This window comes from Mesorhizobium sp. LEGMi-168a, assembly GCF_058312955.1.
Genome location: NZ_JBZEGV010000001.1, coordinates 332,463 through 386,055, shown reverse-complemented (window position 1 = coordinate 386,055; position 53,593 = coordinate 332,463). Strand labels below are relative to the sequence as shown.

Sequence of the window (53,593 nt, the reverse complement as noted above, 5' to 3'; positions counted from 1 at the left end):
GCCGTTTTTGTTTCTCACCCGCGCGGTACCGAAGTCAGACCTTGGCGACGATCCGCATGAAGGCGGGCACGTCGTCGCCGAAGCCGACGGTCGCGTCGTCTTCCTCCTGCCGATGGCGGGCAGGGCGGTTGTGATCGCGCTGGGAACGGCCATCGCCGCGTTGTTCGTTGCGGTTGGCGGAACCCTTGCGGTCGTTCTCGGAACGGATCGCGTCCTTGCGGGCGCGGCGCTCCGCAATGTCGGCGACCTCGGCGACCGGCTGCTCTTCGCGCGCCGTCTCCGGCGTCTCGTCCTCGCCATGCCTGGCGTGACGCTCCTTCTTGCGCTCGCCCCGGCCCTTGCGGTCCTCATCCTTACGGCCGGCGCGGCGCGGGGCGCCACGGCCACGGCGGGGCGCATCCTCGCCTTCGCTCTCGGTGACCGTCGACAGGTCGCCGTCATGCCACTCGATCTTGGTGCCGATCAGCCTTTCGATCGCGTCGACATATTTGGTGTCGGAGCGCGTCGCGATGGTGAAAGACTTGCCGGAACGGCCGGCGCGGCCGGTGCGGCCAATGCGGTGGACATAGTCCTCGGCATGGATCGGCACGTCGTAGTTGAAGACGTGGCTGACGTCCGGAATGTCGAGGCCGCGCGCGGCGACATCCGAGGCGACGAGGTAGCGCAGCTTGCCGTCGCGGAAATTGGCGAGCATCTGCATGCGCGCCCGCTGGTCCATGTCGCCATGAAGCGCGCCGGCATCGAAATCATATTTCAGCAGCGAGCGGAAAAGCTCCGACACCTCGACCTTGCGGTTGCAGAAGATGATGGCGTTCTTCAGGTCGCCATCTTCGGCCTTGATCAGGTTGCGCAATGTTTCGCGCTTTTCCCACGGCTTGGCGCCGGACTTCACCAGCCGCTGCGTGATGTTGGTTGCGGTGGAAGCCGCCTTCGAGACCTCGACGCGCACCGGCGCGTGCAGGAATTTTTCGGTGAGCTTGGTGATTTCCGGCGGCATGGTCGCCGAGAAGAACAGCGTCTGGCGGGTGAACGGGATCATCTCGCAGATACGCTCGATGTCGGGGATGAAACCCATGTCGAGCATGCGGTCGGCTTCGTCGATGACGAGGATCTCGACGCCGTTGAGCAAGAGCTTGCCGCGCTCACGATGGTCGAGCAGACGGCCGGGTGTGGCGATCAGCACATCGGCGCCACGCTCCAGCTTCTTGTCCTGTTCGTCGAAGGAGACGCCGCCGATCAGGAGCGCGATGTTGAGCTTGTGGTTCTTGCCGTATTTGATGAAGTTTTCCTCGACCTGCGCCGCCAGTTCACGCGTCGGCTCGAGGATCAGCGTGCGCGGCATGCGGGCGCGCGCCCGGCCCTTTTCCAGTCGCGTCAGCATCGGCAGCACGAAGGAAGCGGTCTTGCCCGTGCCGGTCTGGGCAATGCCCAGCACATCCTTGCCGAGCAGCGCATGCGGGATGGCGCCGGCCTGGATCGGAGTCGGCTTGGCATAGCCGGCGTCGGTGACTGCGGAGAGGACCTTCGGCGACAGGCCGAGGTCTGTGAACGTCAACGCTTCTTGAGCGGTCTGGGTGTCTGCGGACAAGTGATGGCTGTCTTCGGCTGGTTCGGGAAAATCGCAACACGCGTTGCGGCAGGCGCCGCGCGCCTGCAAGATCGCGGTTGCAGTTAGGCGCAAGTCCGCGATTTGTCAACAGAAACGGCCCGGAAATCCAGCGATTGTGAAGACGTAACCTTAATCGCGGTGCTTAATCGGGGTCTTGTCCTTGCGCCGGCTCAATAGCGGAATTGCTCTGCAAGAATACGTTCGTTCCAAGAATGGTTGGGATCGAACAGCAACGTCGCCGTCGCGGTCGGCGATTCCCGGACGGTGACCGAGGCAATCGCCTTGACCTCGGTATGGTCGGCGGCGGCGTTCACCGGGCGCTTTTCCCACTCCAATAGGACGAAGCGCACCGTTGCCTTGAGCGACAGCAGCGCGCCGCGCCAGCGCCGCGGCCGGAAGGGGCTCACCGGCGTCAGCGCCAGAAGCGGCGCGTCGAGCGGCAGGATCGGCCCGTGCGCCGACAGATTATAGGCGGTGGAGCCGGCGGGCGTGGCAATCATCACGCCGTCGCAGTTCAGTTCCTCCAGCCGCACCTGCTCGTCGACGGTAATGCGGATTTTCGCCGTCTGATAGGACTGACGCCAAAGCGCCACTTCGTTGATCGCCAGAGCCGAAACGGATTCTCCGTCATGCGTGACCGCGACCATTTCCAGCGGGCGGATCGTTTCGGACACCGCCCTCGCGATGCGCTCCTCGAGACCGCCGGCGCGATATTCGTTCATCAGGAAGCCGATGGTGCCACGGTTCATGCCGTAGACTTTCTTGCCGGTGCTCATCGTGTCGCGCAGCGTCTGCAGCAGGAAGCCGTCGCCGCCGAGCGCAATGATGATCTCGGCGTCCGCGACGGGCATCTGCCCATAGCGCGCCGACAAGGTGTCCAGCGCCGCGCGGGCGTCGTCGGTGTCGGAAGAGACGAAGGCGAAGCGGCTGGTTTCTTTGCTCATGGCTCCCGGGGGGCGACCGCTTGCATGGCCGCGCCGGCGACGGCGTAGCATGCGGCGCAGGCCTCTGCAAAGGGCGGTTGCCGTGGCTCGAAGGGAAGGCGCAATCGCGCTTCGTGACAGACGTGCAACGAATGTGATGCCCGGAATGGTTAAGACGAAGCTTAAACACTCGTAAAGCCGGATCGATCATGTTAGCCGGCAGTGGATGGGTTGGCGGGGGCTGGCCAGTCGAGAGACCTGTCTATTGCCGGTGACGCGTCTGATCATAGTCTTCCTGATGATGGGAAGTTTCGCCCTCATGTTCGCCGAACTGGTGCGGCATTCGGAAGAGATGAGTTTGCGGCCGCAGCAGCCCACGGTTTCCCGCTGCGGCGACGCCGCCGGAACGCCCTGTCCGCAAAGGGCGCTTTAAGTCAGCATCGCAAATAGCGTCGGATCGTTCAGGTGCCCTGCTGCAGGTGGCAGCCGGCCTTGCGCTTGTGCGCGAGATATTCGTCGATGAGCTGGCGGTAGCGCACCTTGCCGAAGCTCGGGAAATGGCCGCCATGCACGACCGATACGTCGATGTCGCGCATAGCAAGCAGCGTCTCCACATAGTCATCGATGTCCGAGTGGTAGACGTCGTCGATCAGCGGCCCGTCATAGACGATGTCACCGGAAAGCAGGATGCCCGTCTTTTTCTCAAAGAGCGCGATGCCGCCCGGCGAGTGGCCGGGCGTGTGGATGACCTCGAAGGCGCGGTCGCCGAGATCGACCACGTCTCCATGCTCGAGCAGCTGGCCGGCAGGAGCGGGCAGGATGCGGTAGCTGGCTGTGTCCCAGCCCTCCGGCAAGCGATCGAACATGTCGTCGGTGGCGTAGCGGTCGGCGACCGTCCATTCGTTGCGCGGGTCGGCAAGGATGTCTGCCTCAGCCGAATGCACGCAGCGGTCCGGGAACTCGTGATGGCAGCCGATATGGTCGAAATGTGTGTGGCTGGCGACGCAGACGAGCTTCCGCCCGGTGACCAGAGGCACATGGCGCTTGAGACTGAAGTGGCCGAGGCCGGTGTCGAACAGAAGGTCGCGGTCGCGGCCGCGCACATGCCACATGTTGCAACGGAAGAACGGTTTTATCCACGGCTCGTGGATGAGCGTGACGTCGTCGCTCATGCGGATGGTTTCGTACCAGTCCGGAGCCTCGATCACCGGAAGCATGCTCATTTGCTCAGTCCGCCAGCAGGATGATGTCTTGAGCGTTGCATGAAACCGCCGTTGTGTCGCCTGCCTGAACGGCGGCAGATGCAGGCGCCTTGGCGATGAACTGCAAGGCAGGATACAGCGTCGAGGCTGCCAGCACGCGCTTGAAACTGCCCTGGAAGACGACGTCGCTGACCTTGGCCGTGCCCAGCGCGACATCGCCTTTGGCTTCGCCGAGGACGAGGTGCTCGGGCCGGATGGCAAGCGCAACGCCGGCGCCGGCGGGCGAAGTGCCGGGCAGCGAGATCGGGCCGAGCTCTGTCGTGACCGTGACGCGTCCATCCCGGGAATCGCCGGCCTTGCCGGCAAGGATCGTGCTCTCGCCCATGAAGGTGGCGGAGAAGCGCGTCTTCGGCCGCGCATAGACCCGCTCGGGCGAACCTTCATCCTCGATGCGTCCGTCATTCATCACCACGCAATGGTCGGCCAGCGCCATCGCCTCTTCCTGGTCATGGGTGACATGGACGAAGGCGGTGCCGACGCGCTTCTGGATCGCCTTCAGCTCGTCCTGCATCTGCCGACGCAGTTTGAGATCCAGCGCGCCGAGCGGCTCGTCGAGCAGCAGCACGGCCGGCTCGATGACCAGCGCGCGGGCCAGCGCCACGCGCTGCCGCTGGCCGCCGGACAGTTGGTGCGGCTTCTTGTCGAAGGCGGCGGCCAGTCCGACGAGAGCCAGCGCCTCGCGCGCTTTCGCCGCGCGCGTCGCGCCGTCGACGCCCTGCATTCGCAGCCCGAAGCCGACATTGCCGCCGACGCTCATATGCGGAAACAGCGCGTAGTCCTGAAAGACGGTGGTCGTCGGACGCTTGGCCGGCGGCACGGATGTGCAGTCCTCGCCGCGGATGAACACCTTACCTTCGCTGGGCGTGACGAAGCCGCCGAGGATGGACAGCAGCGTCGTCTTGCCGGAGCCCGACGGCCCAAGCAGGATCGTGTAGCTGCCGGGCTCGATGGCGAGCGAGACGTTCCTCAGCACCGGGAGCTGGCCGAAGCGGTGCGAGACGTTGCGGATGTCGACGAGGGGCGCGCTCATGCCGGCTTTCTCCGCAGCAGGGTCAGTTCGAAAAACACCACCAGGACGATGGAAACGGCAAAGACCAGCGAGCCGACGGCATTGGTCTTGGGATTGAGACCGGAGCGAAGCAGGTTCCAGATTTCCACGGGCAGCGTCGTCTCGAAACGGGTGAGCAGGAAGGAGATGACGAACTCGTCCCAGGAGAAGGTCATCGACAGGAAGAAACCGGCGAAAATGGCCGGCGCCATCACCGGCACGGTGATCATAAGAAGCACCTTCCATTCCGGTGCGCCGAGGTCGCGCGCGGCGCGCTCGATGTTGATCTGGTGGTCGCCCATCTGGCTGTAGATGATGGCAAAGCAGAGCGGCAGGTTGATCACCACATGGCCGATGCCGGCGGCAAGCAGCGACTTCGGCACGCCGGCCCAGTTGAACAGCACCAGCAACCCCATGCCGATGATGAGATAACTGACCGTGAGCGGCAGCGTGATCAGCCCACGCAGCAGCGCCGAGCCCGGCAGCACGAAGCGCGCAAAACCCCAAGCGGAGAGGAAGCCGAGCGTGACGGACGCCAGCGAGGAAAGAACCGCCACCAGCAGCGAATTGACCAGCGCCGAGGTCAGTCGCGTGTCGGACAGAACCGCCTGGTACCAGCGCAGCGACGGGCCGGTGAAGGGCGGGATCGGAAACGAGGTCGCCTGCAGAGAGAACAGCACCAGCACGACTACCGGCAGGAAGATGAAGCCGTAGACGGCGACGGCGTAGAGCCAGGCGGCGACGCGGACTGCGGCGCGCATCGTCAAGCCCGCTCGATCTTCAGCCAGCGGGCGCAGGCGAGATAGGCGATGGTGACGACAGCCATCAGGATGATGGACAGCGCGGAAGCCAACGGGAAATCGCCGCGGCGTCCAATCTGCATCATCACCAGCTGCGGCATGACCAGCTCATTGTTGCCGCCGAGGATCTGCGGCGTGATGTAGTCGCCGATGCAGAGCACGAAGGTCAGGAAGGCGCCGACCATGATGCCGGGCAAGGTCAGCGGCAGCACGACATGCAGGAAGGTGCGCACCGGTCCGGCGCCGAGATCGGCGGCGGCCTTGCGGTAGCTCGGGCTGAGCTGCTTGAGGTTGGCGAAGATGGTCAGCGTCAACAGCATGACGAAGAAGTGCACGAAGCCGGTGACGGTGGCGAAACGCGTGTTGGCAAGCTGCAGCGGCTCGGCAATCAGGCCGATGCCGGTCAGCGCCCGGTTGATGACGCCGTTCTGCGCCAGCACCAGCAGCCAGGAGTAGGAGCGCACGACATAGGATGTCCAGAACGGCAGCACGGCCAGCATCAGCGCCAGCCGCTGCCAGCGCTCCGGCACTTGCTCGGCGAGGATCCAGGCGAAGGGATAGGCAAGCAGGATCGAAATCATGGTGACGATCGCCGTCACCTCCAGCGAGTTCACCATCGCCCGCCAGTAGGACGGATCGGTGAAGAACTGGGTGTAGTTGGCTAAAGTGAGTGCGCCGCCCTCATGCGCCGTGAGGCTTGAAAGCCCCATGGCGACAAAGGGCAGCACGAAGAAGAACAACGTCCATGCCAGCGCCGGCGTGACCAGCGCCCAGGGCAGGGCACGCGAGTTTCCCGTAGCGCTCATCGGCCGATTTTACTGCGCCTGCAGCATTTCGGTCCACATATCCTGCATCTTCTTGTCGAGATCGGCGTTCGGTGCCGGATAGGCCTGGGCGCGAGCGAGGAAGCCGGGCTGCTCGTCGAAGCGCAGGATTTTCTTCTGCTCGTCGGTCAACGCCGCCTTGCTGTTCGCAGGCATGCCCCAGTAGCAGGAGGAGGTGGCAAGGCGGGCCTGGCCTTCCGGGCTCATGATGTACTGGATGAACTTCAGCGCCATATCCTTGTTCTTGGAATCCTTGAACATGGCGAGCGACTGCGACCAGAGCACTGCGCCTTCTTTCGGGATCGAGAAGTCGAGCGCCGGGTTTTCCTTGGCAAGGCCGGCCGTCACCCATTCGCCGCCGCCGACCAGTATATCGACCTCGCCGGTCGCCAAAGCGGTCTGGCTGGCGGTGACTTCGCCGACCAGCTTGGCGTTGGCCTTCATCTTGAGGAGTTCCGCCTTGAGCGCGGGCAGATCGGCCTCGGTGAGGTCGGCGGTCTTCTTGCCGATGGCCAAAGCCGCCATGCCGATGACCGGCAGATAGTAGTCGTAGATGGCGACCTTACCCTTGTATTTGTCGTTGGTGAGCGAGGCCAGCGACTGCATGTCGGCCGGATCGACCTTGGTCTTGTTGAAGCCGATGGTGTTGTAGCCGAACTTTTCGGTGATGCCGTAGCGCTTGCCGTCGACGACGGTGGACTTGTCCATCTTCACTTCCGGGAAGAGGTCGGCGAAGGGCAGCTTGTCCTCCGGCAGCGGCTCGAACAGGCCTTTCTCGACGCCGCGCGGCACGTCGATGGAATCGATCACCATCACGTCCCAGTCGCCGGGTTGCGATTGCTCGACGATTGCCAAGCCGGCGCCGGTGCCCTCGAATTCCTTGACGTTGACCTTGACGTTGTTGGCTTCCTCGAAGGGCTGCAGCAGCGCCGGATCGGCATGGTCGCACCAGATCAGCGCGTTGAGATCGGCAGCCTGAGCGCTGCCCGCTGCGAGGAGCAGTGCGGTCGCCGCACAGGCCGCGGCGAGACGGGACTTCAGGGTGGAAAGCGGATTCCGGGCGTTGATGGTCATCGAGTGTTCTCCCTGCCTTGCTGGCTTGTTGGAGAAAACTTGAACCAATTCTAAAATTGAGTCAATTATGATTTTCTGGCAAAGAGGCCGATATGAGCGGATTGCGCGAAAGACAGAAGGCGGACCGGCACCGCCGCATCATCGATGCGGCGACCTCGCTGTTCCGCGAGGCCGGCTACGAAGGCGCCAAGATCGAGGCGATCGCCGCGCAGGCGGAGGTCTCGATCGGCACCATCTACAATTACTACCAGAACAAGGGCGACATCCTCGGCGCCATCATCTCCCTGGAAGTCAACGAGGTGCTGAATGCCGGGCGAGGGGTGGTCGCCAGCCCGCCGGCCAATGTCGGCGATGCGCTGGACACGCTGATCGGCATCTATATCGAGCACTCGCTGAACTATCTGAGCAAGGAGATGTGGCGGCAGGCGATGGCGATCTCGACGCAGCTGCCCGACAGCCCCTTCGGCCAGGCCTACACCGCGCTCGATCGCGCGCTGACCGAGCAAATAAGCGCGCTGATCGCCCGGCTGCAGCAGATCGGCCTTGTGCGCGCCGACATCGACGGCCCGGCGGTGGGCGAGCTGATCTTCAACAACATGAACATGATGTTCATCGAGTTCGTGAAGCGCGACGAGGCGAAGATACCGGAATTGCGCGCGGCGATCAGGCGGCAGAACCGGATATTGGTGACGGCGATCGGGGCGTGAGAAGATCAACGGCGCGGTGAGCACGACTTTCAGCAAATCGCTGCAGCCTGAGCATCCCTTAACGGTTGATCAGCCATAGGATCGCCGAGAGCACGGCACTGATCAGTATTCCGGTGGTGATGGGAACGTAGAGCCTGAAATTCTCACGTTCGATCACGATATCACCAGGCAGTCTGCCGAGGCCGATGCGGCTCACCCAGGGCCACAGCAGGCCTGCGGCGACTATCATGAGACCAATGACGATCAGTGTTCGCGACATGGGAGCACCTGCCGGACAGCTTCTAGCCCGAAATATAGTGACGACGGGGTCTTGCCCCCAGGGCCAGGGTCGAAGCCTGCTTCCGGCTTTTCGGTTATCTGGGCCACTCTCGCCACCTTGGCCGCGAAGGCACTTTTCCCCAAAACACGGCTGCTCAGGCGGCCGAACCTTTGGCATTTGTCGGGAACAAGGGCTGGCGATGCTGGTTAACTGGATATGCCAACCAAGGTCAAAGAGATCCAACCGAAGCCTGGCCCGAAAAAGCCTCCTGTCCGTCGTCCCGACAAGGAAGCATCGCCAGAGCCTGGACACGTCGATCCGCCCCCACGAGACTGTCGAGAGGCACCGGCACCAAATCCCAACGGCGACAGGAAATCCTAAACGGCGATATGATGCCCAATGCCAGTTGTCGTTTTCTTTGCCATTGACTTACTTGGAAGAAGATGGATCGGCGCTGGCAGCCGCCGCCATATGCCCCGAGTAAGCTACGTATCCCAAGATTACGGCTCCTGCCATTTTGGTTGCCTCGAAAAAGCAATCCAAGATTTCAAAGTATGCTTCATCGGGACGATCTGGTTCCGTCGCGCTGATCGTCAGGTGCATGGTCGCCGTCGCGTCGTCGGCCTGCGTCATCGATGCGAACATGTGCCGCTCTGAAAGATGCACGAAGCCGGAAGTTTCCTTGTAAACGTTCGTGACCCACGGGAAGTCAGCCGACAATTCCTCAATTAGCCGACTGTCTCTCAAAAAGTGGCCTCCACGATCCTTTTGTTTGTCGAATCTACCGCCCGCCATAACGGATTGGCATAGCGCATCCATGCTTTCCACCAGCTTCAGCGCATTGACCCTAGCAGCCGAGTCGATTTGCATTCGCAACAGACAAGCGCAAGATGTGAAGTTTCGGTCAGCCATTAATGTCCTGAACCCAGACGCCAGTGCGAGCACTCGTTTCACAGCGCCAAGCACAAAGAGATCTGCCAAGAAAATGTGCCGACCCGGTTTAATCAGCCCGGATGCTTTCCGAAGTATTTCTTGTTCAAGTTTTTCAATCTTGTCGACACGATCTTGAAACGACATTTTGCGACGCCTAAGGCTACCTTTTTCGACCGCCGCAAGCCAGCTACGACGGCTTCGGGCCTTGAGCAGGCTACCATTTGGAGTCGCGTATGTCCGCAGACAGTGCGAGGAAGGCGCTAAAGGCCCTTCTCAAGCAACCACCAACTAACGACGAACTTAAAGTCCTGACCCGTGAATTGGAGCAGGATGGGCCAAGAGGCGCGGCTACCATAGGTGCTGCGGCGGTAGAAAACGTTCTGAAGGACGCCATTGTCTCGCGACTTAGAAAGGGCTTGGGTAAGAACGAAATTGAGGAATTGTTTGGCATTATGAAGCCGCTTGGCTCCTTTTCCGCAAGGATTCGGATCGGTTTCGCTATCGGCATCTATGGAGAAAAGACGCGGGACGATCTCGACCTCCTAAGGGAGATACGGAATGCTTTCGCTCACAGCAGGGTGCCAATCGACTTCAAGACGCCGGCTATCGTTGCCCTATGCGACAACTTCAACTGCGCTCCGGACCGGTATTTCGCATTGCCTAGTGCCCGCAAAAAATTCGAGTCCGCTGTCCAACATCTATTCATTCATCTCTGGCAAATCGCAGGGGGAACCGCGTCCGATCGAATCTCGCATGACCTCGATTGATCTCATAGCGATGGCGCGATCCACGAAGTGAAATTGACGAATAGCGATTCACTGGTGCCCCCGGCAGGGATCGAACCCGCGACCTTCGGTTTACAAAACCGCTGCTCTACCAGCTGAGCTACAAGGGCACGGCGCTCCGGTAGCACATTTCCTGCGCCAGTAAAGACAAAACTCCGTTTTGGGTTGCTAATGGACCGCGTGGCTTAGCCGGCATGCTGAAAAGCGGCGCAGAGCTTCCTACATCTTCGCCAGGTGCAATCGCATCGAACGGGGTGCCGCATGATCAGATTCGTCATCATCCTGCCGATCATCGTCGTGACCTGGCTTCTTCTGGTGAAAGCCGTCAGCGATTTGAAGAAAGCCAACATCGACTGGACCGGCGTCGCCACCATCGCCGGCTTCATCGCGCTTGCCTTCTGGCTGCGCCACATCACCGGCATGGGCTAAGCGGAGTTAGTACAGGGCGGTCTTGGTCGCCCTTTTGTTGTGCCTTGGCTGCCGCCCCGCGTTTCGATCGTAGTGCCGATAGAAGGGGCGGCCCTCGAAAAGGGCCGTTTCAGGCCTCTCGAAAAAATCTGAAAAAATCTTCGAACCTTTTCTCCGGTCGCCGCGACAGACGATCAAGAGGCGGATGGATCGCCTCGGTCAACGAACCAAGGAGATCATCATGTTCAAGCGCACACTCGTTTCCGGCCTTATCGCCACCACCGTCGCCGCCGGCGCGCTCGCCGGAACGGTCCAGCCGTCTGCAGCCTCTGACCACCATCATCGCCGCGAGCTTGGCATCGGCATCGCCGCCGGCGTCGGCGGCTTCGTCCTCGGCAGCCTTCTGTCCCAGCAGCAGCCGCAGCCGGTCTATGTCGACGAATACGGCGGCGGTTCCTGGCATGTCCGCCGCTGCCTCGCCCGCTACGCCAGCTATGATCCGGGCTCGGACACCTATATCGGCTACGACGGCTATCCGCACTACTGCCGCCTCTGAGAGGAGACCAACGACGGGAAGAGGGGCTGCAGGCAGCCCCTTTTTCGTGTTGAAACAGAGTGCTTAGAGCTAAGTCTTCGGGCCAGGGTCAAGGATCGGCAATCCGGCCGTGCGGCAGACTTCGCCGACAGACCTGCCATTCGGCGATCCATCGCCCATCGCGACGAGCTCGAAGCTGCTTCCGGCATCCGGGTAGATCTTGGCGACGAAAGGTTCCTCGCTGCCATAGGCGCCTGAAGCGTTCCTGGCGTTGACAGTACCGCAGACCACGATCTCCTGGCGGCCGTTCAGCGTCCGCTCGCCGGCCTGCATCTCCCCGAATTTCGCGGAGGCAGGGTCGTGCAAGCGCTGGCGGACGCCGGTGGTGATGATCTCTTCCAGGGCGAGCGAGATCGGCATGGGATCGACGCGCCGGCCGCCGGCATCGGGCTGAGGTGCCGCCGCCACGCATCCGCAAAGTGAAGCGGCAGATAAAAGCTGAACCGTTTTCCGCATCCATGCCCTTTGGCACGCATTCGAACGCCGCGGCAAGACGGTCAAGTTCAGGCGCTCGGCCTGGCTGTGATCAGCCCTTGGCAGAGCCGCCAGTGGTGTACAGCGATTTTGCGAGCGTCTAATCTGGCCTTGACGCCATCGAGGGGAGGGTGGCTTGGACGAGCGGGATCCGAAGGAGGACCTGATCGAGCCGGTTTTTCGCAACGGCACGGTCGCCACCGTTTGCATCCTGCTGGCCTTCTCGCTGGGCTTCATCACCCATTGGGCGGCGAACCCGATCCCCTGACAGACCTATCATCTGCTCGCCGTGGTGCCGATCCTTGTCGGCATCGCCCTGCAAATGCGGGCGCTGGCCATGCTGCTCGACACGAAGTCGCTACAGCGGCCGATCTATGCGCGCGCCAACCGGATATTCATCACCGGCCCGGTCTGCACCGCCTGCGGCGTCGGACTGGCGATCCTGCTCGATTTCTTCGACATAGCGGCAAAGAGCGCGCTGCCGGGCGCTTCGTAGTCAGTCGGCCTTCGCGCCGCCGATCATCTTTGTCACTTCCGCCGCGGCCTCGCGCACCAGCGGTCCGATCTCGGCCAGGCGCTCGGGCGTCACCCGGACGGTCGGGCCGGAAACGGAAACGCCGCCGATCGGCTCGCCGAACTCGTTGAAAATGGCAGCGGCCACGCAGCGCATGCCGGGATGGCGTTCCTCGTCGTCGACCGACCAGCCGCGATGCTTGATAACAGCGAGATCGTGGGCCAGCGCCGAGATGTCGGAGAGCGTCTTGTCGGTAAAACGCTGCAAGCCAGCCTTGCGCAGGATGGCCGCCACCCGCTCCGGCTCGAGATGCGCCAGCACCGCCTTGCCGATGCCCGAAGCATGAAAGGAGCTGCGCGTGCCCGGCCGGAAGAAGGCGCGGATCGCCTGGTGCGTCTCGACCTGGCTGACGAAGACGACGCAGTCGTCCTCGGCGACGCCGAGATTTGCGGTCTCGCCGGTCTTCTCCATCAATTCCTGCATGACGATGCGGGCGCGGTCGACCAGTTTTCTGCGGCGCAGGAAGGCCGCTCCCATGCGGTAGGTCTCGACGCCGATCGACCAAAGCTGGTCGGTCGTATCGAACTCGACCATGCCGTGGTTCTCAAGCGTCGTCAGCATGCGATAGGCGGTGGAAGCGGCAATCCCGCTGCGCGCCGCGATCTCGCTCAACGACAGGCCGCTGGCCTCGGCGACGATCGCCAGGATGCGCAGCGCCCGGTCGAGCGACTGCACCGAGGCTGCCTCCGACGGACCGTTGAAGGCGCGCGGCCGCCCGCGCTGGCGCTTTTCCGTGGTTTCCATGCGCGTATTCTGGCCGATTTGCCGCCAAGCGCAATGAAAAAGTTTTTCACTGGCTCTCCATGGCGATTTTCTGGAAAACGAAAAGTGAAGCGGAATCAGTGGATAAGAGTGGTTTTCTAGAAATGAAAAAATATTCTGAAAAAATTGAAAAATCGAAGGCGCGCTGGCATTCTCAAGCCAACCAACGAAGTGGAGACTGGACATGGCCAGGATGCGCGCTGTCGACGCTGCGGTTCTCGTTCTCGAGAAGGAAGGCATCACCAATGCCTTCGGCGTGCCGGGCGCGGCGATCAACCCGCTCTATTCGGCGCTGAAGGCGAGGGGCACCATTCGCCACGTCCTCGCCCGTCATGTCGAGGGCGCCTCGCACATGGCCGAGGGCTACACGCGGGCCAAGGCCGGCAATATCGGCCTCTGCATCGGCACCTCCGGTCCGGCCGGCACCGACATGATCACTGGGCTCTATTCGGCCTCGGCCGATTCCATCCCGATCCTCTGCATCACCGGGCAGGCCCCCCGCGCGCGCCTCAACAAGGAGGATTTCCAGGCCGTCGACATCGCCGCGATCGCAGCACCGGTCACCAAATGGGCGGTCACCGTCATGGAGCCATACCTGGTGCCGATGGCGCTGCAGAAGGCTTTCCACCTGATGCGCTCCTCGCGGCCGGGCCCGGTGCTGATCGACCTGCCGGTCGACGTGCAATTGGCCGAGATCGAGTTCGACATCGACGCCTATGAGCCGCTCGCCCCGTTCAAGCCGGCGATGACGCGCGCCCAGGCCGAGAAGGCGCTTTCGATGCTGAACGAAGCGGAAAAGCCGCTGATCGTCGCCGGCGGCGGCATCATCAACGCCGATGCTTCCGATCTGTTGATCGAGTTCGCCGAGGTCACCGGCGTGCCGGTCATCCCGACGCTGATGGGCTGGGGCACGATTCCCGACGACCATCGGCTGATGGCCGGCATGTGCGGCCTGCAGACTTCGCACCGCTACGGCAACGCGACGATGCTGGCTTCCGATTTCGTCTTCGGCATCGGCAACCGCTGGGCCAACCGCCACACCGGCTCGGTCGACGTCTACACCAAGGGCAAGAAGTTCATCCATGTCGACATCGAGCCGACGCAAATAGGCCGCGTCTTCGCGCCGGATCTCGGCATCGTCTCGGATGCGGGTGCCGCGTTGAAGATCCTGCTCGACGTCGCCACCGAATGGCGGACAACCGGCAAGCTGCGCGACTGGTCGGGCTGGGCGAAGGAGTGCCAGCAGCGCAAGAAGACGATGAAGCGCAAGACGCATTTCGAGCAGGTGCCGCTGAAGCCGCAGCGCGTCTATGAGGAGATGAACAAGGCTTTCGCCCGCGACACCACCTATGTCACCACGATCGGCCTGTCGCAGATCGCCGGCGCGCAGTTCCTGCATGTCTACAAGCCGCGCAACTGGATCAATTGCGGCCAGGCCGGCCCGCTCGGCTGGACGCTGCCGGCCGCGCTTGGCGTGCGCGCCGCCGATCCGGATCGGAATATCGTCGCGCTCTCCGGCGACTACGACTTCCAGTTTATGATCGAGGAACTGGCGGTCGGCGCGCAGCACAAGCTGCCCTATATCCACGTCGTCGTGAACAACGCCTATCTCGGCCTGATCCGCCAGGCGCAGCGCGGCTTCTCGATGGACTACGAGGTCAGCCTCGCCTTCGAGAACGTCAACCGCGCTGACGATCCCGAGGCCGGCTATGGTGTCGACCACGTCGCGGTCGCCGAGGCGATGGGCTGCAAGGCGGTCAGGGTGAGGAAGCCCGAGGAGTTCGCCGGCGCCTTCAAGGAGGCGCAGCGGCTGATGAAGGAGCACCAGGTTCCGGTGGTTCTCGAATTCATTCTCGAGCGCGTCACCAATATTTCGATGGGTACCGAAATCGACAAGATCACCGAATTCGAGGAACTTGCCGAGAGCCATGAAGACGCGCCGACGGCTATCGTGATGTTGGATTGAGTTCGACGAGAAGGAGAAGAAGAATGCCGCGTTTTTCAGCCAATCTTTCGATGCTCTTTGGCGAGCATGAGTTCCTCGACCGCTTCGATGCCGCCGCCCGCGCCGGCTTCAAGGGCATCGAATATATCGGCCCCTACGACCACGCGCCGGATGTCGTCGCGGCGCGGCTGAAGAAGAACGGCCTCAGCCAGGTTCTCTTCAATCTGCCGGCCGGTGACTGGGGCAAGGGCGAGCGCGGCATTGCCGTGCTGCCCGACCGTGTGCCGGAATTCCGGCAAGGCGTCGCCAAGGCGATCAGTTATGCGCATGCGCTGGGCTGCGAGCAGATCAACTGCCTCGCCGGCATCGCGCCGCAGGGCGCCGACCGCACCGTGCTGGAGAACGTCTTTGCCGAGAACCTCGCCTTCGCGGCCGAGAAGTTGGAGCAGGCCGGCATCAGGCTGTTGATAGAGCCGATCAACACCCGCGACATTCCGGGCTTCTTCCTGAACTACACCGACCAGGCGCTGGCGCTGATCGACCGTATCGGCTCGAAGAACCTGTTCCTGCAATACGACATCTATCACATGCAGATCATGGAGGGGGATCTCGCCCGTACCATCGAGGCGAACCTCGGCCGCATCGCGCATATCCAGCTTGCGGACAATCCCGGCCGTCACGAGCCGGGGACGGGCGAGATCAATTATCCCTTCCTCTACGAGCATATCGACCGCCTCGGCTATTCCGGCTGGATCGGCGCCGAATACAAGCCGAAAGCCGGCACGGAGGCCGGGCTTGGCTGGTTCCGCCAATTTGCCGGGCAGGGCAGCGCGGCGGCTTAAAGAGCCAACTTCGAAGCCGCCAATCTCCCCCCTTGTGGGGGAGATGTCCGGCAGGACAGAGGGGGGCGCGAAGGAACGCGGCCTCAACAAATTGCGACGGAGAACAACAATGGAAACCATCGGCTTCATCGGGCTGGGCATCATGGGCGCGCCGATGGCGGGGCATCTGCTCGATGCCGGCTATCAGGTCGTCGCCAGCGATCATCGCTCGAAACCGCCGGCCGATCTCGTCGCCAAGGGACTGAAGACCGTCTCCGGCAACGATGCCGTGGCCAAGGCCGCCGACATCATCATCACCATGGTCCCCGATACGCCGCAGGTAGCGGATGTGCTGTTCGGCGAGAACAGCGTCGCCTCGGGCCTGTCCAAGGGCAAGCTCGTCATCGACATGAGCTCGATCTCGCCGATCGCCACCAAGGAATTCGCCAAAAAAATCAACGATCTCGGCTGCGACTATCTCGACGCGCCGGTGTCGGGCGGCGAGGTCGGCGCCAAGGCGGCCTCGCTCACCATCATGGTCGGCGGCGAGGAAAAGGCGTTCGAGCGGGCGAAGCCCGTGTTCGAGAAGATGGGCAAAAACATCACGCTGGTCGGCCCGAACGGCGTCGGCCAGACCACCAAGGTCGCGAACCAAATCGTCGTCGCGCTGACCATCGAAGCCGTCGGTGAAGCGCTCGTTTTCGCGTCAAAGGCCGGCGCCGATCCGGCGAAGGTCAGGCAGGCGCTGATGGGCGGGCTCGCCGCCTCGCGCATTCTCGAAGTGCATGGCGAACGTATGATCAAGCGCACCTTCGCGCCCGGCTTCCGCATCGAGCTGCACCAGAAGGACCTCAACCTGGCGCTGGAGGGCGCAAAGGCGCTCGGCGTGTCGCTGCCCAACACCTCGACCACGCAACAATTGTTCAACTCCTGCGCCGCCAATGGCGGCGCCAAGGAAGATCACTCGGCGCTGGTCAGGGCTCTGGAGCGGATGGCGGGGCACGAAGTGGCGTAGAAGCGAATAGCGAATAGGGAGTAGCGAATAGGGTTGCCAGCCACCAAGCCGTCGTGATCCAACCTATTCGCTATTCGCTATTCGCTATTCGCTATTCGCTATTCGCTATTCGCCAGGAATTTTCTGGCCGCATAGAGGCTCACCGCCGCTGCGTTGGAGACGTTGAGCGAGCGTATCGCGCCGGGCATGTCGAGGCGGGCCAGCGCCGTCACGGTTTCGCGAGTTTTTTGGCGCAGCCCCTTGCCTTCTGCGCCCAGCACCAACGCAACTTTGTCTCCGGCGAAGGTCTTTTCGAGCTCCGCCGGTCCATCTGAATCGAGCCCGATCGTCTGGAAGCCGGCCTCGTGCAACTGGCCGATCGCGTCGGCGAGGTTCTTCACCTCGATCTGGTCGATATGCTCGAGCGCGCCGGATGCCGATTTCGCCAGCACGCCGGATTCCTGCGGGCTGTGACGTGCCGTGGTGATCAGCGCGCCGGCGCCGAAGGCAACCGCCGAGCGCAGGATGGCGCCGACATTGTGCGGATCGGTGACCTGATCGAGCACAAGAACGAGCCTGGTATCGCCGAGCGCGTCGAGGCGCTTCGGCTTCAGCGGTTCCGCCTCGATCAGCACGCCCTGGTGGACCGCTTCCGATCCAGTGATCCTGTCGATGTCCTTCGGCTCGACCAGCTCGGTCTTGAAGGGCAGGGCGGCGAGATCGCCGACCGCAAGCCGCTCGGCGGCGTTGCGCGTCACCAGCATTTTCTTGATCTTGCGCCGCGGATTGTCGAGCGCCGCCCGCACCGTGTGCAGGCCATAAAGCCGCACCAACCCCTCGGTCGGCGCTTCGCCCGGCGGCACCGGCTGGCGCGGCCGGAACGCCGGCGCGCCGCCCGCCTTCTGGTCGCGATGCGCGCGCCTAAGCTTGGCGTAGTGGGTGTCCTTCGGGGTGCCCGGTTTGTTGCTTTTGTTGTCGCTCATGCCGGCCTCTATAGCCGTCCCGTCCGGCTAAGGATATGGGCCGCGGCAATGAATGCCGAACATCCTCGAAAAACCCTGGCCGCGCCGGTTGACACCCACCGGCCTTGCCGCCATAAGGCGCATCGCTGATTTCGGAGAAGATCCTTACTCGGGCTCCGGATCCGCATGAATGCCTCGTTGCATGGCTCCGGCGGCAGACTGGAGAGGTGCCCGAGTGGTTAAAGGGGACGGACTGTAAATCCGTTGGCTTAGCCTACGTTGGTTCGAATCCAACCCTCTCCACCACTGCCGGCCCGGAAGCCCTGAAACGAAAAAGTCTCGGACCGAAAGTGCATAGCGCTTTTCGGGTGAATCCGGTACTTCAGTGTAAGGCGCGGGTATAGCTCAGTGGTAGAGCAGCAGCCTTCCAAGCTGAATATGCGGGTTCGATTCCCGCTACCCGCTCCAAATTTCCTTCCGCAAAAGTTTTGAAGCGCCGCGCCGGCAAAGCACGCGCAGCGCCCCAATTGCTCGAAACCTGCCGGCTAGCTATTAAAGGCCGAAGCGACCTGATGGTTCTGCGGGATCTGGCCGTTCGGCGTCAGCTTGTCGACGATGCCAGGCAGCGCCACGGACAATTGCTGCAGCAGTTCCTGCTCGTTAAGGCCGGTCCGCTGCGCGATCTCGCGGATGACCTGCGGGCCGATCGCAGCGCCAAGGTCGTTGGCGTTGATCGGCTGGTTCTGGCCGGTGCCGACCCAGGAATCGGCCACATTGCCATGCCCGGCATTCTTGAGCTTGTCGAGCAGCCCACCCAATCCGCCGAGCAGGCCGCCGTCGGCGGAGGTTCCGGCGGGAGTCGGTGCCGGGGCTTGAGGTTCGGCCGGCTGTTCCTCGCTCCTGCCGCTCAGCATTTTGCCGACCAGCAGCGCACCGAGAGCGATCATCAAGGGTTTGGTGATGTTGCCGCCGGGAACGGCGTTGTCAAAAAGGCCCATCGTGGATCTCCTATCAACCAAGTCCGCCCGGCGCCACAATGGCGTAACCGGGGGGAATTTCAAGCTGTCTTGAGCTTTTGACAATCATATGAAAATGATTGGCACGGCGGGGATTGGAGGGAAAAAATGGGCATCATCAGCTGGATCATTCTCGGAGTCGTCGCCGGTTTCATCGGCAGCAAGATCGTCAACAAGACGGGTCAGGGCATGATAATGGATATCGTGCTCGGCATCGTCGGCGCCATCGTCGGCGGGGCGATCTTCAGCGCCTTCGGCGCGTCGGGCGTCACCGGCCTCAACATCTGGAGCCTGATCGTCGCCGTCGTCGGCTCGGTCGTCGTGCTCTGGGCCTATTACCAGTTCTCCGGCAAGCGCACGCTGTAGCAGCAGAACGAACGCCGCGGGGCGCCAGGCCGAGGCCGACCGTCCGGGTCGGCCACGGGCGGCGCGTTGCGTGGTCGGCGGACCTGCCGCACCTGCCAACAGTCTCGCTGCCGTCCTTCGATCGGCCCTCGGTCAAACGGCCGGGTCGGGCACGAATTCGCGGACCTCTTGAGCACAGCGGCAGGCCACGGCGACTTTGGCAGCCCACTCCAGCGCCTCTTCGCGTGAGGGCACATCGACGACACAGAAGCCGCCAATGTACGCCTTGCTTTCCGGGCCGTCGGTGATCGTCCCATCGGTGGCCACCACGCTCACGCCCTCGTGGTTCGTCAGCCCGCCGCCGAACACCCACACGCCGGCGTCCTTGGCCTCCCGCATCACCGCGTGCGCCGCCTCGGCAACATCGGGCAGCTCCTCCATAGGGAAGGTCATCGCGCCGTCATCGAACGAAATCAGATACCGCGTCATCTCGGGCTCCTCACGGGAGGAGAGTGACACGAGAGCCCTAGCAAGGCCAGATCGGCGTCGATCCGGACGATGAGGTCCACGGCCATCTGAGGGCCAATTGGGTCGAAACCTCAGGCGACCACCGCCAGACGCCGCCGTCTTTCGTCGAGCGACACGATCGCCAGGCCGCTGCCGATGACCAGCAGGATGCCGCAGACGGCGAGCGCATTCGGGAATTGGCCGAACACCAGCAAGCCGGAAATCACCGCCCAGACGGTGAAGCAATAGTAGAAGGGCGCCACCGCGCTCGTCGGTCCGACGCGATAGGCCATGAAGATGAAGAAATGGCCGAAGATCAGGAACAGGCCGGCGCCGGCTATGAGCAGCAGGTGGCGGCCCTCCGGCACCACCCACTGCTCGGAAGCGAGATGCGCGATCCCTGAGCCGACCAGCACGACCAGGACGGCGGAGATGGCGACGATCATGCCGGGCACCTCGGCGCCCACTTTGCGTCCGGCGAGGTCGCGCGCCGCGGCCATGGCCGCGTTGCCGAGCGCCAGCAAGGCATAGACGGAAATGCCCTGCATGGTCGGCTGCGCCACCATGAGGGCGCCGACGAAGCCGAGGCCGATCAGTGCCATGCGCGCCGCGCCGATCTTCTCGCCGAACAGGAGCGAGGACCCCACCAGCACGATAAGCGGCGTGATCTGCCCGAGCGCCGTCGAATCGGCGATCTGCATGTTGGCCAAAGCAACGACGTAGCAAAGGATCGCTGCCAGCTCGCAAAGGTTGCGGCGCAGCACCTTGCGCTCGAATAGCAACGGGATCTGCCGGCCGTAGCCCAGCATGAAAAGCAGCGGCATGCCCCACAGCGTTGCGGCTGCGCCGCGCAGCAGAAGCACCTCATAGGGCGGCAGCCCGGCGGTCGCGAGCTTCATCATCGTGTCGTTGACGAGGTAAGACCCCGTCGAGACGATCATGAACAGCGGACCGCGGATGTTTGCCGGAATGAACTGCATTCGCCGAAGAAATCAGAGGCGCCTCGCGGCGGCAATGGGCCAGTTCCGGTCGATCTTGCTGCTATCCGCAGGAAGCTGTTGATGAGGACGCTCAGGCGTTGAGCCGCGCCCATTTGAATTCGGCTGCGCCAATCCTATATCCGCGCCATATCCCTGAAATCGGATCATAGGTTCGGGTCGAGCGTGAGAACGCTCAGCCACAAGGCACTTGTGTTTTTCGGCCGTTGTCGCTAATCGCCCCGCATTCGACTGAACTGAAGGTCAAGGCCGCCCAAGGAAAGAGACTATGGCAAAAGGTAAATTCGAGCGCACCAAGCCGCATGTGAACATTGGCACGATCGGGCACGTCGATCATGGCAAGACGTCGCTGACGGCGGCGATCACGAAGTATTTTGGCGAATACAAGCGCTATGACCAGATCGACGCGGCGCCTGAAGAGAAGGCGCGCGGCATCACGATTTCGACGGCGCACGTCGAGTACGAGACGGCCAACCGTCACTATGCCCACGTCGACTGCCCCGGCCACGCCGACTATGTGAAGAACATGATCACCGGTGCCGCCCAGATGGACGGGGCGATCCTGGTCGTGTCGGCCGCCGACGGCCCGATGCCGCAGACCCGCGAGCACATCCTCTTGGCCCGCCAGGTCGGCGTGCCCTCGATCGTGGTGTTCCTGAACAAGGTCGACCAGGTCGACGACGCCGAGCTGCTCGAGCTGGTCGAGCTCGAGGTCCGCGAGTTGTTGACCAAGAACGAGTTCCCCGGCGACGACATTCCGATCGTCAAGGGCTCGGCGCTGGCTGCGCTTGAGGACTCCAACAAGACCATCGGCGAGGACGCCATCCGCGAGCTGATGGCTCAGGTCGACGCCTACATCCCGACGCCGGTTCGTCCGCTGGACAAGCCGTTCCTGATGCCGATCGAGGACGTGTTCTCGATCTCGGGCCGCGGCACGGTTGTGACCGGCCGCGTCGAGCGCGGGGTGGTCAAGGTCGGCGAGGAGCTGGAGATCGTCGGCATCCGTCCGACGGCCAAGACGACCTGCACGGGCGTCGAGATGTTCCGCAAGCTGCTCGACCAGGGCCAGGCCGGCGACAACATCGGCGCGCTCTTGCGCGGCATCGACCGCGAGGGTGTGGAGCGCGGCCAGGTTCTGGCCAAGCCGGGCTCGGTGAAGCCGCACAAGAAGTTCGTTGCCGAAGCCTACATCCTGACCAAGGACGAGGGCGGCCGTCACACGCCGTTCTTCACCAACTACCGTCCGCAGTTCTACTTCCGCACCACCGACGTGACGGGCATCGTGACGCTGCCGGCGGGCACCGAGATGGTGATGCCCGGCGACAACATCACCGTCGACGTCGAGCTGATCGTGCCGATCGCCATGGAAGAGAAGCTGCGCTTCGCCATCCGTGAAGGCGGCCGCACCGTCGGTGCCGGCATCGTCGTCACCATCAAGGAATAGTCGATCCGGCTGTTGCCGGTTCGACAAGGAAAGGGCGGTCTTCGGGCCGCCTTTTTTCGATTCCGGCGCTCCGCAGGCCCAAGTCAGGCCAAGTATTGCTGCACGGCTCTCAATTCTGTTGCAAGCGGCATTGCCGCAACTAGTATGGGTTGTACCTGTGGGGGCTTTGCGAGCGTGGTTCCGGAACGCGGTTCAGACAGCTTTCGATGGTGGGGCGGGCTGGTCGGCCTGGTGCTGGCCGCCGCGACCGGTCTGGCCAGCTTTGTCGCTGAGGCCAGGGAACAGGCGCCCGACCTCGGCCCGACGATGCGCTTTGCCGTCGTGCGCAGCAGCGCGCCCGGCTGCGAGCCCAATTGCCCGGAATGGATTGCGGCGGAAGGCACCATCGAGGCCGGCTCGCCGGCGCTGTTCAGGCGCCTTTTGAAGACGCTCGACGGCCGGCAACTGCCGATCGTGGTCAATTCTCCTGGAGGCAATGTCGACGCCGCGCTGCAACTCGGCCGCATGATCCGCAAGAACAAGCTCGACATCGCCGTGGGCACGACGGAGTTTTCCGGCTGCGCGCCGGAGATGAAGAACTGTCGCGACGATGACAGCAAGGCCGCGCCCTATCTCGGCATCGCCTACGACAGCGGCGCGATGTGCAATTCGGCCTGTCCGCTGATGTTTTCCGGCGGCATGCGCCGCATTGTCGGCGAGTGGGCCTTTCTCGGCGTCCACCAGATCACCACGACATATCATCGGGAAAAGCTGCTCTACCGCACGACCTACAGAATTGTGAACGGCAAGAAGAAGGTCATGAGCACCAAGATCGTCAGCCGCAAGAATGCCGGCAGCTACAAGACCTACGAGATGAGCAAGGCGGTCGAGAAACGGCTGTCCGGCTATCTGAGGGAAATGGGTGTCGAGCAGGGCGTGCTGGACGTGATGAAGGCGACGCCGGCAAGCGACATAAGGCAGATAGAGCCCGAGGACATGCTGGAGATGAAGCTCGTCACCAGCCTCGATACGCTCGACCTTCTGACCGGGAAGGCCATTTGCCAACACAGTCCCGTGCCGGCGAACTGCCGAGAAATCCCGACGAACGGCGACGCCAAGCCGGCCGAGATTGCAACCGTCGAGGTCAAGCCGACTTCTCCTCAATCGGTAGAGGCTGCACCATTATCCTTCAAGCCGGAACAGGAGATGCGCTTCGTGCTTGTTCGCGGCAGCAACCCGCTTTGCAACCCCGACTGCCCGGAATGGATTTCGGCGGAGGGGACAATCGTTGCCGGCACGCCCGACAGGCTGCGCGAGCTGATCGATACGGTCGGCGGGCGCCGGCTGCCCATCGTGATCAACTCGCCGGGCGGCGACGTGCAGGCCGCGCTCGCCGCCGGCCGGCTGATCCGCGAGCGCAGGCTGGACGTCGCGATCGCCCGCACGGCCTTTCTCGATTGCGATCCTGGCTCGGCGGGGTGCATCGCCAAGGACGGCCTCCATGCCGGCCTCACCATCGATGCAGGAGCCGAATGCGACGCTGCCTGCGCAGTGATGATCGCGGGCGGCGCCAGGCGCTTGGTTGGAGCCAATGCGCACTTCCGCGTGCACGCGATGGGCATGGAGGAAAAGGTTCGGGCGTATCTCGACGAGATGGCCGTCGGCCCGGGCCTGTTCGCCGCGATGCAGTCAGCCCAGTATGCGAGCCACCGCGAACTCAGCCAGGACGAGATGCAAAAATTCGGGCTGACGACGGGGCCGCAATCGGTGGACGCCCTGACGGGCGCCACCATCTGCAAATCATCGCCGAAGCCCGACAATTGCCGGGTTCTGCCGTCCGCCAATGCCGAGGCGGAGGCGCCGGCGAAGCTGTAGCGCCGATGCGCCAACTGGCCATCGAGGCAGGTTGAGCCGGAGAGGGCCTGCGTTATCCTCCGCGGCCTGTCTGAGCAGAGCCTGCCCGAAAGGATCGACGATGAGCGAGGATATCCCGACTTTGTTCGAATGGGCCGGCGGCGCGGAAGCGCTCAACCGGCTGACGCGGACCTTTTACGACAAGGTGGCCCTGGACCCGACCGTCGGTCCGGTGTTCAGGCATATGTCGCCGGATCATCCCGCGCATGTCGCCGCCTTCATCGGCGAGGTTTTTGGCGGACCGAAGACCTACAGCGAAAAGCATGGCGGCCACCGCGAGATGGTCATGCATCATCTCGGCAAGCACCTGACCGAGGAGCAGCGGCGGCGCTGGATCAATCTCCTGGCCGACGCTGCGGACGAGGTCGGTCTGCCCGACGACCCCGAATTCCGTTCAGCCTTCATGGGCTATGTCGAATGGGGATCGCGGCTGGCGAAGATGAATTCCAATCTCGGCGAGACCTGCGACCCGGAGACCGAGCCGATGCCGGCCTGGGGCTGGGGTGTGCCCGGCGGGCCTTACAAGCCGCCTGCTGGAAAGTCTTAGCGGAAGATGTTGGGTTTCTGCAAAATTCTGAAAAGATGACGCCGCAAAGAACCGTCACGGTCGTTGCATCAATGTGAGACGACCCTGCATGCTGATTGCCCATCTCCCATCGGGCTATATTCTGGGAAGACTCGCGCGGAAACGCTGGCGGGAAGCGCCGGGCATCGTGACGGCCGCAATGCTCGGCAGCGTCATCCCAGATATCGACATGCTCTATTTTCACCTGATCGATGGCGGTCGCACCCACCACCACGCCTACATCACGCATTGGCCGTTGTTCTGGGCCGCGATTGGGTTGGCAGGCCTGTTTATCAGTCGATTGCTCCGTTTGCCGCATCTGCCATTGGTCGCCGTCTTCTTTGCCGGGACCTTGCTGCACATGGTGCTCGACACGGTGGCATCGCCGATCATGTGGCTGGCGCCTTTCAGTCATCATCCCTTTGAGCTCGTGGCCGTCCCGCCCAGCTACCGGAACTGGGTCCTGAGCTTCATCCTGCACTGGACTTTTGGACTTGAGCTCGTGATTTGCACTTGGGCCTTGCGGCTTGCGTGGCTGCGACCGCCACTTCCGGTCGGCGCGCCTCAAAAGGGCACTTGAGTTCTCATCTGCTTTGTGAAATAGCAGCGCCCGTATACGGGCATAGCTCAGTTGGTAGAGCGGCGGTCTCCAAAACCGCAGGTCGTAGGTTCGAGCCCTGCTGCCCGTGCCATCTCCCAAGTGGCGGACTGAAGAAGGGGGTTGCTTCGCCGTTGAAAACCGGCGGGTGGCTTGCCATATAGGGAAAACTGGGGCATAAGGCCCCGTATAGCCGGAACGGAACGACTGGATGGTTCCGAGGCGGCGCTCGAACATAAAGCGGAACACTTGCCACTTGCGTGGACCAAGAATCGGTTTTATGTAGACTGAACAGACACGCGACGCGTGGAGCTGGGAAGCCGGCTTTACGCGTCTGATTTGCGTGGGCGAAATGGTGGCGCTGATTCGCGCCGGCATGAAGCTCAGGCGGCACGTCCCGGCCAGCGGGATCATCCAGGAGACCCGGCCAACGGGTCTTGAAGACAGAGCGGCACATGGCTTCGAAAACCACTAATCCTTTCACCTTTCTCCAGCAGGTTCGCGCGGAGACGGCCAAGGTGACATGGCCCTCGCGCCGCGAGACCATGATCTCGACGGTGATGGTCCTGGTGTTCGCGGTCATCGCCATGATCTTCTTTTTCGCCGCCGACATAGCCATGGGCTATGCGATCGAGTGGATATTGGGCCTCGGACATTAAGTTCGGCGATTACGGAGAGGTCGTGAAATGACTGCGCGGTGGTACATCGTCCACGCTTATTCGAACTTCGAAAAGAAGGTCGCCGAGGACATCGAGAACAAGGCCAAGCAGAAGGGCCTGTCAGGTGATATCGAGCAGATCGTCGTGCCGACCGAGAAGGTCGTCGAGATCCGCCGCGGCCGCAAGGTCGATGCCGAGCGCAAGTTCTTCCCGGGCTATGTGCTTCTGAAGGCCAACCTGACGGACGCGGTCTTCTCGCTGGTCAAGAACACGCCGAAAGTCACCGGCTTCCTCGGCGATTCCAAGCCGGTGCCGATCACCGAGACCGAGGCGCAGCGCATCCTGAACCAGGTTCAGGAAGGCGTCGAGCGGCCGAAGCCGTCGGTCACCTTCGAGATCGGCGAGGCGATCCGCGTTTCGGACGGCCCGTTCGCGTCGTTCAACGGTTTCGTCCAGGAAGTGGACGAGGAGCGGGCGCGCCTCAAGGTGGAAGTTTCGATCTTCGGGCGCGCGGTGCCCGTCGATCTGGAATTCGGACAAGTCGAAAAGGGCTGATCCGAAGATCCCTCAGTCGACAGGCGAAAGGGATCGGCGGCGCGAAGCAAAGCGCTGCCATCAACGGGTGGAAGGCGAAAGCGGCTTAGCCGGCCGCTGGAACCGCACCACCAGACTGCAACCGCCGGCGTTTCCCAGATGGTGGGGCCGGCATGAGAAAAGGCAGGAATAGAGATGGCTAAGAAAGTTGCAGGCCAGCTCAAGCTCCAGGTTGCCGCGGGCTCGGCCACGCCGTCGCCCCCGATCGGCCCGGCGCTTGGTCAGCGCGGCATCAACATCATGGAGTTCTGCAAGGCGTTCAACGCGCAGACCCAGGAGCTGGAGAAGGGGTCGCCGATCCCGGTCGTCATCACCTACTACCAGGACAAGTCGTTCACCTTCGTCATGAAGACGCCGCCGGTGAGCTACTTCCTGAAGAAGGCCGCCAATCTGAAGTCGGGCTCGAAGGAGCCGGGCAAGGTGAAGGCCGGCACGATCTCGCGCGACAAGGTGCGCCAGATCGCCGAGCAGAAGATGAAGGACTTGAACGCAAACGACGTCGAGGCGGCCATGCGCATGGTCGAGGGCTCCGCCCGCTCGATGGGCCTGGAAGTGGTGGGCTGAGATCATGGCAAAGCTTGCAAAGCGCGTGGCAAAGACCCGCGAAGGCATCGACCCGAACAAGGCCTATGCTCTTGGTGAAGCCCTGAAGCTGCTCAAGGAGCGGTCTTCGGTGAAGTTCGACGAGACGATCGAGGTCGCGATGAATCTCGGCGTCGATCCGCGTCATGCCGACCAGATGGTCCGCGGCGTGGTCAATCTGCCGAACGGCACCGGCCGCTCGGTGCGCGTCGCGGTGTTTGCGCGTGGCGACAAGGCCGAGGAAGCCAAGGCCGCCGGCGCCGACATCGTTGGCGCCGAGGATCTGGTCGACATCGTCCAGAAGGGCACGATCGACTTCGATCGCTGCATCGCCACCCCGGACATGATGCCGCTGGTCGGCCGTCTGGGTAAGGTGCTCGGCCCGCGCGGCATGATGCCGAACCCGAAGGTCGGCACCGTGACCCCCGATGTCGCGGCCGCCGTCAAGGCTTCGAAGGGCGGCGCCGTCGAGTTCCGCGTCGAGAAGGCCGGCATCGTCCAGGCCGGCGTCGGCAAGGTCTCGTTCGACGTCAAGGCGCTGGAAGAGAATGTGCGGGCCTTCGCCGATGCGGTGAACAAGGCCAAGCCCGCCGGCGCCAAGGGCAACTACGTCAAGAAGGTGTCGGTCACCTCGACGATGGGCCCCGGCCTCAAGCTCGACATCGCGACGCTCGCCGCGTCGTAAGTGTCGCGTGACCGGCTTCAGGCCGGTCGCACAAGAATTCCGGACCGCCGATCCGTCGGCGGCCCGGTACCCCGGGAGCCGAAAGGTTTCCGGATATCCTGTCCGAGATTGCAGGCGGCCCAAACGCCTTAATTCATCTGGGCCTGCATGAGACGGGTGAAGACCCGACAAAGGAGCGAAAGCTCCAATGAAAGGTTCGAACCGTGTTTGCCTTTTGTCAGCGCATCGCCGGCTTGGCCGTCGGTGTGGCGAAAGGGGGCAGGATCCTCGAGCGCCGTTCGGGAGATCCGTTTTTGGATGGCCCGGCCGGCAAAAGGCAACCCGACTTCTGACCTCGTGAATGAGGCAGAGGTCAACTGGAGATAGGCAGTGGACAGAGCGGAAAAACGCGAACTCGTCACGGGCCTGAATGATGCGTTCTCGAACGCGGGTTCAGTGGTCGTGGCCCACTATGCCGGTATCACCGTCGCGCAAATGAACGACCTTCGGTCGAAGATGCGCGCCGCCGGTGGCACCGTTAAAGTCGCGAAGAACCGTCTCGCCAAGATCGCTCTTCAGGGCACGGACTCCGCATCGATCGTCGATCTGTTCAAGGGACAGACGCTGGTCGCTTATTCGGAGGATCCGGTTGCGGCGCCCAAGGTTACGTCCGATTTCGCCAAGGGGAATGACAAGTTGATCATTCTCGGCGGCGCGATGGGCTCGACCTCGCTCAACGCCGACGGTGTGAAGGCACTCGCCACGCTACCGTCGCTCGACGAGCTGCGCGCCAAGCTGGTTGGCATGATCGCCACGCCGGCAACCCGGATCGCCCAGATCGTCAATGCGCCCGCGGCTTCGGTCGCGCGCGTCATCGGCGCTTACGCCCGGAAGGACGAGGCGGCATGAGGCCGTTCCTCGCTGTCAACAACACACGTTCGAACCTAGTGAAGGAATACACAAATGGCTGATCTCGCAAAGATCGTAGACGACCTTTCGAAGCTGACCGTCCTCGAGGCGGCCGAGCTCTCGAAGCTCCTGGAAGAGAAGTGGGGCGTTTCGGCCGCTGCTCCGGTGGCGGTTGCCGCTGCCGGTGGCGCTGGTGCCGCTGCTGCTGCTCCGGCCGAAGAGAAGACGGAATTCGACGTCGTTCTCGCCGACGCCGGCGCCCAGAAGATCAACGTCATCAAGGAAGTCCGCGCCATCACCGGCCTTGGCCTCAAGGAAGCCAAGGACCTGGTCGAAGCGGCTCCGAAGCCGGTCAAGGAAGGCGTTTCCAAGGCCGACGCCGACAAGTTCAAGGCTCAGCTGGAAGCAGCTGGCGCCAAGGTCGAGCTGAAGTAATAGGCGAGGGCGGGCGGTCTCGCGCCGTCCGCCCCCTCCCTTGGACTGAGGGAGGCTTCACTGCGCGAGACGTTTGAAAACCTCTTTCCTGAGGGCCGGAAGCGGCCTTCAGGAAACGGGTTTTCTCCCGTTTTAGCCGGCAGCCGCCAAGCAATTGGGAAGGCGGCCGGAAAAACAGACAAGGGCAGCCGGCGAGGCGGCCCGTTGATGCAAGGCGAACCGCGGCGAGGTTCGTCCCGAGTTTTGAGCTAAGGAGCGACGATGGCCCAGACCCAGACTTTCAATGGCCGCAGACGCGTACGCAAGTTCTTCGGAAAGATCCCGGAAGTTGCGGAGATGCCGAACCTGATCGAGGTTCAAAAGGCATCCTATGACCAGTTCCTGATGGTGGACGAGCCCAAGGGCGGGCGTCCTGACGAGGGGCTGCAGGCTGTTTTCAAGTCGGTCTTCCCGATCTCCGATTTTTCCGGCTCCTCGATGCTGGAATTCGTGAAGTATGAGTTCGAAGGACCGAAATTCGACGTTGACGAATGCCGTCAGCGCGACCTGACCTATGCCGCGCCGCTCAAGGTGACGCTGCGCCTCATCGTGTTCGATATCGACGAGGACACCGGCGCCAAGTCGATCAAGGACATCAAGGAGCAGGACGTCTACATGGGCGACATGCCGCTCATGACGTCGAACGGTACCTTCATCGTCAACGGCACCGAGCGCGTCATCGTATCGCAGATGCACCGCTCGCCGGGCGTTTTCTTCGACCATGACAAGGGCAAGTCGCACTCGTCAGGCAAGCTTCTGTTTGCCGCGCGCGTCATCCCCTATCGCGGCTCGTGGCTCGACATCGAGTTCGACAGCAAGGACGTCGTGCACGCCCGCATCGACCGCCGCCGCAAGATTCCGGTGACCTCGCTCTTGATGGCGCTCGGCATGGACGGCGAGGAGATCCTGTCGACCTTCTACAACAAGATCACCTACAAGCGCGCCGGCGACCACTGGCGCATTCCGTTCAACGTCGAGCGTTTCCGCGGTCTCAAGGCCGTCGGCGACCTGGTCGACGCGGATACGGGCGAGATCGTCGTCGAGGCCGGCAAGAAGATCACCGCCCGCCAGGCCCGCCAGCTCGGCGAGAAGGGCCTCAAGGCGATCAAGGCGACCGACGAGGACCTGCTCGGCAATTATCTGGCCGAGGACATCGTCAACTACGCCACCGGCGAGATCTTCCTCGAGGCTGGCGACGAGATCGACGACAAGACGCTGAAGGTGCTGCTCGGCACCGGCGAGGACGAGATCCAGATCCTCGACATCGATCACGTCAATGTCGGCGCCTACATCCGCAACACGCTGGCCGTCGACAAGAACGAGAGCCGCCAGGACGCGCTGTTCGACATCTACCGCGTCATGCGTCCGGGCGAGCCGCCGACGCTCGAGACGGCCGAAGCCATGTTCAACTCGCTGTTCTTCGACAGCGAGCGCTATGACCTGTCGGCCGTCGGCCGCGTCAAGATGAACATGCGCCTCGAGCTCAAGGCCGAGGACACCGTGCGCGTGCTGCGCAAGGAAGACATCCTGGCCGTGGTCAAGACGCTGGTCGAGCTGCGCGACGGCAAGGGCGAGATCGACGACATCGACAATCTCGGCAACCGCCGCGTGCGCTCGGTCGGCGAGCTGATGGAGAACCAGTACCGCGTCGGCCTGCTGCGCATGGAGCGCGCGATCAAGGAGCGTATGTCCTCGATCGAGATCGATACGGTCATGCCGCAGGACCTGATCAACGCCAAGCCGGCGGCCGCCGCCGTGCGCGAGTTCTTCGGCTCCTCGCAGCTGTCGCAGTTCATGGACCAGACCAATCCGCTGTCGGAGATCACCCACAAGCGCCGCCTGTCGGCGCTTGGACCGGGCGGTCTGACCCGCGAGCGCGCCGGCTTCGAGGTGCGCGACGTGCACCCGACGCATTACGGCCGCATCTGCCCGATCGAGACGCCGGAAGGCCCGAATATCGGCCTGATCAACTCGCTCGCCACCTTCGCGCGCGTCAACAAGTACGGCTTCATCGAGAGCCCGTACCGCAAGATCGTCAACGGCAAGCTGACCAACGAAGTTGTCTATCTGTCGGCGATGGAAGAGGCCAAGCACCATGTCGCGCAGGCCAATGCCGAGCTCGACAAGCATGGCAGCTTCGTCGACGAGTTCGTCATCTGCCGCAACGCCGGCGAGGTGATGATGGCGCCGCGCGAGAACGTCGACCTGATGGACGTGTCGCCGAAGCAGATGGTCTCGGTGGCCGCGGCCCTCATTCCGTTCCTCGAGAACGACGACGCCAACCGCGCGCTGATGGGCTCGAACATGCAGCGTCAGGCCGTGCCGCTGGTCCGCGCCGAGGCGCCGTTCGTCGGCACCGGCATGGAGCCGGTCGTCGCCCGTGACTCGGGCGCCGCCATCGGCGCCCGCCGCGGCGGCGTGGTCGACCAGGTGGACGCCACCCGTATCGTCATCCGCGCCACGGAAGATCTCGATCCCGGCAAGTCCGGCGTCGACATCTACCGGCTGATGAAGTTCCAGCGTTCGAACCAGAACACCTGCATCAACCAGCGTCCGCTGGTGCGTGTGGGCGACCGGGTGAACAAGGGCGACATCATTGCCGACGGTCCGTCGACCGAGCTCGGCGATCTGGCGCTCGGCCGCAACGTGCTGGTCGCGTTCATGCCGTGGAACGGTTACAACTACGAGGACTCGATCCTGCTCTCCGAGCGCATCGTGGCCGACGACGTCTTCACCTCGATCCATATCGAGGAGTTCGAGGTCATGGCCCGCGACACCAAGCTCGGACCGGAGGAAATCACGCGCGACATTCCGAACGTCTCGGAAGAAGCGCTGAAGAACCTCGACGAGGCCGGCATCGTCTATATCGGCGCGGAAGTGCAGCCGGGCGACATTCTGGTCGGCAAGATCACGCCGAAGGGCGAAAGCCCGATGACGCCGGAAGAAAAGCTGCTGCGCGCCATCTTCGGCGAGAAGGCCTCCGACGTTCGCGACACCTCCATGCGCATGCCTCCGGGCACCTTTGGCACTGTCGTCGAAGTGCGCGTCTTCAACCGCCACGGCGTCGAGAAGGACGAGCGCGCCATGGCGATCGAGCGCGAGGAGATCGAGCGCCTGGCCAAGGACCGCGACGACGAGCAGGCGATCCTCGACCGCAACGTCTATTCGCGCCTTTCCGACATGCTGGTCGGCAAGGAGGCGATCGCCGGACCGAAGGGCTTCAAGAAGGGCTCGAAGCTGTCGAAGGACACGCTCGACGAGTATCCGCGCTCGCAGTGGTGGCAGTTCGCCGTGGAGAACGAAAAGCTCCAGAGCGAGCTGGAAGCGCTGCGCGGCCAGTACGACGACTCCAAGAAGGCGCTCGAGCAGCGCTTCATGGACAAGGTCGAGAAGGTGCAGCGCGGCGACGAGATGCCTCCGGGCGTCATGAAGATGGTCAAGGTCTTCGTGGCGGTGAAGCGCAAGATGCAGCCGGGCGACAAGATGGCCGGCCGTCACGGCAACAAGGGTGTCGTGTCGCGCATCGTTCCGGTCGAGGACATGCCTTTCCTCGAGGACGGCACGCATGCCGATATCGTGCTCAACCCGCTGGGTGTGCCGAGCCGCATGAATGTCGGCCAGATCCTGGAGACGCATCTGGGCTGGGCCTGCGCCGGCATGGGCAGGAAGATCGGCGAGCTGATCGACGCCTATAAGGGTGGCGGCGACATCAAGCCGCTGCGCAAGACGCTGGAAAGCTTCATGCCTTCCAACGACCGCAACGAGCCGATCCGTGAGTATGACGACGAGAGCATCATTCGCCTCAGCGAGCAGATGCGCCGCGGCGTCTCCATCGCGACCCCGGTGTTCGACGGCGCGCACGAGGCCGACATCAACACCATGCTGGAGCAGGCGGGCCTGCACACCAGCGGTCAGTCGCAGCTCTATGACGGCCGTACCGGCGAGCCGTTCGATCGCAAGGTGACGATGGGCTACATCTATATGCTCAAGCTGCATCACCTGGTGGACGACAAGATCCACGCGCGCTCGATCGGTCCGTACTCGCTGGTCACCCAGCAGCCGCTGGGCGGCAAGGCGCAGTTCGGCGGCCAGCGCTTCGGCGAAATGGAGGTCTGGGCGCTCGAGGCCTACGGCGCCGCCTACACGCTGCAGGAGATGCTGACGGTGAAGTCGGACGACGTCGCCGGCCGCACCAAGGTCTACGAGGCGATCGTCAGAGGCGACGACACGTTCGAGGCGGGCATTCCCGAGAGCTTCAACGTTCTCGTCAAGGAAATGCGGTCCCTCGGCCTCAACGTCGAGCTGGAGAACACCAAGATCGAAGACGCTCCCGTTCGGCTGCCAGATGCTGCTGAATAGGGGCGCAGCCGAGTAAGGCAATGGCGCGCCGCTCCCCAGGACGCGGCGCGCCCCTCAAATTCTTCGGCCGGTCAGGCCGGCCAGTCTGCGGGCATTCGGCCCGCGCTCGATGCAAGGGGTTTTCGAGGACCCCGAAAAGGAGAACGGCATGAACCAAGAGGTCATGAATCTCTTCAACCCCCAGGCGCCTGCGCAGGTGTTCGATTCCATCCGGATCTCGCTCGCCAGCCCTGAGAAGATTCTGTCCTGGTCGTTCGGCGAGATCAAAAAGCCGGAGACCATCAACTACCGCACCTTCAAGCCGGAGCGTGACGGTCTGTTCTGCGCGCGCATTTTTGGCCCGATCAAGGACTATGAGTGCCTGTGCGGCAAGTACAAGCGCATGAAGTACAAGGGCGTCATCTGCGAGAAGTGCGGCGTCGAAGTCACCCTGTCGCGCGTCCGCCGCGAGCGCATGGGCCATATCGAGCTCGCCGCGCCCGTCGCCCACATCTGGTTCCTGAAGTCGCTGCCCTCGCGCATCGGCACGCTGCTCGACATGACGCTGAAGGACATCGAGCGCGTCCTCTACTTCGAGAACTACATCGTTACCGAGCCCGGCCTCACCGCGCTGAAGGAGCACCAGCTGCTCAGCGAGGAAGAGTACATGCTGGCCGTCGACGAGTATGGCGAGGATTCGTTCACCGCCATGATCGGCGCCGAGGCCATCCATGACCTGCTTGCCGGCATGGATCTTGAGAAGATCGCCGGCGACCTGCGCTCGGAGCTGGCTTCGACCTCGTCCGAGCTCAAGCAGAAGAAGCTCTTGAAGCGGCTCAAGGTCGTCGAGAACTTCATGGAATCCGGCAACCGTCCGGAATGGATGATCATGAAGGTGGTTCCGGTGATCCCGCCGGATCTGCGTCCGCTCGTCCCGCTGGATGGCGGCCGCTTCGCGACGTCCGACCTCAACGACCTCTATCGCCGCGTCATCAACCGCAACAACCGCCTGAAGCGGCTGATCGAGCTGCGGGCGCCGGGCATCATCGTGCGCAACGAAAAGCGCATGCTGCAGGAGGCCGTCGACGCGCTCTTCGACAACGGCCGCCGCGGCCGCGTCATCACCGGCGCCAACAAGCGTCCGCTGAAGTCGCTGTCCGACATGCTGAAGGGCAAGCAGGGCCGGTTCCGCCAGAACCTGCTCGGCAAGCGCGTCGACTATTCCGGCCGCTCGGTCATCGTGACCGGTCCGGAGCTCAAGCTGCACCAGTGCGGCCTGCCGAAGAAGATGGCGCTGGAGCTCTTCAAGCCCTTCATCTACGCGCGTCTCGACGCCAAGGGCTTCTCCTCGACCGTCAAGCAGGCGAAGAAGCTGGTTGAGAAGGAGCGTCCGGAGGTCTGGGATATCCTCGACGAGGTCATCCGCGAGCATCCGGTGCTCTTGAACCGCGCGCCGACGCTGCACCGTCTCGGCATCCAGGCGTTCGAGCCGATCCTGATCGAAGGCAAGGCGATCCAGCTGCATCCGCTGGTCTGCACGGCCTTCAACGCCGACTTCGACGGCGACCAGATGGCGGTCCACGTGCCGCTGTCGCTGGAAGCGCAGCTCGAGGCCCGCGTGCTGATGATGTCGACCAACAACATCCTGCACCCGGCCTCCGGCGCGCCGATCATCGTGCCGTCGCAGGACATGGTTCTCGGTCTCTACTACCTGTCGATCGTCAACCAGAACGAGCCGGGCGAAGGCATGGTGTTCGCCGACATGGGCGAGCTCCAGCACGCGCTGGAGACCAAGGCCGTGACGCTGCACGCCAAGATCAAGGGCCGCTTCCGCACGGTCGACGCCGAGGGCAAGGTCGTGTCGAAGATCTACGACACCACGCCTGGCCGCATGATCATCGGCGAGCTGCTGCCGAAGAACGTCAACGTGCCTTATGAGACCGCCAACCAGGAGATGACCAAGAAGAACATCTCCAAGATGATCGACACCGTCTACCGCCACTGCGGTCAGAAGGAGACGGTCATCTTCTGCGATCGCATCATGGCGCTCGGTTTTGCCCATGCGTGCCGCGCCGGCATTTCGTTCGGCAAGGATGACATGCTGATCCCGGACACCAAGCTGAAGCTGGTGTCCGAGACGGAGGCTTTGGCCAAGGAGTACGAGCAGCAGTACAATGACGGCCTGATCACCCAGGGCGAGAAGTACAACAAGGTGGTCGACGCCTGGGCCAAGTGCTCGGAAAAGGTCGCCGACGAGATGATGGCCCGCATCAAGGCCGTCGAGTTCGAGGACAACGGCCGTCAGAAGCCGATGAACTCGATCTACATGATGTCGCATTCGGGTGCGCGCGGTTCGCCCACCCAGATGCGCCAGCTCGCCGGCATGCGCGGCCTGATGGCCAAGCCTTCGGGCGAGATCATCGAGACGCCGATCATCTCGAACTTCAAGGAAGGCCTCACCGTGCTCGAGTACTTCAACTCGACCCACGGCGCCCGCAAGGGTCTGGCCGACACCGCGCTCAAGACGGCGAACTCGGGTTACCTGACCCGCCGTCTGGTCGACGTGGCGCAGGACTGCATCGTCAATTCGCTGGATTGCGGCACCGACAAGGGCCTCACCATGCAGCCGATCGTCGATGCCGGCCAGATCGTCGCCTCGGTCGGCCAGCGCGTGCTGGGCCGCACGGCGCTCGACGACATCAACCATCCGGTCAGCGGCGAACTGCTGGTCAAGGCCGGCAAGCTGATGGACGAGCGCGATGTGGAGCAGATCGAGAAGGCCGGCGTCCAGTCGGTGCGCATTCGCTCGGCGCTGACCTGCGAGGTCAGGACCGGCGTCTGCGCGGTCTGCTACGGTCGCGATCTTGCCCGCGGCACGCCCGTCAACCAGGGCGAGGCTGTCGGCGTCATCGCGGCGCAGTCGATCGGCGAGCCGGGCACCCAGCTCACCATGCGCACCTTCCACATGGGCGGCACCGCGCAGGTGGTGGATAGCTCGTTCCTTGAAGCCTCCTATGAGGGCAAGGTCGAGATCCGCAACCGTAACGTGGTGCGCAACTCCGAAGGCCAGCAGATGGTCATGGGCCGCAACATGGCGGTTCTGATCCTCGACGAGACCGGCAAGGAGCGCGCTACGCACCGTGTCGCCTACGGCTCGCGCATCTTCGTGGACGATGGCGACAAGGTGAAGCGCGGTCAGCGCATCGCCGAGTGGGATCCTTATACCCGCCCGATCCTCACCGAAATCGAAGGCAAGGTGGCGTTCGAGGATCTGGTCGACGGCATCTCCGTTCAGGAAACGGCCGACGAGTCGACCGGCATCACCAAGCGTGAGGTCATCGACTGGCGTTCGACGCCGCGCGGTAGCGACCTGAAGCCGGCGATCGCCGTTCAGGACGCCAAGGGCAAGGTCGGCAAGCTGTCGAAGGGCGGCGATGCACGCTTCCTGCTCTCGGTCGAGGCCATCCTCTCGGTCGAGCCGGGCGCGCATGTCCGTCCGGGCGACGTGCTTGCGCGTATCCCGATGGAAAGCGCCAAGACCAAGGACATCACCGGTGGTCTGCCGCGTGTCGCGGAACTGTTCGAGGCTCGCCGTCCGAAGGATCACGCCATCATCGCCGAGATCGATGGCACGATCCGCTTCGGCCGCGACTACAAGAACAAGCGCCGCATCATCATCGAGCCGCACGACTCGACGCTGGAGCCGGTCGAGTACCTGATCCCGAAGGGCAAGCCGTTCCATCTCCAGGACGGCGACGTCATCGAGAAGGGCGACTACATCCTCGACGGCAATCCGGCGCCGCACGACATCCTGGCGATCAAGGGCGTGGAGGCGCTGGCGTCCTACCTCGTCAACGAGATCCAGGAGGTCTACCGCCTGCAGGGCGTGTCGATCAACGACAAGCACATCGAGGTGATCGTTCGCCAGATGCTGCAGAAGGTCGAGATCACCACGCAGGGCGACTCGACCTACATCCCGGGCGACCACGTCGACGTGATCGAGCTGGACGAGGTCAACGAGCGCCTGGTCGAGGACGGCAAGAAGCCGGCCGAAGGCCAGCCGGTGCTGCTCGGCATCACCAAGGCCTCGCTGCAGACGCCGTCCTTCATCTCGGCCGCCTCCTTCCAGGAGACGACCAGGGTGCTGACCGAGGCAGCGGTTGCCGGCAAGACCGACATGCTGCAGGGCCTGAAGGAAAACGTCATCGTCGGCCGTCTGATCCCGGCCGGCACCGGCGGCACGATGAGCCAGATCCGGCGCATCGCCACCTCGCGCGACGAGCTCATCATCGACGAGCGCCGCAAGGCGTCCGGCGTAGAGGTCGCCGAGCCGATGCTGACCAACATGGTCAACGCCGCGCAGTAAGCGCGGGCGGATGAGAGAAGAAAAAAGGGGCCTGCGTGGCCCCTTTTGCATTCCGGGTACCAACGAGGAAAATCATGAGCGCCAAGATCTGGACTGCCGTCGACGACTATATCGTTTCCTCCCTTTTCGAACCGGATCCCGCGCTTGACGCCGCGCTTGCGGCCAACCGCGAGCAGGGCCTGCCGGCGATCGACGTCTCCGCCGCGCAGGGCAAATTGCTTTCGCTGCTGGTGCGGATCCGCGGTGCAAAGAAGGTGCTCGAGATCGGCACGCTCGGCGGCTACTCGACCATCTGGATGGCAAGGGGCTTGCCCGCCGAAGGCAAGGTCGTGACGCTGGAGCTCGATCCGCACCACGCCAAGGTCGCGCGCTCGAATTTCGAGCGGGCAGGGGTTTCCGACAAGGTGGATCTGCGTCTCGGCCCGGCGCTTCAGTCGCTCACGGCGTTGGACAGCGAAAATGCCGGTCCGTTCGACCTGATCTTCATCGACGCCGATAAGCCGAACAACCCGAATTATCTCACCTGGGCCATGCGGCTGGCACGTCCCGGAACGGTCATCGTCTGCGACAACGTCATCCGCGACGGCGCCGTCGTGAAAGAGCATAGCGGCGATGCCAATGTCGAGGGTGCCCGCGCGGCGTTCTCCTTCATCGGCGGCGAGAAGCGGCTGGACGGCACCGCCATCCAGACCGTCGGCGCCAAAGGCTATGACGGCTTCGCTATCGCCATCGTGGACTGACGCGGGCGCGCCAGTCCAATCAACTCAGTCGAAGCAGTCAATTCAGCTCAATCGAAGAACGCCTCGACCACGTTGCGCTTGCCGAGCATGAAGGCGTCGGCGACATGTTGCAGCGGCGCCAGGTCGACGTCGGAGACGCCGGCCCGCACGATCTCGGCGAAGCGCTTGTAGAGCATCGGATATTCCGCTTCCGGCTCGTCATGGACGATCTTGCCGTCGACGGCGAGCTTTGCGCCGCCGCCCGAAAGCACCATCCTGCCCTTGTCGGTCTCGGCCAGGATATCCCAGCTCTGCGGCCCGGTCTGCAGCCAGTCGAGCTCCATAGTCACCGGCAGGCCGTTCGAGGTGCGGAACGTGACATGCGCAGCAACCGGCGACGCGCGATTCTCAGGGAAGTCGAGCACAGCCGAGGTGATGAACATTGGCGGCAGAATGTGGGTGGCGATCGACAGCGCGTTGATGCCCGGATCGAACACGCCGAAGCCGCCCGGCGCCCAGATCCATTCCTGGTTCGGGTGCCAGCGGCGCACGTCTTCCTTCCAGTTGATGGCGGCCGAGCTGATCCTGGCCGAGGCGAGGAAAGCGCGCGCGGCCTCGACCGCCGGCGCATAGCGCGAGTGCCAGCTGGCGAAAAGCGAAACGCCATTCTTCGCGGCAAGCGCCTTGAGGTCCTCGACCTCGCTGACGGTTGCGCCCGGCGGCTTCTCCAGGAAGACATGCTTCCTCGCCTCGAGCGCCGTGCGCGCCGCGTCGTAGCGGAACTGCGGCGGCATGCAGAGCGAGACGGCTTCCAGGCTGGACTCGGCCGCGAGCATCGCCTCGATCGTCGGATAGTTCGGGATGCCGTCGACCTTGCCGTGGCGGCTGGCGGCGGCCGCAAGCTGGTAGTTGGCGTCCTTCGCCAAGGCGGGGAGATGCTGGTCGCGGACGATCTTTCCCACGCCGACGATACCGAGCTTGATTGGGTTGCCGGTCATGGAGGCTCCGAGAGATTGGAAGAGGTGGGTGTTTCTAGGCAGGACAATGGTGCCCGGCAAGCCAGGAGGAGTGGGAGGCGTTCCGGTCGCCTCGGTGGATCAGACCGGTTCGTCGAAAGTGACGATCGAAACCTCGCCTTCCAGCGCGCCTTGATAGGCCGACAGATGCGGCTCTTCGTCGGGTACACCTTCCATGTCACCGATCTGGTCTAGCTCGGCTTCCGCGAATCCTTCGGCCGCGAGCGATTCGAGCGCGCGGCGCACGGCAGAATCATCGTCAGGCGCGACCAGCATCACATGCACGCCTTCCGGCTTGCCGCCCTTGCGTCGCCAAACCCGGCCGGTGATGATGGTGACCGGGCGCTCTTCATTGTCGTTCACGGGCTGATTCCTTTGGGCGAAGGGAATTTTCCTCTTCATGCCGCCTTTTGGCACGAAGCCGGCGCATAGGACAGCCGAAAGCCGGTCACTTTCTTCCTCGCCCTTGAAAAAAGACGCAAGAAAATTACATGCGTTTTCCGCATGGCTGCCAAGCTCCGATTTGGGCGCAATATTTGCCGCTCCGGGGTTGACGGATATCGACCTTGCGAGTAGAAGCCGCCCCGTCAGAACCGATGTGAGACTTGCCTTTCCGAGGCGACGCGCTTTGGAGTTTGTCTCAAACAGGGTTCGTTTTACGAGCGAAAAGACATTTCCGGCGCGCATGAAGCGGCTTTCGCTTCCTCTGCAATTTGTTCGGGCAGGACCGCGAGGCGCGGTGTGTTGCCCGAATTTGCGTATGGAAATGACGCTTTGAGCGGCCCTGACAGGGCAAGACACGGAATTGAGAGACAAGAGGGTTTAATGCCTACCGTCAACCAGCTGATCCGCAAGCCGCGCCTGGCGCCGGTGAAGCGCAACAAGGTCCCGGCCATGCAGCAGAACCCGCAGAAGCGGGGCGTCTGCACGCGCGTCTACACCACGACGCCGAAGAAGCCGAACTCGGCGCTGCGCAAGGTCGCCAAGATCCGCCTGACCAATGGTTTCGAAGTGATCGGCTACATCCCGGGCGAAGGCCATAACCTTCAGGAGCACTCGGTGGTCATGATCCGCGGCGGCCGCGTCAAGGATCTGCCGGGCGTCCGCTATCACATCATCCGCGGCGTGCTCGACACGCAGGGTGTCAAGAACCGCAAGCAGCGCCGTTCGAAATACGGTGCCAAGCGTCCGAAGTAAGGGTTTCCGGCTTCGGCGCTTTTTTTGACTGCGCCGTGCCACGAGATTGAGAGACAAGAGCCATGTCCCGTCGTCACAGTGCAGAAAAGCGTGAGATCAATCCGGACCCCAAGTTCGGCGACCTGATCGTCACCAAGTTCATGAACGCCGTCATGTATGACGGCAAGAAGTCGGTTGCCGAGACGATCGTCTACGGCGCGCTGGACCAGGTCCAGGCCAAGACCAAGCAGGAGCCGGTCACCGTCTTCCATCAGGCGCTCGACAATGTCGCGCCGCATGTGGAAGTGCGCTCGCGCCGCGTCGGCGGCGCCACCTACCAGGTTCCGGTCGACGTGCGCCCCGAGCGCCGTCAGGCGCTGGCGATCCGTTGGCTGATCGCCGCGGCCCGCAACCGCAACGAGACCACCATGATCGACCGCCTCTCGGGCGAGCTGATGGACGCGGCCAACAACCGCGGCACCGCCGTCAAGAAGCGTGAAGACACCCACAAGATGGCGGAAGCCAACCGCGCCTTCGCGCACTACCGCTGGTAAAGCGCGAACGAGACTGAGAGGCACCTCCCATGGCCCGCGAATACAAAATCGAAGACTACCGTAATTTCGGTATCATGGCGCATATCGACGCCGGCAAGACGACGACGACCGAGCGCGTCCTGTACTACACGGGCAAGTCGCACAAGATCGGCGAAGTTCATGACGGCGCTGCCACCATGGACTGGATGGAGCAGGAGCAGGAACGCGGCATCACCATCACTTCGGCCGCGACCACGACCTTCTGGAAGGGTCGTGACGGCAAGATGCGCCGCTTCAACATCATCGACACCCCCGGACACGTCGACTTCACCATCGAAGTCGAGCGTTCGCTGCGCGTGCTCGACGGCGCCATCGCGCTGCTCGATGCCAACGCCGGCGTCGAGCCGCAGACTGAGACCGTGTGGCGCCAGGCCGACAAGTACCACGTGCCGCGCATGATCTTCTGCAACAAGATGGACAAGATCGGCGCCGACTTTTACCGCTCCGAGGAAATGATCGGCTCGCGCCTTGGCGCGCAGGCTGTCGTCATGCAGCTGCCGATCGGCGCCGAGACCGAGTTCAAGGGCGTCGTCGACCTCGTCGAGATGAACGCGCTCGTCTGGCGCGACGAGACCCTTGGCGCTGCCTGGGACGTCGTCGAGATTCCGGCCGACCTCAAGGAGAAGGCCGAGCAGTATCGCGAGAAGATGATCGAGGCGGCCGTCGAGATGGACGAGACCGCGCTCGAGAACTACCTCGAAGGCAAGATGCCGTCGAACGACGAGATCCGCGCGTTGATCCGCAAGGGCACCATCGCGGTCAAGTTTTTCCCGATGTTCTGCGGCTCGGCCTTCAAGAACAAGGGCGTGCAGCCGTTGCTCGACGCCGTCGTCGAATACCTGCCGTCGCCGATCGACGTGCCGGCCATCAAGGGCGTCGACGCCAAGACCGACGCCGAGATCGAGCGTCATGCCGATGACAATGAGCCGCTATCGATGCTGGCGTTCAAGATCATGAACGACCCGTTCGTCGGTTCGCTGACCTTTGCCCGCATCTATTCGGGCAAGCTCGCCAAGGGCGCCTCGCTCGACAACACCGTGAAGGGCAAGAAGGAGCGCATCGGCCGCATGCTGCAGATGCATGCGAACTCGCGCGCCGACATCGAGGAAGCCTATGCCGGCGACATCGTCGCGCTGGCCGGCCTCAAGGACACGACCACCGGCGATACGCTTTGCGATCCGCTGCACCCGGTCATCCTCGAGCGCATGGAGTTCCCCGATCCGGTCATCCAGATCGCCATCGAGCCGAAGACCAAGAACGACCAGGAGAAGATGGGCCTGGCGCTGCATCGCCTGGCGGCCGAGGATCCGTCCTTCCGCGTCAAGACCGATGAGGAAAGCGGCCAGACCATCATCGCCGGCATGGGCGAGCTGCATCTCGACATCATCGTCGACCGCATGCGCCGCGAGTTCAAGGTGGAAGCCAATGTCGGCGCTCCGCAGGTGGCCTATCGCGAGACGATCACCCGCACCCATGAGCAGGATTACACGCACAAGAAGCAGACCGGCGGTACCGGCCAGTTCGCCCGCGTCAAGATCGTGTTCGAGCCGAACACCGAGAGCGAGGAGTTCGTGTTCGAGTCCAAGATCGTCGGCGGCGCGGTGCCGAAGGAATACATCCCCGGCGTCGAGAAGGGCATCAACAGCGTCATGGGCTCCGGTCCGTTCGCCGGCTTCCCGATGATCGGCGTCAAGGCGACGCTGATCGACGGTGCCTTCCACGACGTCGACTCCTCGGTGCTGGCGTTCGAAATCGCGTCCCGCGCCTGCTTCAAGGAAGCCGCCCCCCGGCTCGGCGTGCAGCTTCTGGAGCCGATCATGAAGGTCGAGGTCGTGACGCCGGAAGACTATGTCGGCGGCGTCATCGGCGATCTCAACGGCCGTCGTGGCCAGATCCAGGGCCAGGAAGCGCGTGGCGTGGCGGTTGTCATCAACGCCATGGTGCCTTTGGCCAACATGTTCAAGTACGTCGACAATCTGCGTTCGATGTCGCAGGGCCGCGCCCAGTACACGATGCAGTTCGACCACTATGAGCCGGTTCCGACCGCGGTCGCCCAGGAAGTCCAGAAGAAATACGCGTAACTCGAGCGGGTTGCACGGCACCTTAATTTGAGCCCCGCACGGGCAAGCAGGAATGGAGACATCACATGGCAAAAGGTAAATTCGAGCGCACCAAGCCGCATGTGAACATTGGCACGATCGGGCACGTCGATCATGGCAAGACGTCGCTGACGGCGGCGATCACGAAGTATTTTGGCGAATACAAGCGCTATGACCAGATCGACGCAGCACCTGAAGAGAAGGCGCGCGGCATCACGATCTCGACGGCGCACGTCGAGTATGAGACGGCCAACCGTCACTATGCCCACGTCGACTGCCCCGGCCACGCCGACTATGTGAAGAACATGATCACCGGCGCTGCCCAGATGGACGGCGCGATCCTGGTGGTTTCGGCCGCCGACGGCCCGATGCCGCAGACCCGCGAGCACATCCTCTTGGCCCGCCAGGTCGGCGTGCCCTCGATCGTGGTGTTCCTGAACAAGGTCGACCAGGTCGACGACGCCGAGCTGCTCGAGCTGGTCGAGCTCGAGGTCCGCGAGCTGTTGACCAAGAACGAGTTCCCCGGCGACGACATTCCGATCGTCAAGGGCTCGGCGCTGGCTGCGCTTGAAGACTCCAACAAGACCATCGGCGAGGACGCCATCCGCGAACTGATGGCTCAGGTCGACGCCTACATCCCGACGCCGGTTCGTCCGCTGGACAAGCCGTTCCTGATGCCGATCGAAGACGTGTTCTCGATCTCGGGCCGCGGCACGGTTGTGACCGGCCGCGTCGAGCGCGGCGTGGTCAAGGTCGGCGAGGAGCTGGAGATCGTCGGCATCCGTCCGACGGCCAAGACGACCTGCACGGGCGTCGAGATGTTCCGCAAGCTGCTCGACCAGGGCCAGGCCGGCGACAACATCGGCGCGCTCTTGCGCGGCATCGATCGCGAGGGTGTCGAGCGCGGCCAGGTTCTGGCCAAGCCGGGCTCGGTGAAGCCGCACAAGAAGTTCGTTGCCGAAGCCTACATCCTGACCAAGGACGAGGGCGGCCGTCACACGCCGTTCTTCACCAACTACCGTCCGCAGTTCTACTTCCGCACCACCGACGTGACGGGCATCGTGACGCTGCCGGCCGGCACCGAGATGGTGATGCCCGGCGACAACATCACCGTCGACGTCGAGCTAATCGTGCCGATCGCCATGGAAGAGAAGCTGCGCTTCGCCATCCGTGAAGGCGGCCGCACCGTCGGTGCCGGCATCGTCGTCACCATCAAAGAGTAATTGGACCGAAACGATCTGTCGCGGGCGCTGGATGCCCGCGCCGCGCCAGAACAAGGAATTGACGCATGAACGGACAGAATATCCGCATCCGCCTTAAGGCGTTTGACCACCGGGTGCTCGACGCCTCGACGCGCGAAATCGTGTCGACCGCCAAGCGCACCGGCGCCAACGTCCGCGGCCCCATTCCGCTGCCGACGCGGATCGAAAAGTTCACGGTCAACCGGTCGCCTCACGTCGACAAGAAGAGCCGCGAGCAGTTCGAGATGCGCACCCACAAGCGGCTGCTCGACATCGTCGATCCGACCCCGCAGACGGTCGATGCTCTGATGAAGCTCGATCTGGCCGCCGGCGTCGACGTCGAGATCAAGCTCTAAGGAACAAGAGGGCGGGGCGACCCGGAACTCTGAAGGAACAAGAGGCGTGGAGGGGCGATAGCCCCGACAGGGAACTCTAAAGGAATTGAACCGATGCGTTCAGGTGTGATTGCAAAGAAGGTGGGAATGACCCGCATCTACAACGATGCCGGGGAACACGTTCCCGTCACCGTTCTCCAGATGGAGAACTGCCAGGTCGTGGCGCAGCGCACGCAGGAGAAGAACGGCTACACCGCCGTCCAGCTCGGCGTTGGCCTTGCCAAGGTGAAGAACACGTCGAAGGCGATGCGCGGCCATTTCGCTGCCGCCTCCGTCGAGCCCAAGGCGAAGCTCGCCGAGTTCCGAGTCTCCGCCGACAACATGATCGACGTCGGCGCCGAGCTCACCGTCGAGCACTTCGTCGCCGGCCAGAAGGTCGACGTCACGGGCACCTCGACCGGCAAGGGTTTCCAGGGCGTGATTAAGCGGCACAACATGGGTGGTGGCCGCGCCACGCACGGTAACTCGGTCTCGCACCGCACGCACGGTTCGACCGGTCAGCGCCAGGACCCCGGCAAGGTGTTCAAGGGCAAGAAGATGGCCGGCCACATGGGCGACGTTCGCGTCACCACGCAGAATGTCGAGGTCGTCTCGACCGATGCCGACCGCGGCCTGATCCTGATCCGCGGCGCGGTTCCCGGCGTCAAGGGCGCCTGGATCCTGGTTCGTGACGCTGCCAAGGTTGCGCTGCCGGCCAATGCGCCGAAGCCCGCCGCGATCCGCGCCGCTGCCGCCAAGAACGAAGCCCCGGCCACTGAGGGAGCGGAATAATGGACCTCAAGATCACAACGCTCGGCGGCAAGGACGCCGGCAAGGTGAAACTCTCCGAGGAGATTTTCGGCCTTGACCCGCGCGAGGACATCCTGCAGCGCGTCGTGCGCTGGCAGCTCGCCAAGAAGCAGCAGGGCACGCACAAGGCCAAGGGCCGCGCCGAGATCGCGCGCACCGGCGCCAAGATGTACAAGCAGAAGGGTACGGGCCGCGCCCGTCACCACTCGGCTCGCGCTCCGCAGTTCCGCGGCGGCGGCAAGGCGCACGGCCCGGTCGTGCGCAGCCATGAGCACGAGCTGCCCAAGAAGGTGCGCGCGCTGGGCCTCAAGCATGCGCTCTCGGCCAAGGCCAAGAGCGCTTCGCTGATCATCGTCGACGAGCTGAAGCTCACCGAAGCCAAGACCAAGGCGCTGGCGGCGAGCCTCGAGACGCTGGGGCTCACCAACGCCCTGGTGATCGGCGGCGCCGAGCTCGACCAGAACTTCAAGCTGGCGGCGACCAACATTCCGAACATTGACGTGCTGCCGATCCAGGGCATCAACGTCTACGACATTCTGCGCCGCGGCACGCTGGTCCTTTCCAAGGCCGCCGTCGAGGCTCTCGAGGAGCGCTTCAAATGACCGACCTTCGTCACTACGACGTGATCGTCTCGCCGGCGATCACTGAAAAGTCGACCATGGCTTCCGAGCAGAACCAGGTCGTCTTCAACGTCGCCAAGAAGGCGTCGAAGCCGGAAATCAAGGCCGCCGTCGAAGCGCTCTTCGGCGTCAAGGTGATGGCCGTGAACACGCTCGTCCGCAAGGGCAAGATCAAGCGCTTCCGCGGCACGGTTGGCCGCCAGGGCGACGTCAAGAAGGCGGTTGTGACGCTGGCCGACGGCCAGTCGATCGACGTCGCGACGGGTCTCTGAGCAAGGCCGCGAGGACAGGACAATGGCACTCAAGAAATTCAACCCGGTAACGCCGAGCACCCGCCAGCTGGTCATCGTCGACCGCTCGGGCCTCTACAAGGGCAAGCCCGTCAAGGGCCTGACCGAAGGCCTGACCAAGTCGGGCGGCCGCAACAACTACGGCCGCATCACGGCCCGCTTCATCGGCGGCGGTCACAAGCGTTCGTACCGCATCATCGACTTCAAGCGTAAGAAGTACGACGTCGTCGGCACGGTCGAGCGTATCGAATACGATCCGAACCGCACCGCCTTCATCGCGCTGATCAAGTATGACGACGGCGAGCTGTCCTACATCCTGGCGCCGCAGCGTCTGGCTGCCGGCGACAAGATCGTGGCCGGCGAAGCGGTCGACGTGAAGCCGGGCAACGCGATGCCGCTGGCCTCGATGCCGGTCGGCACGATCGTCCACAACATCGAGCTGAAGCCGGGCAAGGGCGGTCAGGTCGCCCGTTCGGCGGGCGGTTACGCCCAACTCGTCGGCCGCGACCAGGGCATGGCGATCCTGCGCCTCAACTCGGGCGAGCAGCGCGTCGTGCACGGCTCCTGCATGGCCACCGTCGGCGCCGTGTCGAACCCCGACCACGGCAACATCAACGACGGCAAGGCCGGCCGCACGGTGTGGCGCGGCAAGCGCCCGCACAATCGCGGCGTGGCCATGAACCCGGTCGATCATCCGCACGGCGGTGGTGAAGGCCGCACCTCGGGTGGCCGTCATCCGGTTTCGCCCTGGGGCAAGCCGACCAAGGGCAAGAAGACGCGGTCCAACAAGGCGACCGACAAGTTCATCGTGCGCTCGCGCCATCAGCGCAAGAGCTAAGAAGAGGTAACGCCAAGTGACTCGTTCGATTTGGAAAGGCCCCTTCATCGACGGCTACCTTCTCAAGAAGGTGGACAAGGTTCGTGAAGGCGGTCGCAATGAGGTGATCAAGATGTGGAGCCGTCGCTCCACCATCCTGCCGCAGTTCGTCGGCTTCACCTTCGGTGTCTACAACGGCCAGAAGCATGTCCCGGTCTCGGTGAACGAGGACATGGTCGGTCACAAGTTCGGTGAATTCGCTCCGACCCGGACCTATTACGGTCATGGTGCGGATAAGAAGGCGAAGAGGAAATAATCATGGGCAAGGCCAAAGCTCCGCGCAGGCTTGCTGACAACGAGGCGCGCGCCGTTCTGCGCACGATCCGTATCAGCCCGCAGAAGCTGAACCTGGTTGCCGCGCTGATCCGCGGCAAGAAGGTCGCGACAGCGCTTTCCGACCTCGAATTCTCGGCCAAGCGGATTTCCGGCACGGTTAAGAAGACGCTGGAATCGGCGATCGCCAACGCGGAAAACAACCACGATCTCGATGTCGACTCGCTGATCGTATCGGAAGCCTATGTCGGCAAGTCGATCGTCATGAAGCGGTTCCACGCTCGTGGCCGTGGTCGCGCCAGCCGTATCGAAAAGCCGTTCTCGCACCTCACGATCGTCGTTCGTGAAGTCGAGGAAAAAGGGGAGGCCGCATAATGGGCCAGAAAGTCAATCCGATCGGGCTGCGTCTCGGCATCAACCGCACCTGGGATTCGCGCTGGTTCGCGAACACAGGCGAGTACGGCCAGCTGCTGCATGAGGACATCAAGATCCGCAAGTATCTTGAGAAGGAGCTCAAGCAGGCCGCGATCTCCAAGGTCGTGATCGAGCGTCCGCACAAGAAGTGCCGCGTCACCATCCATGCCGCGCGTCCGGGCCTCATCATCGGCAAGAAGGGCGCCGACATCGAAAAGCTTCGCAAGAAGCTGATGGAGATGACGAAGTCCGAAACGCACCTCAACATCGTTGAAGTGCGCAAGCCGGAAATCGACGCCACGCTGATCGCCCAGTCGATCGCCCAGCAGCTCGAGCGCCGCATCGCGTTCCGCCGCGCCATGAAGCGTGCCGTTCAGTCGGCCATGCGCCTCGGCGCCGAAGGCATCCGCATCAACTGCTCCGGCCGTCTCGGCGGCGCCGAAATCGCGCGCATGGAGTGGTACCGCGAAGGCCGCGTGCCGCTGCATACGCTGCGCGCCGACGTCGACTACGGCGTTGCCGAGGCGAACACGGCCTACGGCATCTGCGGCGTCAAGGTGTGGGTGTTCAAGGGCGAGATCCTCGAGCACGACCCGATGGCATCCGAGCGTCGCGCCACCGAAGGCGATCACGGCGGTGCGACCGGCGGCGAGCGCGAGCGCGGTCGTCGTCGCGAGAACGCCTGAGACATTTGAGAATTTGGAGTTAGAACGATGCTGCAGCCAAAGCGCACAAAGTTCCGTAAGCAGTTCAAGGGCCGTATCCACGGTACCGCCAAGGGCGGCACCAACTTGGATTTCGGCGGTTTCGGGCTGAAGGCGCTTGAGCCGAACCGCGTCACCGCGCGCGAGATCGAGGCGGCCCGCCGTGCGATCACCCGCGAGATGAAGCGCGCCGGCCGCGTCTGGATCCGGGTGTTCCCGGATCTGCCGGTCACCTCGAAGCCGACCGAAGTGCGCATGGGTAAGGGCAAGGGCGCCGTCGATTATTGGGCGGCGCGCGTCAAGCCTGGCCGCATCATGTTCGAGATCGACGGCGTCAGCGAGGAGACCGCGCGTGAGGCGCTGCGTCTCGGCGCCGCCAAGCTCTCGGTCAAGACGCGCTTCGTACAGCGCATCGCAGAATAAGGACGGGCTGAACCATGAAAGCCGAAGACATCCGGACCAAGACCCAGGATCAGCTGACCGACGACCTGGCCGCGCTGAAGAAGGAGCAGTTCAACCTGCGCTTCCAGAAGGCCACCGGCCAGCTCGAGAAGACCGCGCGCGTGAAGCAGGTCCGCAGGGACATCGCGCGTATCAAGACCATCGCCGCGGAAAAAGCCGCGGCCAAGAAGGGTTAAGACCATGCCAAAGCGCATCCTGCAGGGCACCGTCGTCAGCGACAAGAACGAGAAGACGGTCGTCGTCAAGGTCGAGCGGCGCTTCACGCACCCCGTGATGAAGAAGACCGTGCGCCTGACCAAGAAGTACAAGGCGCATGACGAGAACAACGCCCACAAGGTCGGCGACCAGGTGTTCATCCAGGAATCGAAGCCGATTTCCAAGGACAAGCGCTGGATCGTCGTGTCCTCGGACCAAGCCTGATCCTAGGGCGTAAACAAACGAATTTTGGACAGACCGGGGAGGGGTGAAGAACCCGTCCCGTTAGAAAAGAAGAAGGCGGCCAGTCATGATTCAGATGCAAACAAACCTCGACGTCGCGGACAATTCCGGCGCCCGTCGTGTCATGTGCATCAAGGTGCTGGGCGGCTCGAAGCGGAAGTATGCCTCCGTCGGCGACATCATCGTGGTGTCGATCAAGGAAGCCATTCCGCGCGGCCGCGTTAAGAAGGGCGATGTGATGAAGGCGGTCGTGGTTCGCACGGCCAAGGACATCCGCCGCCCGGACGGCAGCGTGATCCGTTTCGACAAGAACGCGGCCGTTCTCGTCGACAACAAGAAAGAGCCGATCGGCACCCGTATCTTCGGACCGGTTCCGCGCGAGCTTCGCGCCAAGAACCACATGAAGATCATCTCGCTCGCGCCTGAAGTGCTGTAAGGAGCCGGACCAATGCAAAAGATCAGAAAAGGCGACAAGGTTGTCGTGCTTGCCGGCAAGGACAAGGGCCGTTCGGGCGAAGTCCTGTCGGTGCAGCCGAAGGAAGACACCGCGCTCGTGCGCGGCGTGAACCTCATTCGCCGTCACCAGAAGCAGACCCAGTCCCAAGAGGGCGGGATCATCACCAAGGAAGCGCCGATCCACCTGTCGAACATCGCGCTGGCCGACCCCAAGGACGGTAAGCCGACCCGCGTCGGCTTCGCCATCCAGAAGGACGGCAAGAAGGTGCGCGTCGCCAAGCGTTCGGGAGAAGTCATCAATGGCTAAGGCTGAAACCAAGCAGGCGGCTGCCAAGAACGAGCCGCGCCTCAAGAAGGTCTATCAGGAGACCATCCGCAAGGCGCTGCAGGAGCAGTTCGGCTACGACAACGAGATGCAGGTTCCGCGTATCGACAAGATCGTGCTGAACATGGGCGTCGGCGAGGCGACCGGCGATTCGAAGAAGCCCTCGGTCGCGGCCGAGGATCTCGCGCTGATCGCCGGCCAGAAGGCCGTCGTCACCCGCGCCCGCAACTCGATCGCGGGCTTCAAGGTGCGCGAGAACATGCCGATCGGCGCCAAGGTCACGCTGCGCAAGGAACGCATGTACGAGTTCCTCGACCGCCTCGTGAACATCGCGCTGCCGCGCGTTCGCGACTTCCGCGGACTGAACCCGAAGAGCTTTGACGGCCGTGGCAACTACGCCATGGGCATCAAGGAGCACATCGTGTTCCCGGAGATCAACTACGACAAGGTTGATCAGGTCTGGGGCATGGACGTCATCGTTTGTACGACGGCGAAGACGGACGACGAGGCGAGAGCACTGCTCAAGGCCTTCAACTTCCCCTTCCGCCAGTAACGGCAGCGAAAAAGGAAAAATCTGAAATGGCAAAGACCAGCTCAGTCGAGAAGAACAACCGGCGCCGCAAGCTCGCCGGCCAGTACGCCGCCAAGCGCAAGGCGCTCAAGGAAATCGTCATGGATCAGTCCAAGCCGATGGAAGAGCGTTTCCGCGCCCAGTTGAAGCTTTCGGCGCTGCCGCGCAACTCGGCCAAGATCCGCATCCGCAACCGCTGCGAAGTCACCGGCCGTCCGCGCGCCTACTATCGCAAGCTCAAGCTTTCGCGTATCGCGCTTCGCGATCTGGGCAACAACGGCCAGATCCCGGGCCTGGTCAAGTCGAGCTGGTAAGGAGACACTGAGATGTCATTGAGCGATCCTCTCGGCGATATGCTGACCCGCATCCGCAACGCCTATGGCCGCAAGAAGTCGAGCGTCTCGACCCCGGCCTCGCGTCTGCGCGCCCGCGTCCTCGAAGTGCTGAAGTCGGAAGGCTATATCCGCGACTACAGCCAGACCGACTTCGACAACGGCAAGTCGGAAATCGAGATCGAGCTGAAGTATTTCGACGGCGCGCCGGTCGTGCGCGAAATCGAGCGCGTCTCGAAGCCTGGCCGCCGCGTCTATGTCTCGGCCAAGTCGATCCCGCAGGTCGCCAACGGCCTCGGCATCGCCATCCTTTCGACGCCGAAGGGCGTCATGGCCGACCACGAAGCGCGCGAGCAGAACGTCGGCGGCGAGATCCTCTGCCAGATCTTCTGATCCGGCACGAGATTGAGAAATGGGCTTCGGTTCTCGGGATCGCGCCCGGGAATTGGAACCTGAAACGAAAGAAGTGACGAGGACAACAAAATGTCTCGTATCGGAAAGAAACCCGTTTCGCTGCCTCAGGGCGTGACCGCGTCCGTCAACGGCCAGACCGTGACGGCGAAAGGCCCCAAGGGCGAGCTGAAGTTCGTGGTGAACGACGAAGTGCTGGTCAAGATGGAGAACAACGAGATCTCCGTCCAGCCGCGCGACCAGACCAAGGTGGCTCGCGCCAAGTGGGGCATGTCGCGCACGCAGATCGTCAACATCCTGCAGGGCGTTAAGGACGGCTTCGAGAAGAAGCTCGAGATCACCGGCGTCGGCTATCGCGCCGCCATGCAGGGCAAGAACCTGCAGCTCGCGCTCGGCTTCAGCCACGACGTTGTCTATGAGACGCCGCAGGGCATCACGATCTCGGTGCCGAAGCCGACCGAAATCACGGTCTCCGGCATCGACAAGCAGCAGGTCGGCCAGGTCGCCGCCGAGATCCGCGAATATCGCGGTCCGGAGCCCTATAAGGGCAAGGGCGTGCGCTATGCCGACGAGCGGATCGTCCGCAAGGAAGGCAAGAAGAAGTAATAGGCTTGGCCCCGAAAAGTTGCAGACTTTTCGGAAAGGGCCAAGTCGGAGAAATGTAACGCCGCGGGGAGCGGCCGCGGGAGGCCTAGCCTACCGCACAAGGTTGCCCCCGTTTTCTGAAGGCAAGGAACTGACATTATGGCAAGCCCCAAGGAAACCACCCAGCGCCGCGCGCAGCGCGTACGCCGCCAGCTCAAGAAGGTCGCCGGCGAGCGTCCGCGGCTTTCGGTGCACCGCACCTCGAAGAACATCTACGTCCAGGTCATCGACGACGCGAAAGGCCACACGGTGGCTGCCGCCTCGACGCTTGAGAAGGATCTCAAGGGTTCGCTCAAGACCGGCGCCGACACCGCTGCGGCAGCCGCGGTCGGCAAGCTGATCGCCGAGCGCGCCGTCAAGGCCGGCGTCAAGGAAGTCATCTTCGACCGTGGCGCCTACATCTATCACGGCCGCGTCAAGGCGCTGGCCGAGGCCGCTCGCGAGGGTGGTCTGAGCTTCTGATTTCTAAACCGTCGGCGTCCGATAAGAGGCGCCGGCATTTCAGCAACCCGTGCTTCCGGAAAAGAACAAGGACTAGGATATGGCACAGGAACGTAGGGAAGGCGGCCGCGGCCGCGATCGTGAACGCGAAGAGCGTGACGACGGCATGGTGGACAAGCTCGTCCACATCAACCGCGTCGCCAAGGTGGTGAAGGGTGGCCGTCGCTTCGGCTTCGCCGCTCTCGTCGTCGTCGGCGACCAGAAGGGCCGCGTCGGCTTCGGCCACGGCAAGGCGCGCGAAGTGCCGGAGGCGATCCGCAAGGCGACCGAGTCGGCCAAGCGCGACATGATCTTCGTGCCGCTGCGCTCGGGCCGTACGCTGCATCACGACGTCGAGGGCCGCTGGGGCGCCGGACGCGTTCTGCTGCGCGCCGCCAAGCAGGGTACCGGCATCATCGCGGGCGGCCCGATGCGCGCCGTCTTCGAGACGCTCGGCATGCATGACGTGGTCGCCAAGTCGATGGGTTCGTCGAACCCCTACAACATGGTTCGCGCCACCTTCGACGCGCTGAAGAGCCAGATGCATCCGAAGGAT

Annotated in this window: 63 protein-coding genes and 4 tRNA genes (1 of these 67 running past the window's edge); 49 read left to right on the top strand and 18 right to left on the bottom strand. The window is 63.1% G+C overall.

The window, feature by feature from the left end:
- Positions 1 to 34: 34 nt before the first annotated feature.
- From AC4FWB_RS02010 to AC4FWB_RS01980, 7 genes are all read right to left on the bottom strand, one after another.
- Complete coding sequence (locus tag AC4FWB_RS02010) at positions 35 to 1,588, bottom strand: DEAD/DEAH box helicase (protein ID WP_491024091.1); 1,554 nt, start codon at positions 1,586 to 1,588, stop codon at positions 35 to 37.
- A 191-nt stretch (positions 1,589 to 1,779) separates the two neighbouring features.
- On the bottom strand, positions 1,780 to 2,553 hold the full coding sequence (locus AC4FWB_RS02005) for an NAD kinase (protein ID WP_491024090.1): 774 nt from the start codon (positions 2,551 to 2,553) through the stop codon (positions 1,780 to 1,782).
- Positions 2,554 to 2,993: 440 nt separating this feature from the next.
- Positions 2,994 to 3,755 (bottom strand): MBL fold metallo-hydrolase, encoded by a 762-nt coding sequence (locus AC4FWB_RS02000; RefSeq protein WP_491024089.1) that lies wholly within the window; start codon positions 3,753 to 3,755, stop codon positions 2,994 to 2,996.
- Between the two features lie 4 nt (positions 3,756 to 3,759).
- Positions 3,760 to 4,824: an ABC transporter ATP-binding protein gene (locus tag AC4FWB_RS01995; RefSeq protein WP_491024088.1), complete on the bottom strand. Its 1,065-nt coding sequence runs from the start codon at positions 4,822 to 4,824 to the stop codon at positions 3,760 to 3,762.
- Positions 4,821 to 5,603, bottom strand: coding sequence for an ABC transporter permease (locus AC4FWB_RS01990; RefSeq protein ID WP_491024087.1), 783 nt, complete (start codon positions 5,601 to 5,603; stop codon positions 4,821 to 4,823). Before AC4FWB_RS01990 ends, AC4FWB_RS01995 begins: the two co-directional genes overlap by 4 nt.
- Positions 5,604 to 5,605: 2 nt before the next feature.
- The gene (locus tag AC4FWB_RS01985; RefSeq protein WP_491024086.1) at positions 5,606 to 6,448 is read right to left on the bottom strand and encodes an ABC transporter permease; all 843 of its coding nucleotides are present in this window, start codon (positions 6,446 to 6,448) and stop codon (positions 5,606 to 5,608) included.
- Between the two features lie 9 nt (positions 6,449 to 6,457).
- On the bottom strand, positions 6,458 to 7,540 hold the full coding sequence (locus AC4FWB_RS01980; RefSeq protein ID WP_491024085.1) for a polyamine ABC transporter substrate-binding protein: 1,083 nt from the start codon (positions 7,538 to 7,540) through the stop codon (positions 6,458 to 6,460).
- 92 nt (positions 7,541 to 7,632) lie between these two features.
- Here AC4FWB_RS01980 and AC4FWB_RS01975 point away from each other — a divergent pair, with 92 nt between their 5' ends.
- Positions 7,633 to 8,247 carry a TetR/AcrR family transcriptional regulator gene (locus AC4FWB_RS01975; RefSeq protein WP_491024084.1) on the top strand — a complete coding sequence of 205 codons (615 nt, stop codon included), beginning with the start codon at positions 7,633 to 7,635 and terminating at the stop codon, positions 8,245 to 8,247.
- Positions 8,248 to 8,305: 58 nt separating this feature from the next.
- Here the strand turns inward: AC4FWB_RS01975 and AC4FWB_RS01970 are convergent, their stop codons facing one another.
- Both AC4FWB_RS01970 and AC4FWB_RS01965 read right to left on the bottom strand, forming a co-directional pair.
- A complete protein-coding gene (locus AC4FWB_RS01970) occupies positions 8,306 to 8,506 on the bottom strand; it encodes a DUF2905 domain-containing protein (RefSeq protein WP_491024083.1) in 201 nt (66 codons plus the stop codon).
- A gap of 429 nt (positions 8,507 to 8,935) precedes the next feature.
- Positions 8,936 to 9,583, bottom strand: a complete 648-nt coding sequence (locus tag AC4FWB_RS01965) for a hypothetical protein (protein ID WP_491024082.1) — start codon at positions 9,581 to 9,583, stop codon at positions 8,936 to 8,938.
- A gap of 89 nt (positions 9,584 to 9,672) precedes the next feature.
- On the opposite strand from AC4FWB_RS01965, the gene AC4FWB_RS01960 reads away from it, so the two are divergent.
- Positions 9,673 to 10,206, top strand: coding sequence for a hypothetical protein (locus AC4FWB_RS01960; protein WP_491024081.1), 534 nt, complete (start codon positions 9,673 to 9,675; stop codon positions 10,204 to 10,206).
- Positions 10,207 to 10,258: 52 nt separating this feature from the next.
- Here the strand turns inward: AC4FWB_RS01960 and AC4FWB_RS01955 are convergent.
- A tRNA-Thr gene (locus AC4FWB_RS01955) sits at positions 10,259 to 10,334 on the bottom strand.
- 151 nt (positions 10,335 to 10,485) lie between these two features.
- On the opposite strand from AC4FWB_RS01955, the gene AC4FWB_RS01950 reads away from it, so the two are divergent.
- Positions 10,486 to 10,653 (top strand): hypothetical protein, encoded by a 168-nt coding sequence (locus AC4FWB_RS01950; protein WP_491024080.1) that lies wholly within the window; start codon positions 10,486 to 10,488, stop codon positions 10,651 to 10,653.
- A 220-nt stretch (positions 10,654 to 10,873) separates the two neighbouring features.
- Positions 10,874 to 11,188, top strand: a complete 315-nt coding sequence (locus AC4FWB_RS01945; RefSeq protein WP_491024079.1) for a BA14K family protein — start codon at positions 10,874 to 10,876, stop codon at positions 11,186 to 11,188.
- A gap of 69 nt (positions 11,189 to 11,257) precedes the next feature.
- Here the strand turns inward: AC4FWB_RS01945 and AC4FWB_RS01940 are convergent, their stop codons facing one another.
- Positions 11,258 to 11,635 (bottom strand): hypothetical protein, encoded by a 378-nt coding sequence (locus AC4FWB_RS01940; RefSeq protein ID WP_491024078.1) that lies wholly within the window; start codon positions 11,633 to 11,635, stop codon positions 11,258 to 11,260.
- 202 nt (positions 11,636 to 11,837) lie between these two features.
- Here AC4FWB_RS01940 and AC4FWB_RS01935 point away from each other — a divergent pair, with 202 nt between their 5' ends.
- Both AC4FWB_RS01935 and AC4FWB_RS01930 read left to right on the top strand, forming a co-directional pair.
- A complete protein-coding gene (locus AC4FWB_RS01935) occupies positions 11,838 to 11,969 on the top strand; it encodes a hypothetical protein (protein WP_491024077.1) in 132 nt (43 codons plus the stop codon).
- 21 nt (positions 11,970 to 11,990) lie between these two features.
- A complete protein-coding gene (locus tag AC4FWB_RS01930; protein WP_491024076.1) occupies positions 11,991 to 12,197 on the top strand; it encodes a hypothetical protein in 207 nt (68 codons plus the stop codon).
- Here AC4FWB_RS01930 and bhcR read toward each other — a convergent pair whose 3' ends face one another.
- Complete coding sequence (gene bhcR / locus AC4FWB_RS01925) at positions 12,198 to 13,019, bottom strand: HTH-type transcriptional regulator BhcR (RefSeq protein ID WP_491024075.1); 822 nt, start codon at positions 13,017 to 13,019, stop codon at positions 12,198 to 12,200.
- Positions 13,020 to 13,221: 202 nt separating this feature from the next.
- Between bhcR and gcl the strand changes: the two genes are divergently transcribed.
- The 3 genes from gcl (at position 13,222) to AC4FWB_RS01910 (ending at position 16,818) form a co-directional block, all read left to right on the top strand.
- Entirely contained in the window at positions 13,222 to 15,003 is a 1,782-nt protein-coding gene (gene gcl, locus AC4FWB_RS01920; RefSeq protein WP_491024074.1) for a glyoxylate carboligase, read from the top strand.
- 23 nt (positions 15,004 to 15,026) lie between these two features.
- Positions 15,027 to 15,824: a 2-oxo-tetronate isomerase gene (gene otnI / locus AC4FWB_RS01915; protein WP_491024073.1), complete on the top strand. Its 798-nt coding sequence runs from the start codon at positions 15,027 to 15,029 to the stop codon at positions 15,822 to 15,824.
- Positions 15,825 to 15,933: 109 nt separating this feature from the next.
- Positions 15,934 to 16,818, top strand: a complete 885-nt coding sequence (locus AC4FWB_RS01910; protein WP_491024072.1) for a 2-hydroxy-3-oxopropionate reductase — start codon at positions 15,934 to 15,936, stop codon at positions 16,816 to 16,818.
- A gap of 98 nt (positions 16,819 to 16,916) precedes the next feature.
- Here AC4FWB_RS01910 and AC4FWB_RS01905 read toward each other — a convergent pair whose 3' ends face one another.
- On the bottom strand, positions 16,917 to 17,780 hold the full coding sequence (locus tag AC4FWB_RS01905) for a TrmH family RNA methyltransferase (RefSeq protein WP_491024071.1): 864 nt from the start codon (positions 17,778 to 17,780) through the stop codon (positions 16,917 to 16,919).
- Between the two features lie 200 nt (positions 17,781 to 17,980).
- Between AC4FWB_RS01905 and AC4FWB_RS01900 the strand changes: the two genes are divergently transcribed.
- Positions 17,981 to 18,065 (top strand) — tRNA-Tyr (locus AC4FWB_RS01900).
- A gap of 88 nt (positions 18,066 to 18,153) precedes the next feature.
- Positions 18,154 to 18,227 (top strand) — tRNA-Gly (locus tag AC4FWB_RS01895).
- A gap of 77 nt (positions 18,228 to 18,304) precedes the next feature.
- Here AC4FWB_RS01895 and AC4FWB_RS01890 read toward each other — a convergent pair.
- Positions 18,305 to 18,757: a YidB family protein gene (locus tag AC4FWB_RS01890; RefSeq protein ID WP_491024070.1), complete on the bottom strand. Its 453-nt coding sequence runs from the start codon at positions 18,755 to 18,757 to the stop codon at positions 18,305 to 18,307.
- A gap of 126 nt (positions 18,758 to 18,883) precedes the next feature.
- On the opposite strand from AC4FWB_RS01890, the gene AC4FWB_RS01885 reads away from it, so the two are divergent.
- The gene (locus tag AC4FWB_RS01885; protein ID WP_491024069.1) at positions 18,884 to 19,141 is read left to right on the top strand and encodes a GlsB/YeaQ/YmgE family stress response membrane protein; all 258 of its coding nucleotides are present in this window, start codon (positions 18,884 to 18,886) and stop codon (positions 19,139 to 19,141) included.
- Between the two features lie 132 nt (positions 19,142 to 19,273).
- Here AC4FWB_RS01885 and AC4FWB_RS01880 read toward each other — a convergent pair whose 3' ends face one another.
- The gene (locus AC4FWB_RS01880; protein ID WP_491024068.1) at positions 19,274 to 19,609 is read right to left on the bottom strand and encodes a YciI family protein; all 336 of its coding nucleotides are present in this window, start codon (positions 19,607 to 19,609) and stop codon (positions 19,274 to 19,276) included.
- A gap of 110 nt (positions 19,610 to 19,719) precedes the next feature.
- Positions 19,720 to 20,607, bottom strand: a complete 888-nt coding sequence (locus AC4FWB_RS01875) for a DMT family transporter (RefSeq protein ID WP_491024067.1) — start codon at positions 20,605 to 20,607, stop codon at positions 19,720 to 19,722.
- A 286-nt stretch (positions 20,608 to 20,893) separates the two neighbouring features.
- On the opposite strand from AC4FWB_RS01875, the gene tuf (AC4FWB_RS01870) reads away from it, so the two are divergent.
- The 14 genes from tuf (AC4FWB_RS01870) to AC4FWB_RS01805 all read left to right on the top strand — a co-directional run bounded on the left by tuf (AC4FWB_RS01870) (position 20,894) and on the right by AC4FWB_RS01805 (position 38,451).
- On the top strand, positions 20,894 to 22,069 hold the full coding sequence (tuf, locus tag AC4FWB_RS01870) for an elongation factor Tu (protein ID WP_066989565.1): 1,176 nt from the start codon (positions 20,894 to 20,896) through the stop codon (positions 22,067 to 22,069).
- Between the two features lie 174 nt (positions 22,070 to 22,243).
- Positions 22,244 to 23,923, top strand: a complete 1,680-nt coding sequence (locus AC4FWB_RS01865; RefSeq protein WP_491024066.1) for a COG3904 family protein — start codon at positions 22,244 to 22,246, stop codon at positions 23,921 to 23,923.
- 100 nt (positions 23,924 to 24,023) lie between these two features.
- On the top strand, positions 24,024 to 24,509 hold the full coding sequence (locus tag AC4FWB_RS01860) for a group II truncated hemoglobin (RefSeq protein ID WP_491024065.1): 486 nt from the start codon (positions 24,024 to 24,026) through the stop codon (positions 24,507 to 24,509).
- Between the two features lie 88 nt (positions 24,510 to 24,597).
- Positions 24,598 to 25,107, top strand: a complete 510-nt coding sequence (locus tag AC4FWB_RS01855; RefSeq protein WP_491024064.1) for a metal-dependent hydrolase — start codon at positions 24,598 to 24,600, stop codon at positions 25,105 to 25,107.
- 36 nt (positions 25,108 to 25,143) lie between these two features.
- A tRNA-Trp gene (locus AC4FWB_RS01850) sits at positions 25,144 to 25,219 on the top strand.
- Between the two features lie 361 nt (positions 25,220 to 25,580).
- Entirely contained in the window at positions 25,581 to 25,784 is a 204-nt protein-coding gene (gene secE / locus AC4FWB_RS01845; RefSeq protein ID WP_040974128.1) for a preprotein translocase subunit SecE, read from the top strand.
- 27 nt (positions 25,785 to 25,811) lie between these two features.
- Positions 25,812 to 26,339 carry a transcription termination/antitermination protein NusG gene (nusG, locus tag AC4FWB_RS01840; protein WP_126054423.1) on the top strand — a complete coding sequence of 176 codons (528 nt, stop codon included), beginning with the start codon at positions 25,812 to 25,814 and terminating at the stop codon, positions 26,337 to 26,339.
- 174 nt (positions 26,340 to 26,513) lie between these two features.
- Positions 26,514 to 26,942, top strand: coding sequence for a 50S ribosomal protein L11 (rplK, locus tag AC4FWB_RS01835; RefSeq protein WP_059189557.1), 429 nt, complete (start codon positions 26,514 to 26,516; stop codon positions 26,940 to 26,942).
- Between the two features lie 4 nt (positions 26,943 to 26,946).
- On the top strand, positions 26,947 to 27,645 hold the full coding sequence (rplA, locus tag AC4FWB_RS01830) for a 50S ribosomal protein L1 (protein ID WP_491024063.1): 699 nt from the start codon (positions 26,947 to 26,949) through the stop codon (positions 27,643 to 27,645).
- Between the two features lie 369 nt (positions 27,646 to 28,014).
- Positions 28,015 to 28,533, top strand: a complete 519-nt coding sequence (gene rplJ, locus AC4FWB_RS01825) for a 50S ribosomal protein L10 (protein WP_491024062.1) — start codon at positions 28,015 to 28,017, stop codon at positions 28,531 to 28,533.
- A 54-nt stretch (positions 28,534 to 28,587) separates the two neighbouring features.
- Complete coding sequence (rplL, locus tag AC4FWB_RS01820) at positions 28,588 to 28,968, top strand: 50S ribosomal protein L7/L12 (RefSeq protein ID WP_059189560.1); 381 nt, start codon at positions 28,588 to 28,590, stop codon at positions 28,966 to 28,968.
- Positions 28,969 to 29,229: 261 nt separating this feature from the next.
- Positions 29,230 to 33,366 carry a DNA-directed RNA polymerase subunit beta gene (gene rpoB, locus AC4FWB_RS01815; RefSeq protein WP_491024061.1) on the top strand — a complete coding sequence of 1,379 codons (4,137 nt, stop codon included), beginning with the start codon at positions 29,230 to 29,232 and terminating at the stop codon, positions 33,364 to 33,366.
- 148 nt (positions 33,367 to 33,514) lie between these two features.
- The gene (gene rpoC, locus AC4FWB_RS01810) at positions 33,515 to 37,711 is read left to right on the top strand and encodes a DNA-directed RNA polymerase subunit beta' (protein ID WP_491024060.1); all 4,197 of its coding nucleotides are present in this window, start codon (positions 33,515 to 33,517) and stop codon (positions 37,709 to 37,711) included.
- A gap of 74 nt (positions 37,712 to 37,785) precedes the next feature.
- The gene (locus AC4FWB_RS01805) at positions 37,786 to 38,451 is read left to right on the top strand and encodes an O-methyltransferase (protein WP_491024059.1); all 666 of its coding nucleotides are present in this window, start codon (positions 37,786 to 37,788) and stop codon (positions 38,449 to 38,451) included.
- 47 nt (positions 38,452 to 38,498) lie between these two features.
- Here the strand turns inward: AC4FWB_RS01805 and AC4FWB_RS01800 are convergent, their stop codons facing one another.
- Both AC4FWB_RS01800 and AC4FWB_RS01795 read right to left on the bottom strand, forming a co-directional pair.
- Complete coding sequence (locus AC4FWB_RS01800) at positions 38,499 to 39,428, bottom strand: Gfo/Idh/MocA family protein (protein WP_491024058.1); 930 nt, start codon at positions 39,426 to 39,428, stop codon at positions 38,499 to 38,501.
- Positions 39,429 to 39,527: 99 nt separating this feature from the next.
- Positions 39,528 to 39,809, bottom strand: coding sequence for a hypothetical protein (locus tag AC4FWB_RS01795; RefSeq protein WP_059189566.1), 282 nt, complete (start codon positions 39,807 to 39,809; stop codon positions 39,528 to 39,530).
- Between the two features lie 462 nt (positions 39,810 to 40,271).
- Here AC4FWB_RS01795 and rpsL point away from each other — a divergent pair, with 462 nt between their 5' ends.
- From rpsL to rpsE, 23 genes are all read left to right on the top strand, one after another.
- Positions 40,272 to 40,643: a 30S ribosomal protein S12 gene (gene rpsL / locus AC4FWB_RS01790; RefSeq protein WP_006202128.1), complete on the top strand. Its 372-nt coding sequence runs from the start codon at positions 40,272 to 40,274 to the stop codon at positions 40,641 to 40,643.
- Positions 40,644 to 40,705: 62 nt separating this feature from the next.
- Positions 40,706 to 41,176 (top strand): 30S ribosomal protein S7, encoded by a 471-nt coding sequence (gene rpsG, locus AC4FWB_RS01785; RefSeq protein ID WP_059189563.1) that lies wholly within the window; start codon positions 40,706 to 40,708, stop codon positions 41,174 to 41,176.
- Between the two features lie 29 nt (positions 41,177 to 41,205).
- Positions 41,206 to 43,296 (top strand): elongation factor G, encoded by a 2,091-nt coding sequence (gene fusA, locus AC4FWB_RS01780; RefSeq protein ID WP_059189564.1) that lies wholly within the window; start codon positions 41,206 to 41,208, stop codon positions 43,294 to 43,296.
- A gap of 65 nt (positions 43,297 to 43,361) precedes the next feature.
- On the top strand, positions 43,362 to 44,537 hold the full coding sequence (tuf, locus tag AC4FWB_RS01775; protein WP_066989565.1) for an elongation factor Tu: 1,176 nt from the start codon (positions 43,362 to 43,364) through the stop codon (positions 44,535 to 44,537).
- Positions 44,538 to 44,602: 65 nt separating this feature from the next.
- A complete protein-coding gene (rpsJ, locus tag AC4FWB_RS01770) occupies positions 44,603 to 44,911 on the top strand; it encodes a 30S ribosomal protein S10 (RefSeq protein WP_006205468.1) in 309 nt (102 codons plus the stop codon).
- A 93-nt stretch (positions 44,912 to 45,004) separates the two neighbouring features.
- Positions 45,005 to 45,721, top strand: a complete 717-nt coding sequence (gene rplC, locus AC4FWB_RS01765; RefSeq protein ID WP_059188486.1) for a 50S ribosomal protein L3 — start codon at positions 45,005 to 45,007, stop codon at positions 45,719 to 45,721.
- Positions 45,721 to 46,341: a 50S ribosomal protein L4 gene (rplD, locus tag AC4FWB_RS01760; protein WP_059188487.1), complete on the top strand. Its 621-nt coding sequence runs from the start codon at positions 45,721 to 45,723 to the stop codon at positions 46,339 to 46,341. The genes rplC and rplD overlap by 1 nt, the downstream gene beginning before the upstream one ends.
- Positions 46,338 to 46,631: a 50S ribosomal protein L23 gene (locus AC4FWB_RS01755; protein WP_059188488.1), complete on the top strand. Its 294-nt coding sequence runs from the start codon at positions 46,338 to 46,340 to the stop codon at positions 46,629 to 46,631. The genes rplD and AC4FWB_RS01755 overlap by 4 nt, the downstream gene beginning before the upstream one ends.
- Positions 46,632 to 46,653: 22 nt before the next feature.
- Positions 46,654 to 47,487, top strand: coding sequence for a 50S ribosomal protein L2 (rplB, locus tag AC4FWB_RS01750; protein ID WP_040970375.1), 834 nt, complete (start codon positions 46,654 to 46,656; stop codon positions 47,485 to 47,487).
- A gap of 16 nt (positions 47,488 to 47,503) precedes the next feature.
- On the top strand, positions 47,504 to 47,782 hold the full coding sequence (gene rpsS, locus AC4FWB_RS01745) for a 30S ribosomal protein S19 (protein WP_006205463.1): 279 nt from the start codon (positions 47,504 to 47,506) through the stop codon (positions 47,780 to 47,782).
- 2 nt (positions 47,783 to 47,784) lie between these two features.
- The gene (gene rplV, locus AC4FWB_RS01740) at positions 47,785 to 48,174 is read left to right on the top strand and encodes a 50S ribosomal protein L22 (RefSeq protein WP_059188489.1); all 390 of its coding nucleotides are present in this window, start codon (positions 47,785 to 47,787) and stop codon (positions 48,172 to 48,174) included.
- A complete protein-coding gene (rpsC, locus tag AC4FWB_RS01735; RefSeq protein WP_059188490.1) occupies positions 48,174 to 48,899 on the top strand; it encodes a 30S ribosomal protein S3 in 726 nt (241 codons plus the stop codon). Before rplV ends, rpsC begins: the two co-directional genes overlap by 1 nt.
- A 27-nt stretch (positions 48,900 to 48,926) precedes the next feature.
- Positions 48,927 to 49,340: a 50S ribosomal protein L16 gene (gene rplP / locus AC4FWB_RS01730; protein WP_027170364.1), complete on the top strand. Its 414-nt coding sequence runs from the start codon at positions 48,927 to 48,929 to the stop codon at positions 49,338 to 49,340.
- 14 nt (positions 49,341 to 49,354) lie between these two features.
- Positions 49,355 to 49,555: a 50S ribosomal protein L29 gene (gene rpmC / locus AC4FWB_RS01725; RefSeq protein ID WP_059188491.1), complete on the top strand. Its 201-nt coding sequence runs from the start codon at positions 49,355 to 49,357 to the stop codon at positions 49,553 to 49,555.
- Between the two features lie 4 nt (positions 49,556 to 49,559).
- Positions 49,560 to 49,799, top strand: coding sequence for a 30S ribosomal protein S17 (gene rpsQ / locus AC4FWB_RS01720; protein ID WP_491024057.1), 240 nt, complete (start codon positions 49,560 to 49,562; stop codon positions 49,797 to 49,799).
- A gap of 85 nt (positions 49,800 to 49,884) precedes the next feature.
- Positions 49,885 to 50,253 (top strand): 50S ribosomal protein L14, encoded by a 369-nt coding sequence (gene rplN / locus AC4FWB_RS01715; protein ID WP_006205457.1) that lies wholly within the window; start codon positions 49,885 to 49,887, stop codon positions 50,251 to 50,253.
- A 12-nt stretch (positions 50,254 to 50,265) separates the two neighbouring features.
- Positions 50,266 to 50,580 carry a 50S ribosomal protein L24 gene (gene rplX, locus AC4FWB_RS01710; RefSeq protein WP_059188493.1) on the top strand — a complete coding sequence of 105 codons (315 nt, stop codon included), beginning with the start codon at positions 50,266 to 50,268 and terminating at the stop codon, positions 50,578 to 50,580.
- Positions 50,573 to 51,151 (top strand): 50S ribosomal protein L5, encoded by a 579-nt coding sequence (rplE, locus tag AC4FWB_RS01705; protein WP_095777622.1) that lies wholly within the window; start codon positions 50,573 to 50,575, stop codon positions 51,149 to 51,151. Before rplX ends, rplE begins: the two co-directional genes overlap by 8 nt.
- Before the next feature lie 26 nt (positions 51,152 to 51,177).
- Positions 51,178 to 51,483, top strand: a complete 306-nt coding sequence (gene rpsN, locus AC4FWB_RS01700) for a 30S ribosomal protein S14 (protein ID WP_095777623.1) — start codon at positions 51,178 to 51,180, stop codon at positions 51,481 to 51,483.
- 12 nt (positions 51,484 to 51,495) lie between these two features.
- On the top strand, positions 51,496 to 51,894 hold the full coding sequence (gene rpsH / locus AC4FWB_RS01695; protein ID WP_059188496.1) for a 30S ribosomal protein S8: 399 nt from the start codon (positions 51,496 to 51,498) through the stop codon (positions 51,892 to 51,894).
- Between the two features lie 90 nt (positions 51,895 to 51,984).
- Positions 51,985 to 52,518 (top strand): 50S ribosomal protein L6, encoded by a 534-nt coding sequence (rplF, locus tag AC4FWB_RS01690; RefSeq protein ID WP_059188497.1) that lies wholly within the window; start codon positions 51,985 to 51,987, stop codon positions 52,516 to 52,518.
- A gap of 138 nt (positions 52,519 to 52,656) precedes the next feature.
- A complete protein-coding gene (gene rplR / locus AC4FWB_RS01685) occupies positions 52,657 to 53,019 on the top strand; it encodes a 50S ribosomal protein L18 (protein ID WP_491024056.1) in 363 nt (120 codons plus the stop codon).
- Positions 53,020 to 53,098: 79 nt separating this feature from the next.
- On the top strand, positions 53,099 to 53,593 hold the 5' portion of the coding sequence (gene rpsE, locus AC4FWB_RS01680) for a 30S ribosomal protein S5 (protein WP_491024055.1). Its footprint extends 75 nt past the window's final position; the window shows 495 of its 570 coding nt (coding positions 1–495); the start codon lies at positions 53,099 to 53,101; the stop codon falls past the right edge of the window.

Coding starts and splice junctions, on each gene's coding strand:
- AC4FWB_RS01995 (WP_491024088.1), bottom strand. CDS start 4,824: ATGAGCGCGCCCCTCGTCGACATCCGCAACGTCTCGCACCGCTTCGGC.
- otnI (WP_491024073.1), top strand. CDS start 15,027: ATGCCGCGTTTTTCAGCCAATCTTTCGATGCTCTTTGGCGAGCATGAG.
- rplB (WP_040970375.1), top strand. CDS start 46,654: ATGGCACTCAAGAAATTCAACCCGGTAACGCCGAGCACCCGCCAGCTG.
- rpsH (WP_059188496.1), top strand. CDS start 51,496: ATGTCATTGAGCGATCCTCTCGGCGATATGCTGACCCGCATCCGCAAC.
- AC4FWB_RS01975 (WP_491024084.1), top strand. CDS start 7,633: ATGAGCGGATTGCGCGAAAGACAGAAGGCGGACCGGCACCGCCGCATC.
- AC4FWB_RS01755 (WP_059188488.1), top strand. CDS start 46,338: ATGACCGACCTTCGTCACTACGACGTGATCGTCTCGCCGGCGATCACT.
- AC4FWB_RS01880 (WP_491024068.1), bottom strand. CDS start 19,609: ATGACGCGGTATCTGATTTCGTTCGATGACGGCGCGATGACCTTCCCT.
- AC4FWB_RS01970 (WP_491024083.1), bottom strand. CDS start 8,506: ATGTCGCGAACACTGATCGTCATTGGTCTCATGATAGTCGCCGCAGGC.
- AC4FWB_RS01990 (WP_491024087.1), bottom strand. CDS start 5,603: ATGCGCGCCGCAGTCCGCGTCGCCGCCTGGCTCTACGCCGTCGCCGTC.
- AC4FWB_RS01800 (WP_491024058.1), bottom strand. CDS start 39,428: ATGACCGGCAACCCAATCAAGCTCGGTATCGTCGGCGTGGGAAAGATC.
- rpsQ (WP_491024057.1), top strand. CDS start 49,560: ATGCCAAAGCGCATCCTGCAGGGCACCGTCGTCAGCGACAAGAACGAG.
- AC4FWB_RS01965 (WP_491024082.1), bottom strand. CDS start 9,583: ATGTCGTTTCAAGATCGTGTCGACAAGATTGAAAAACTTGAACAAGAA.
- AC4FWB_RS01905 (WP_491024071.1), bottom strand. CDS start 17,780: ATGAGCGACAACAAAAGCAACAAACCGGGCACCCCGAAGGACACCCAC.
- gcl (WP_491024074.1), top strand. CDS start 13,222: ATGGCCAGGATGCGCGCTGTCGACGCTGCGGTTCTCGTTCTCGAGAAG.
- rplL (WP_059189560.1), top strand. CDS start 28,588: ATGGCTGATCTCGCAAAGATCGTAGACGACCTTTCGAAGCTGACCGTC.
- AC4FWB_RS01960 (WP_491024081.1), top strand. CDS start 9,673: ATGTCCGCAGACAGTGCGAGGAAGGCGCTAAAGGCCCTTCTCAAGCAA.
- rpmC (WP_059188491.1), top strand. CDS start 49,355: ATGAAAGCCGAAGACATCCGGACCAAGACCCAGGATCAGCTGACCGAC.
- rplK (WP_059189557.1), top strand. CDS start 26,514: ATGGCTAAGAAAGTTGCAGGCCAGCTCAAGCTCCAGGTTGCCGCGGGC.
- AC4FWB_RS01950 (WP_491024080.1), top strand. CDS start 10,486: ATGATCAGATTCGTCATCATCCTGCCGATCATCGTCGTGACCTGGCTT.
- AC4FWB_RS01980 (WP_491024085.1), bottom strand. CDS start 7,540: ATGACCATCAACGCCCGGAATCCGCTTTCCACCCTGAAGTCCCGTCTC.
- AC4FWB_RS01885 (WP_491024069.1), top strand. CDS start 18,884: ATGGGCATCATCAGCTGGATCATTCTCGGAGTCGTCGCCGGTTTCATC.
- rpsL (WP_006202128.1), top strand. CDS start 40,272: ATGCCTACCGTCAACCAGCTGATCCGCAAGCCGCGCCTGGCGCCGGTG.
- rplE (WP_095777622.1), top strand. CDS start 50,573: ATGGCTAAGGCTGAAACCAAGCAGGCGGCTGCCAAGAACGAGCCGCGC.
- tuf (WP_066989565.1), top strand. CDS start 20,894: ATGGCAAAAGGTAAATTCGAGCGCACCAAGCCGCATGTGAACATTGGC.
- AC4FWB_RS01890 (WP_491024070.1), bottom strand. CDS start 18,757: ATGGGCCTTTTTGACAACGCCGTTCCCGGCGGCAACATCACCAAACCC.
- rpoB (WP_491024061.1), top strand. CDS start 29,230: ATGGCCCAGACCCAGACTTTCAATGGCCGCAGACGCGTACGCAAGTTC.
- nusG (WP_126054423.1), top strand. CDS start 25,812: ATGACTGCGCGGTGGTACATCGTCCACGCTTATTCGAACTTCGAAAAG.
- AC4FWB_RS01855 (WP_491024064.1), top strand. CDS start 24,598: ATGCTGATTGCCCATCTCCCATCGGGCTATATTCTGGGAAGACTCGCG.
- fusA (WP_059189564.1), top strand. CDS start 41,206: ATGGCCCGCGAATACAAAATCGAAGACTACCGTAATTTCGGTATCATG.
- rplF (WP_059188497.1), top strand. CDS start 51,985: ATGTCTCGTATCGGAAAGAAACCCGTTTCGCTGCCTCAGGGCGTGACC.
- rplA (WP_491024063.1), top strand. CDS start 26,947: ATGGCAAAGCTTGCAAAGCGCGTGGCAAAGACCCGCGAAGGCATCGAC.
- rpsC (WP_059188490.1), top strand. CDS start 48,174: ATGGGCCAGAAAGTCAATCCGATCGGGCTGCGTCTCGGCATCAACCGC.
- secE (WP_040974128.1), top strand. CDS start 25,581: ATGGCTTCGAAAACCACTAATCCTTTCACCTTTCTCCAGCAGGTTCGC.
- AC4FWB_RS02000 (WP_491024089.1), bottom strand. CDS start 3,755: ATGAGCATGCTTCCGGTGATCGAGGCTCCGGACTGGTACGAAACCATC.
- rpoC (WP_491024060.1), top strand. CDS start 33,515: ATGAACCAAGAGGTCATGAATCTCTTCAACCCCCAGGCGCCTGCGCAG.
- rplC (WP_059188486.1), top strand. CDS start 45,005: ATGCGTTCAGGTGTGATTGCAAAGAAGGTGGGAATGACCCGCATCTAC.
- bhcR (WP_491024075.1), bottom strand. CDS start 13,019: ATGGAAACCACGGAAAAGCGCCAGCGCGGGCGGCCGCGCGCCTTCAAC.
- AC4FWB_RS01860 (WP_491024065.1), top strand. CDS start 24,024: ATGAGCGAGGATATCCCGACTTTGTTCGAATGGGCCGGCGGCGCGGAA.
- AC4FWB_RS01985 (WP_491024086.1), bottom strand. CDS start 6,448: ATGAGCGCTACGGGAAACTCGCGTGCCCTGCCCTGGGCGCTGGTCACG.
- rplD (WP_059188487.1), top strand. CDS start 45,721: ATGGACCTCAAGATCACAACGCTCGGCGGCAAGGACGCCGGCAAGGTG.
- rplV (WP_059188489.1), top strand. CDS start 47,785: ATGGGCAAGGCCAAAGCTCCGCGCAGGCTTGCTGACAACGAGGCGCGC.
- AC4FWB_RS02005 (WP_491024090.1), bottom strand. CDS start 2,553: ATGAGCAAAGAAACCAGCCGCTTCGCCTTCGTCTCTTCCGACACCGAC.
- rpsG (WP_059189563.1), top strand. CDS start 40,706: ATGTCCCGTCGTCACAGTGCAGAAAAGCGTGAGATCAATCCGGACCCC.
- rpsN (WP_095777623.1), top strand. CDS start 51,178: ATGGCAAAGACCAGCTCAGTCGAGAAGAACAACCGGCGCCGCAAGCTC.
- AC4FWB_RS01875 (WP_491024067.1), bottom strand. CDS start 20,607: ATGCAGTTCATTCCGGCAAACATCCGCGGTCCGCTGTTCATGATCGTC.
- AC4FWB_RS01945 (WP_491024079.1), top strand. CDS start 10,874: ATGTTCAAGCGCACACTCGTTTCCGGCCTTATCGCCACCACCGTCGCC.
- rpsJ (WP_006205468.1), top strand. CDS start 44,603: ATGAACGGACAGAATATCCGCATCCGCCTTAAGGCGTTTGACCACCGG.
- tuf (WP_066989565.1), top strand. CDS start 43,362: ATGGCAAAAGGTAAATTCGAGCGCACCAAGCCGCATGTGAACATTGGC.
- rplN (WP_006205457.1), top strand. CDS start 49,885: ATGATTCAGATGCAAACAAACCTCGACGTCGCGGACAATTCCGGCGCC.
- rplR (WP_491024056.1), top strand. CDS start 52,657: ATGGCAAGCCCCAAGGAAACCACCCAGCGCCGCGCGCAGCGCGTACGC.
- AC4FWB_RS01805 (WP_491024059.1), top strand. CDS start 37,786: ATGAGCGCCAAGATCTGGACTGCCGTCGACGACTATATCGTTTCCTCC.
- rplX (WP_059188493.1), top strand. CDS start 50,266: ATGCAAAAGATCAGAAAAGGCGACAAGGTTGTCGTGCTTGCCGGCAAG.
- AC4FWB_RS01910 (WP_491024072.1), top strand. CDS start 15,934: ATGGAAACCATCGGCTTCATCGGGCTGGGCATCATGGGCGCGCCGATG.
- rplP (WP_027170364.1), top strand. CDS start 48,927: ATGCTGCAGCCAAAGCGCACAAAGTTCCGTAAGCAGTTCAAGGGCCGT.